Below are 57,372 nucleotides of genomic sequence, written 5' to 3'. Positions count from 1 at the left end.
CACCGCGCACGAACCACGACGCGCCGCAGGCCGTCGCCCCGCGGGGCGGCGGGGACGCCGAGTGCATCTACCTCGTGGGCAACTCGCTCGGGCTGATGCCGCGCGCCACGCGGGGCGCACTCGAGCAGGAACTCGACGATTGGGCGCGCCTGGGCGTCGAGGGGCACTTCAAGGCGGCCCACCCGTGGTACCCCGCGCACGAAGAAGTCCGCGATGCGCTCGCCTCGGTCGTGGGAGCGCTCCCGCGTGAGGTCGTCGCGATGAACTCGCTCACGACGAACCTGCACCTGCTGATGGTCTCGTTCTACCGCCCCACGCGCGAGCGATACAAGATCGTCATCGAGGACCAGGCGTTTCCCAGCGACTCGTACGCGGTGCAGAGCCAGGCCGACTTCCACGCCAGCCGCGCGGGCTTCGACGCCGCGGGCGCGGTCCTGCGTCTGCGCCCGCGCGCGGGCGAGGCCACGCTCCGCACCGACGACATCCTCGCCGCCATCGACCGCGAGCGCGCCTCGATCGCCCTCGTGCTGCTCGGGGGCGTGAACTACCTCTCGGGCCAGGCGTTCGACATCCCCGCCATCACGCGCTTCGCCCGCGAGCGCGGCGTCGTCGTCGGGTGGGACCTCGCCCACGCCGCGGGGAACCTCCGCCTGCGACTCCACGACGACGCCCCCGACTTCGCGGCGTGGTGCTCGTACAAGTACCTCAACAGCGGCCCGGGCGCGGTCGCCGGCGCGTTCGTGCACGAACGTCACCTTCCCCCGGGTACCCCCGCACTCCGTGCGGGGTCTTCTCCGAGACCCCCCGCTCCGGGTACCCCCGCACTCCGTGCGGGTCCCCTCCCCCGCTTCGCCGGATGGTGGGGCAACGACCCCGCCACGCGCTTCCGCATGACGCCCGAGTTCGTGCCCGTCGCGAGCGCCGACGCGTGGCAGCTCAGCAACCCGCCGGTGCTCGCCCTCGCGCCGCTGCGCGTCTCGCTCGCGATCTTCGCGCAGGCCGGCATGGATGCGCTCCGCGCCAAGAGCGAACGTCTCACCGCCTACCTCGAGTTCCTGCTCGACGCGCACGCCCGCCGGCACCCCGGGGCGGCGGTGCGCGTGCTGACGCCCCGCGACCCCGCGCAGCGCGGCTGCCAGCTCTCGCTGCGCCTGCCGGGCGACGCCCGCGCCGCCTTCCGGCGCCTGCAGGCCAGGGGCGTGGTCTGCGACTTCCGCGAGCCCGACGTCATCCGCGCCGCGCCCGTCCCGCTGTACACCACGTTCGCCGACGTGCGCGCGTTCGCCGCGATCCTCGGCGAGGTGCTCACGCCGGGCGCGAACGGAGCCGGCGCATGACGACGCGCGTGCTGATCGTGGGCGCCGGGCTCTGCGGGTCGCTGCTGGCGGTGTACCTCGCGCGGCGCGGCATGCGCGTGTACGTCGTCGAACGCCGCTCCGACCCGCGCGTGCGGGGCTACGCCGGCGGGCGCTCGATCAACCTCGCGCTCTCGGTGCGCGGGCTGTGGGGGCTGGCCGGCGTCGGGCTGGATTCGGTCGTCATGGAGCGCGACGCGATCGCCATGCCCGGGCGGATGCTGCACGACGTCGCCGGGCGCACCGCCTTCCAGCCCTACAGCGCCAACCCCGCCGACGCGATCAACTCCGTCTCGCGGGGCGATCTCAACCTCACGCTGCTGCGGGCCGCCGCGGCCGAGCCCAACGTCGAACTCACCTTCGACCACGCGTGCGAGGACGTCGATCTCGACGCGCCCGCGGGCGTGTTCCGCACGCCCGACGGCGCCGCGCGGCGCATCGACGCCGACGTCGTCCTCGGCGCGGACGGCGCGTTCTCGCCCGTGCGCGGACGCCTCCAGAAGACCGACCGCTTCGAGTACAGCCAGTCGTACCTCGCGCACGGGTACAAGGAACTGCACATCCCCGCGCGCGCGGGCGTCGAGCACGCCATGGAACAGCACGCGCTGCACATCTGGCCCCGCGGCGGCTCGATGATGATCGCCCTGCCCAACCGCGACGGATCGTTCACCTGCACGCTGTTCTGGCCCTTCGAGGGCGAGCACTCCTTCGCCGCCCTCCCGCCGGGGGAGCCAACGCGCGTCGAGGCGTTCTTCGGGCAGCACTACCCCGACGCGCTCCCGCTGATGCCCACCCTGCCCTACGACTACGCCCACAACCCCGTCGGCTCGCTCGTCACCGTGCGCTGCTGGCCCTGGCAGCACGCGGGCACCGTCGCGGTGTTGGGAGACGCGGCGCACGCGATCGTGCCGTTCTACGGCCAGGGGATGAACTGCGGGTTCGAGGACGTCCGCGTGCTGGCCGAGCTGCTCGACGCGCACGCCGGCGACTTCGGGACGGCGCTGCCCGCGTTCGAGCGCGCCCGCAAGCCGAACGCCGATGCCATCGCCGACATGGCGATCGAGAACTTCGTGGAGATGCGCGACCTCGCGGGGCGGGAGGACTTCCAGCACCGCAAGCGGATCGAGCAGACGCTGCACCGCCTGCGCGGCGACGACGTGACGCCGCAGTACAACCTGGTGAGCTTTTCGACGGTGCCGTACGCCGTAGCGCAGCGGCGGGGACGCGAGATGAACGCGTTGCTGTACGCGATTGCGGGCGACGTGCCGGCGAGCGCGTGGGGGCACCCGGCGTGGGACGCGCACGTGCTCGACGCCGCCCGTCCGCACCTGCGCACGATCACGCCGCTCGCGCCGGGCGAGGGCCGGGCTTCCGCACGGAGTGACCACCGATGACGCGCGTGTACGACATCACGCCGCCGCTCACGGCGCGGCTGGGCGTGTGGCCAGGCGATACGCCGATGACCCGCGAGGTGCTGTGCGAACTCGCGAAGGGCGACAGCGTCACGCTCAGCACCATCCGCGCCACCGTGCACCTGGGCGCGCACGCCGACGGGCCCAACCACTACACGCCGTCGGGTGTCGGCATCGGCGAGCGCGATCTCTCGTACTACCTCGGGCTGTGCATGGTCGTGGACGCGCCCGTCGCCCGCGGCTCGCGCGTCCGGGTCGAGGACGTCGCCCGCCACCTGCCGGGGGGGACGGCCGGCGGCCTGGCAGCCATCGCCGCTCCGCGCGTCCTCATCCGCACCGGCACGTTCCCGGATTTTCAGGCGTGGAACGACGACTTCGCCGGGCTCGAGCCGGCGCTCGTCGACGCGCTCGCGGCCCGGGGGGTCATCACGATCGGCGTCGACACGCCCAGCGTCGACCTGCAGACATCCAAGGACCTGCCGGCGCACGCCGCGTGCGCGAGGCACGACATCTCGATCCTCGAGGGGCTCGCGCTCGACGCCGTCACGCCGGGCGCGTACGAGCTGATCGCGCTCCCGCTGCGGCTGATGGGGTTCGACGCGAGCCCGGTGCGCGCGGTACTGCGGGAGTTGTAGCGGGCGGGCTGCGTTGCCCGCACCGCTACGCGGTGCGGACGGGTGTGGGGCGCGGTTGTCCGGGGGTGCCGCTGCGCGGCGACCCCCGGCTATTGGCCGTCGCCGCGTCGCGGCGGGGAAGAAGAAGTGAAGTGGTGGAGTGGTGAAGTGGTGGAGTGGTGGAGTGGTGGAGTGGTGGAGTGGTGGAGTGGTGGAGTGGTGGAGTGGTGGAGTGGTGGCGTGGTGGCGTGGTGGCGTGGTGGAGTGGTGGAGTGTGTGGTGGAGTGGTGGAGTGGTGGAGTGGTGGAGGGGGGCGAAGAAGTGAAGTGGTGACGTGGTGAAGGGGTGAGAGGGCGAAGGGGCGACCCCAATGCCGAATGCCGAATGCCGAATGCCGAATGCCGAATGCCGAATGCCGAATGCCGAATGCCGAATGCCGAATGCCGAATGCCGATCGCTGTTCCCCAGTCCCTTCTCTCAGGAGCACAGCTTCTTGAGCGCGTCGGCCTTGTCGGTGCGTTCCCACGAGAAGAAGCCGAGCTTCGGGCCGCGGGTGAGGTTCTTGACGCGGTCGGTGTACTGCCCCTCGTAGGGCTTGCGGCCGAAGTGCCCGTGCCGGGCGGTGGGCGAGTAGATCGGCGTGCGCAGGCCGAGCGTCTCGATGATCTTGCGCGGCGTGAGCCCGAAGATCTCGCGCACGGCGGTGGAGATGCGGTCCTCGTCGACGCAGTTCGTGCCGAAGGTGTCCACGAGCACGCTCGTCGGGTCGGCGACGCCGATGGCGTACGAGAGCTGGATCTCGCAACGCTCGGCGAGCCCGGCGGCGACGACGTTCTTGGCGATGTACCGGGCCATATACGCCGCGGAGCGATCGACCTTGGTCGGGTCCTTGCCGGAGAACGCGCCACCGCCGTGGCGGCCCATGCCGCCGTAGGTGTCGACGATGATCTTGCGCCCGGTGAGGCCCGAGTCGCCGTGCGGCCCGCCGATCTCGAAGCGCCCGGTGGGGTTCACGTGCACCTTGATGCCCGGGTTCCACCACTCCTTGAGGACGGGCTTGAGAATGTGCTCGATCACCTCGCGCTTGAGGGCGTCCTGGCGGTCGTTCCACGTCGGCTCGTGCTGGGTCGAGAGCACCACGGTGTCGACGCGCACGGGCTTGGCGTTCTCGTACTCGATGGTGACCTGGCTCTTGGCGTCGGGGCGCAGGCCCGGCACGATCGCGGCGCGGCGGACGTGGGCCTGCTGCTCGACCAGGCGGTGGGCGAGGTCGATGGCGAGGGGCATGAACTCGGGCGTGTCGCGGCAGGCGTAGCCGAACATCATGCCCTGGTCGCCCGCGCCCTCCTTGTCGACGCCCAGCGCGATGTCCTGGCTCTGGCGGTTGAGGGCCACCAGCACGGCGCACGAGTCGGCGTCGAAGCGCATCTCGGCGGTCGTGTACCCGATCTCGCGGATGGTCTGACGCACGAGCTCGGGGATGTCGACGTACGTGTTCGTCGTGACCTCGCCCGCGACGACGACCAGGCCGGTGGCGACGAGCGTCTCGCACGCGACGCGGCTCATGGGGTCGTCGGCGATCATGGCGTCGAGGATCGCGTCGGAAATCTGATCGGCGACCTTGTCCGGGTGCCCCATCGACACGGATTCAGACGTGAAGAGCATGCTGCGGGCCATACGAGTCGTCTCCTGAGTCTCTCTCCCGGGGGCCGGGCCGCCGGACGAAGCGGGTACGGTAGGGTGCGTGCCGCCGGTTTGACCATCGGGCTGGCAGGGGGCGCACGCCCCCAGTGGGATGTCCGTCCCCGCACCGAGACCAAACATCGGTCCGTCTCCGGGCCGCCTGCAGTGTGCGCAGCCTAGATTTCGACCCCCCGCGGGGGGCCTGACGAGGGGAGCGCGCGATGAAGAAGGTCCTGGTGCTGGGTGCCGGCAAGGTCGGCAAATCCGTCGGCGAACTGCTGCTGATGTGCGGCGAGGGGAACTACCACGTCACGCTCGCGGATCGCGAGCAGGCGCCGCTCGAGGAGGCAACCGCCAACCTGGCGCGCCTGCGCGCGAGCGTGCGCCACCAGGTGGCGTTCGACGCACGCCGCCTGGACGTGTCGGACGACGCGCAGGTGCGCAGCGCGCTCACGGGGCACGACTATGTCGTGTGCATGCTGCCGTTCAACTTCGTGCAGGGCATCGCGGAGGCGGCGAACGACCTGGGCGTGCACTACTTCGACGTGACCGAGGACGTGGCGACGACCGAGCAGGTGCGTCAGATCGACGCGTCCGGGCGGGCGAAGGTCGCGCTCGTGCCGCAGTGCGGGCTGGCGCCGGGGTACATCGCGGTGGCGGCGTACGACGTGGCGCGCCAGTTCGAGCGCGTGCACGACCTCACGCTGCGGGTGGGGGCGCTCCCCCAGTACCCGACGAACCAGTTGAAGTACAACGTCACGTGGTCGGCCGCGGGCGTGATCAACGAGTACTGCGAGCCGTGCAACGTCATGCTGAACGGGCACGCCGTCAAGGTGCCCGCGCTGGAAGGGCTCGAGCGGTTCTCGTTCGAGGGCGTGGAGTACGAGGCGTTCTACACCTCGGGGGGCGTGGGCAGCCTGATCGAGACGCTGCAGAACGAGAAACGCCTCTCGCCGGGCGCGAACGTGGCGTACAAGACCATCCGCTACCCGGGGCATCGAGATCTCATGCGCTGCCTGCTGCACGATCTCGGCCTGAGCGTCGAGCACGCCGAGCCCAACGCGCGCGGGCAGAAGTTCGACCGGTGGCTGCTGATCGACCTGTTCGACCATTCGCTGGCGCGCACGCTGCAGGACGTCGTCGTGATCTTCGTGAACGCGGTGGGCGAGAAGGACGGGCGGCTGTGGCAGGTGAACTTCGAGCGCACGGTGCGTGCGACGAGCCTGTTCGGGCGGGTGTGGCCGGCGATCGAACTGACCACCGCCGCGGGCGTGTGCGGGTTCCTCGACCTGCACCGGCGGGGCAAGCTGCCGCGGGCCACGGGGTTCGTGCGCCAGGAAGAGGTCTCGCTGGCGGAGTTCAGCGCGACGCCGTTCGGGCTGGGGTACGACGCGCCCGAGCGCCTCGAGCAGGCCGTGCTGGGCAATCACTGAGCCCCAGGCTTCAGGCCCGGCGCCGGCGGGCGCCGAGCATCAGGCCCAGCGCGAGCACGGTTGTGGCGCCCGGGGCCGGGATAGTGGTCGTCCAGAAGACCTCCAGCGAGGGGCGGAGGATCGTGACGCTGAACTCCGACGCGTGCATCTCGATGCCGTCGTCGTTGCCCGAGATGATCTCGGAGATGATCGCGAAGCCGTAGTTGGGCGTGCCCGAGGCCCACGCCGCGACCGCGGCGGTGACGTCGACGGTGCGGAGCGTGTCGTCATCGGGGTCGTTGTCGCCCAGGAACGTCGCGATGAGCTGGGCGTAGTCGTTGCCGGGCGTGAGCCCGCCCCCGAGGCTGTCCCACGTGCTGGATTCGTCCCACGGGCGGGTCATGAGAAAGACGTACATGTCGGGGTCGGCGAGGGGGTTGTCGATGTCGTCGGGCACGAAGAGGCTGAGCGTGGCCTGCGAGATCGACGCGCCGAGCGGCACCTTGCCGTCCTCGCCGGTCGACGTGAACATGCCGTCGAACCGCAGGAGGCCCTGGCCTCGCCGGTCGTTGAAGGGGCTGTTGTTCACGTCGTCGTCGACGACGATGCCATCGCTCCCGCCGTACGACGTGCCGGGGTTGGCCTGGCTCACCCAGGTGTCCTGCGTGCCGGCGTAGGCGTTGACGCCGTTCTGGAAGAACGCGGAGCCCCGCGCGCGATACGCGTCGAAGTCGACGTTCAGCGAGAAGCGGCTTTCGTCGGCGGCGCGGTACTCGTTGCGCGTCACCGAGTAGCTCTCGACATTGATGCGGTTGGCGGCGGTGTCGAAGTTGAGTTGGCGCAGCCAGCCGTCGCCCCCGTTGGGGTCGTCCTGGTAGTCGTGCAGCACCTCGTGCACGGGGCGGCCGAAGACGTTGGTGCTCGTCTGGCGGTACTCCTCGTGGAAGTGTCCGCAGTGGACCATGAACACGTTGGACTGGCGCCGGACGAACTCGTCGAAGAAGGCGTTGCTCTGGATGCCGTCGGGCGTGTAGGTGCCCTCGACGCCGTACCAGATGCTCGGGTAGCGCCCGCTGGGCACGAGCGGCACGCCCCCGGTGTAGTCCTGCGCGTCCTGGAGGTAGCGGTGGGTGGTGATGATGGCGGCCTTGTCGCGGTTGGCCGCGAGCACGCCCTGGGCCCACTCGAGCTCGCGGTACGGGGTGTCGCACTCGATGTTGACGACGAGCCACTCTTTGCCGGCCCCGGTGAAGGTCTGGAAGCTGCTCATGCCGCTGGGCGAGGCGCCCTTGAAGAAGTCCTTTCCGGCGAAGGTCTGCGGGCCGAAATACTCGCGGAAGTACTGCGGGATGTAGGCGGTTCCCGCGGAGCCCGAGGGCGTGATGTCGTGATTGCCGGCGGTGACGCCGTAGGGGATGTCGGCGTAGTGGATGCGGTCCATGGCGGCGCGGGCGTTGTTCCACTCGTTGCGCCGGTCGCCGTGATTGACGACGTCACCGACGTGGCTGACGTAGCGGATGTTGTTGGCGCGGGCGTTGTCGACGACCCAGCGGGTCTGGGCGTCGAAGATCTCGGGGTAGAACTCGCTGTAGTTCTGGGTGTCGGGGAGGGCGACGAACTGAAAGGTGGGGGAGTTGGCGCCGAAGGGCGCGTTGGCGTCGTTCTCGTCGGCGTGGGGCTGGAAGGCGAGGGCCGCGGTGCCGCCGGAGGTCAGGGTGATCGCCGCCGCGAGCCAGGTCGTCGTGCGCATGGGAGTCTCCGGAGGAAATGGACAAACGGCAAAGATGCAAATGGCAAGTGGGGAGGGGGAAGTGGCAGAGTGGAAAGGTGTGGTGAAGAGGCAGAGTGGAACGGTGGCAGAGTGAAGAGATGAGGCGGGTGAGGGCGGCGAAGGTGTTTGGACGGCGTGCGCATTGTGGGGCTTTGGGGGCGGGGCGTGTTGGCGTCGTGTGCAGGACGGGTGAAAGTTCGCCGGAGGAGCGGTCGGGCGTTCTGGTAGTCTCCACGGGGGCGGGCACGGATCTCTGGGACGGTGCGGCGTGCCGCGCTTCGAAATGGGGAGTGCACCGATGAACCTCGTGCAGGTCGTGCAGATCGCGTTCCCGCTGGGCGTGGGACTGGTCGTCGTCGGCACGTCGGTCTGGGTGCTCATCGACGCCCGGCGCCTGGGCATGCGGCGGACCGAGCGCAACATGCTGAGCAACTCGCCCGCGACGTGGTTCATCGGATGCCTGCTGCTGTGGGCGATCGCGTTCCCGCTGTACCTGGTCGCGCGGGCCGAGCACCTGCGCGCGAGCGGCGGCGGTGCGGGGGGCGGTGGGGGCGGCGGCTCGGGCACGCCCCAGCCCGCGGGCGTGGCGCGGGCGACCGGGGCCGTCGCGGTTGGTGCGCCGGGCAACGCGTGGATGGGCGGGGTGTCGCTCGGGCTGGGGGCCGCGAGCATTGTCCTGGGCCCGCTCGTCGGGATCTTCTCCGCACCGCTGTGGCTGGGGGGCGCGGTGCTCGGCATCGTCGCCCTCTCGACCCGTGCCCCGAACCGGCGCCTGGCGGTGGCGGGCGTCATCACCAGCGCCGCGGGCTTCCTCGCGATGGTCGTGACCATCGTTGTCGTGACAATGCTCGCCCTGCGGGCCTGAAACCCCGGTGCGGCCCGCGCACCACGTGCCGACAGGCCCGTCCGCGGGTCGTGTCGCTATCGTTGGCTCCACCCGGGAGACCACGATGGCCGGCCGTGCACGCGGATTGACGTACGCCGACTCGGGCGTCGACATCGACGAGAAAGACTCGTTCACGGAGTCGCTCGACCGCGTGCTCCGACGCACGCACACCGACCGCGTCATCCCCAACCCGGGCGGCTTCGCCGGGCTGTTCCGCCTGGACTACAAGGCCCGGCTGTTCGCCCGCAACTACAAGGACCCGGTGCTCGTCGCGTGCTGCGACGGGGTCGGCACGAAGGTGAAGCTCGCGGCCCAGCTCGGCGTGTTCGATACCGTCGGCATCGATCTGGTCGCGATGAACGTGAACGACCTGATTGTCCAGGGCGCCGAGCCGCTGTTCTTTCTCGACTACATCGCCACGCCCGTCATCGACCGTGCCTTCCTGCACGACCTCGTGCGCGGCATCGCCGAGGGGTGCCGGCGTTCCGGCTGCGCGCTGCTCGGGGGCGAGACGGCCCACATGCCGGATCTGTACCGCACCGGCGACTTCGACCTCGCCGGGTTCTGCGTGGGCGTCGTGGAGCTCAAACGCGTGCAGCGCCCGGCGCGCGTGCGCTCTGGCGACATCGTCCTGGGGCTCGCGAGCGACGGCATCCATAGCAACGGCTACACGCTCGTGCGCAAAGTGGTCGAGAGCGCGGGGCTGGATCTCGCGCGCGTCTACACGGAGTTGAACCCGCCCGCGCCGGCCCGGCGCCGGTCGAAGGCCGCCGCCGCCGAGCCCCGCACGCTCGGGCAGGTGCTGCTCACCCCGACGCGGCTGTACGCCTCGCCGATCGTGCGGCTGCTGCGCTCGTACGCGGTGAAGAACGTGGTGACGGGCATGGCGCACATCACGGGCTCGGGGCTGGGCGGGAATCTGTGCCGGGCGCTGCCCCCGACGCTGGACGCGGTGGTCGAGCGGGGCTCGTGGCCCGTGCCGCCGGTGTTCACGTTCCTGCAGGCGCACGGGAAGATCGAGAACGAGGAAATGGAGCGCGTGTTCAACATGGGGCTGGGGTACTGCCTCATCGTGCGGCCCGCGTTCGCCGAGTCCGTCCGCGAGCAGCTCGAGAAGTTCGGCGAGCGTGTGTTCAAGGTCGGCACGATCGCGAAGGGCAGCGGGCAGGTCCGGCTGCGCTAGCGGGCGTGGGCTGGATCGCCCGCGCCTGTGCCGTGCGGCACGCGATGGAAGACGAGGCTGGTGCCCGCGATGTGGCGCAGGGGCAGTTCGCGCGCCAGCGCGTTGAGCGCGCGGAAGACACCCTGGGCGCGGCGAGGCCCGCGGTAGTCGTGCCACAGGATGATCGCGCCCGGGGCGGCCATCCGCAGGGCGAGGCGCGAGTCGTTCTCGACGTACGAGCGCGCGTGCGAGCCGTCGATGAAGATGAGGTCGAAGGCCCGTTCGTACGGGGCCGGGTCGAACTGCTTGCTGTCGCCGAAGAGTTGGCGCACCTTGGGCTCGACCTCGGTCCCGGTGTAGTAGAAGGTCGTGAAGGCCGACTCGCGCACGGCCGCACGCCCGTCGTGCGCCGCGTCGCCCGGCGCGCGTGCGTACGCCGCCGCCTGCTCGGGCGAGAGCGTGATGGTGGTGACGACGCCGTCGGCCGGGCAGTTGCGCGCCAGCAGGTAGGTTGTCTTGCCGGTGCAGGTGCCGAGTTCGAAGATCGCGCGTCGGCGTTTCGCGAGCGTGCAGAGCACCCAGGTCTCGAGGTCGCTGATGCCCCCGGGCACGCCGACGGCCCCGACAAAGGCGACCTCGGTGTCGCGCGACGGGCCCAGGGGCGTGGTCGCGAAGACGGGGTCGACCTGGTCGAGGCGGACGGTGCGGATGGGCCAGCGCGTGAGCAAACCCCGCTGCTCGTACTTCGCGCGCATCTGCGCGAGGCGCACGCCCGCGGCGACCAGCAGGACCGCGCTCAGGCCCAGCAGCGACCAGGCGAGCACGCTCATCGCGCGGCGGCCTCGTGGTCCTCGTCGGACGAGGCCGCGGGGTTCGCGGGCGTCGCCGGGTGGGGCGGGGCGTGCGCCGGGCGCGGGGCCTCGCGCGTCCGGATGTCGCGCAGTTTCGCGAGGTACTCGAGCACGACCATCACGTACGTCGCGTGGCTCCACGTGAGCGGGCTGACGGAGATGGCCTCGCCCGTGAAGGGGTGAAACTGCTCGGCGAGCACGCCGCTGGGCTCGGCGCGGGCGACGCACCAGTTGAGGATGTCGAGGGCTTCCTGGAGGTCGGCCTCGGTGCGCGCCAGGGCGATGATGTACTGGGCGCGCCAGAGGGTGCAGATGACCCAGGGGTTGCCGGGCACCTTGGTGATGTCGTCGCGCTCGACCTGGTGGTAGTAGTCGTGCTGGTAGCGGGCGTACCCGCCGATGGGGGTGCGCACCATGACGAGCTCGCGCATGTGCGCGATCTCCTGGGCGACCATCTCGTCGGTGGGGGAGAGGCCCGCGATGGCGAAGAGCGCGAAACTCGCGGAATCCGCCGTCATTTCCATCTTGTAGCCGTTGCCCGCCTGCGGGGTCACGAGGCGTGCGAACCGCTTGGCCTGCGGGTTCCACATGTGCCGGCGCATGGCGCCGATCATGCGTTCGGCGCCCTCGCGGTAGAGGGCTGCCCGGTCGAACTCGCCGAAGTCGGTGGCGAACGCCGCCGCCGCCCGCAGCGCGCCGATGGTGCACGCGACGGTGAAGAGGTGCACGCCGCGGCGTTCCTCCCACAGGTCCCAGGAAGGGTGGGGAAGGCCGTGCGTGTCGCGGTACTTGAGCGTCCAGTCGGCGGGGCGGACGATGAGCGACTGGTAGAGGGGCTTGACGAACTCGACGTCGCGGAACGTCTCGAAGTGCTTGCGGAGCGCCCACATCACGAGGCTCGTTTCATCCTGCTGGATGGGCAGCACGCGCTGGCCCTCGAGCATCCAGGGGTGCCACGAGCTGGCCAGTTCCGCCGCGGGCGTGTACTTATGCAGGAAGTACGAATCGCCCCGCAGACAGCGGGCCGCGTAGCGGAAGAAGTTGCGCGAGAGCTCGCTCTGCCCGGTGAGGGTGAGCGCGTAGGCGACGAGCGCGCCGTCGCGTGGCCAGCAGTACGAGTAGTGATCGCCCCCGAACTGCGTGATGTCGCTGTCGTTGGCGGCGATGATGGCCCCGCCGTTGTCGATCTGAGTCCGCATCACGAGCTGGCTGCGCCGGAAGAGGTCGCACACCGCCGGCGGAAGCGAGCGCTCGTCGAGGGGCTCCTTGCGGACCCAGAGGTTCCAGTACGACGCGGTCCGCTCGATCATGCGGTCGGGCCCGGTCTCGAGGATCCGCTGGTTGAGGGCCTTGACCTCGGAGTAGGAACTCCCGCAGGCGAGCCACTGCGTGACGTACGCCGTGCCGCCGGCGGGGACCTGGAGGTTGTAGCCGATGGTGGCGTCGACGCTGCCCTGGCTGATGGCGTTGCGCCCCAACTGTCCGTCCTCGGCGTCGCGCCAGGTGCCCTCGGCGCCGCGGACGCGCTTGGTGCCGATGGCCCAGTTGTCGATGCCGCACTTGTTCTCGTCGCAGGCGTTGAAGAGGAAGTAGGCGTCGTCCTTGTACACGACGACCGCGCTGGTCGCGGGGTCGTAGTTGGCGGTGTCGCCCACGGGCGACCCGCGCACGGAGAGGTCCCAGTGGCTGAAGAGGCGGACGTCGCGGTCGCGCCCCGTGAGGTCGCGCACGACGCAGCGCCGGAAGTACGCCGGCTCGTGGAAGTCCACGGCGTCGCTGCACTCGACCTCCAGGCCCAGGTCGGCGTGGCGCAGGCGCACGTCGGTGACGAGCGTGTCCTTGCGGTAACGCAGGCTCCGCTCCCACCCGCCCTCTTCGATCCACGCGAACCGCCCGTCGACCCACACCCCGAAGCGCTGCACGTGCCCGTCCGTGTGGTTGTACCGGCCCACGTGCGGGTAGTGGATGTCCCGCACCCGGTACAACCGGTCGAATGTCACAAGCAGGTCGCCGTTGCCGACGGGGATGTCTCGGGGCATGTGGTGCTCAACGCGCCGGGCGCGGTCGGAGTTCTCGGGGTGCCGCGTGCGGCCCGTCGGCACGCACGACGCCAACCGTATCGGGCTTCCCGCCCCAAGGGTGTGTCGTCAGCCGGACACCGCGGCGTCGATCCGCTCGACCGGGTGCCCGATCTCGGTGATCCGCAGGCCGAAGTTCTCGCCCACCTTCACCGCGCGGCCACGCCCCACCTTGCGGTTGTTCACCTGGAGGTCGAGGTCGCTCTCCGCGTCCTTCGCGAGCTCGATGATCGAGCCCGGCACGAGCGCCAGCACCTCGTTGGTCCGCAGCAGCCGCTCTCCGAGGAGCACGATCACCGGCACCTCGAGGCGCAGCGCACGAGACAGCGAGTTGGGGTCGGTCGGATGGCGCACCGGGAGCCTCCATCGGCGGATCGTCGCGACGGAGTTACCGCAACCCGCGTGCCGGACGCTCGACGCCCTCGGGCGCCCCGTCCCGCGTCGTTCATCCGGCGTACGCGCCCAGGATCAGCGTCACGTTGTGCCCGCCGAACCCGAACGTGTTGTTCATCGCGTACCGCACGCGGCGTTCGCGCGCGTGCCCGGGCACGAAGTCGACGTCGAACCCGTCGTCGGGCTCTTCCAGGTTGATGGTCGGGGCGATGACGCCGTCTCGCACGGCGTGCAGGCAGGCGATCATCTCGACCGCGCCGCTGGCGCCCAGACAATGCCCGTGCATCGACTTGGTCGAACTCATGAGCAGCTTGCCGCCGGCGGATCTGCGGGCGTGATTTCCGAACAGACTCAGAACGGCGGCCACCTCGGCCTTGTCGCCCAGGGGCGTGCTCGTGCCGTGGGCGTTGACGTAGTCGATCTGCTCGTGGTTGAGGCCGGCGTCGCGAAGAGCCATCTTCATCGAGCGCGCCGCGCCGCCTCCCTCGGCGTCGGGGGCGGTGATGTGCGTGGCGTCCCCGCAGTTGCCGAATCCGAGTATCTCGCCCAGGATGATCGCACCGCGGGACCGGGCGTGCTCCTCGGTCTCGAGCACCATCATGGCCGCGCCCTCGGCGAGCACGAAGCCGTCGCGGGTGCGGTCGAACGGGCGGCTGGCCTTGGTCGGCTCGTTGTTCCGCGTCGAGAGCGCCCGCATGACCATGAACGCGCCGACGCACAGGGGCGTGCAGGCGGCTTCGGCGCCGCCGACCACCATCACGTCGGCCAGGCCGCGGTGCAGGTACTGCGTCGCGTCGCCGATGGCGTGCCCGCTGCTGGCGCAGGCGGTGGCATGGCACGAGGCCGGCCCTTGCAGGCCGAACTTGATGGAGATGTTCCCCGCGGCGGCGTTGGCCATCAGACGCGGAACGGTGAAGGGGTTGAGGCGGTCCGGGCCGCGCCCCTTCATGACAAGCACCCCGTCCTCGATCGTCTTGATCCCGCCGATGCCGGAGCCGACGATGACGCCGCAACGCTCGGGGTTTTCCTTGGCAAGATCGATGCCGGAGTGTCGGACGGCCTCGGCGGCCGCGGCCATTCCGAGCTGGCTGAAGCGGTCAAGGCGCTTGGCTTCTTTGAAGTCGAGGAAGGACGAGACGTCCCAGTTCTTGACCTGCCCGGCGATGCGGACGTCCCAGTGATCGGCGAAGGTCTGGAAGTCCTCGCCCTCGATCTCGCTGATGCCGCTGCGCCCTTCGCGCATGGCCGCCCACGTCGAGGCGGCGTCCGTTCCCAGGTTTGTCACCGCGCCGATACCGGTGATGACCACCCTGTGTCCCGCGCTCCGCATGAATTGCTCCTGCGCCGTCCGCGGGCCGCCCGAGCGGTGTGCCGCGCGTGCGCCCCGATGTTTCCGTCACTCGACCCGCGAGCGTCGGCGATCCGGGAATCAGGACGGATCAGGCGGCGTGGTGCTGCTTGATGAAGTCGATCGCGTCGCCGACGGTCTTGATCTTCTCGGCCTGATCGTCGGGGATCTCGGTCTCGAACGCTTCCTCCAGTTCCATGACCAGTTCGACCTGGTCGAGGCTGTCGGCGTTCAGATCGTCGATGAAGCTCGACGTGCGCGAGATCTTTGACTTGTCGTGCCCCATCTGCTGGGCCACGATTTCGATCACTTTCGCTTCGATCTCCTGCTCGGTCACGTGCGTTCTCCGTTTCGATCGACCCAGGGGCCGGCCCACACGCCCCCCGGAGACCACCGGCCCCCGGGGAACACGACTCTACCCCTTTCCCGCCGACGTGTCCGTCGCCCGCGAACCCTGCCGGGCTTCTAGGGGGGCGGGATTATACACCCCTCCCCCTCCCCGGCGCAGACGACATGATCCTTCCATCCCGACCCGTGGCGCGAACCGAGCACGCAAGGTCTGCGCCCCGGCAAGGCGGACGGCGTCATGCGCAGTCCCCGGGGGTGGATTGTCCGAACCGATTCTGACCTCGGGCGAATCGAAGGACGATGGTCTCTCCCGAAGGTTCAACCCCGGGCGTCTCGCCCGGCCTTCGGGACGCGGGCGATTCCGCCCCCTGCCCGGAGGATGAGAGGAGTCCCATGGGCTCGATGCCGCGAGAACCCGAAGCGTTCGCCGAAACCGTCGCGTCCATGCTGCGCCAACTGCAGCCGGCCTACGCGGTCGACTTCATCGGCCCGCGCGAGCTCATCGTCAACGGGCGGCGGCTCGACCTCGAGAACCTCTTCCGCATGGTCAACCACGAGCCCGCCCGCGGCACCGAGATCGTCTCGCACTACCTCGAGCAGCTCTTCGCCGGCGACGCCCTCCAGCTCGTCTCGATGTCGCTCGACTTCGCCCGCTCGCGGATCATGCCCCGCATCCAGCCCGAGGGCATCTTCCGGCACCTCTCGCGCGAGCAGGTCGCGCACGTCCCGTTCGTCAACGACACGGTCATCGTCTTCGTCACCGATCTCCCGCACATGACCGTGAGCATCACGACCGAGCAGCTCGTGCGCTGGCGCCTCGACATCGAAGAGACCGAGCAGATTGCGCGCGAGAATCTCAACCAGTACGCGCCCGAGCTGGAAGTGCAGGTCGTGGAATCGAAGGAGGGCGGGAAGGCCGCGATCCTGTCGCAGCACGACGGGTACGACGCGGCCCGGCTGCTGCTCGACGGGCTGTACGACCGGCTGGCGCCGCAGCTGGGCGGGAACTTCTACGTCGCCACGCCCGCGCGCGACATGTTCGTGGGGTTCTCGTGCGGGCCGGACCCGTTCGTCGCGCGCCTGCGCGAGCGCGTCGAGCACGACTTCCGCCGCTTGCCGTACCCCATCTGCGCCGACTTTTTCCTCGTCACGCGCGACGGGGTGTGCGGGACCAAGCCCGAGACGAGCGCCCAGGGCGAGGCGGCGTAGGGACGCGACGGGTTCGCGGCGCGAGCCCCGCGCCCGGCACGGGCGCGTCACTACCCTCCGGCGTGATCCTGCTCATCGACAACTACGACTCGTTCACGTGGAATCTCGTCCAGCGTCTGGGCGAGATCGACCGGTCGCTGCGCGTCGGGCGCGACCTGCTGGTCGTGCGCAACGACGAGATCACGCCCGACCAGGCCGCGGGTCTCGACGCGGGGCGCGGGCCCTCGCGCGTGATCATCTCGCCCGGGCCTTGCACGCCCAAGGAGGCCGGGTGCTCGGCGGCGATCATCGAGCGGTTCGCCGGGCGCGTGCCCGTGCTGGGCGTGTGCCTGGGGCACCAGACGATGGCCGACATGAACGGCATGACCGTGACGCGCCACGCGGTGCCCGTGCACGGCAAGACGAGCCCGATCCACCACGACGGGCGCGGCGTCTTCGCCGGGCTGCCCAGCCCGTTCGACGCGACACGCTACCACTCGCTCGTGGTGCTGCCCGAGACGATCCCCGCGCGACGCCCGGGCGAGGACGGCTGGGAAGTCTCGGCGTGGACGATCGAGCGGACTGAAGCGGGCGACCAGCGGCGGGTGGTCATGGGCCTGCGCCGCGCGTGGGCGGACGGCACGAAGCGCCCGCTCGAGGGCGTGCAGTTTCACCCGGAGAGCTTCTTGACGCTCGAAGGGCCGCGGCTGCTGGCGAACTTCTTGGCGCAGTGACTTGGCGCAGTGACCGGGAAGGTGCGCCGGCGCTCGTCCTGCTTGCCTGTCTCGCTCTCTCGCTCTCTCTACCGCTTCTTCCACGGCCCGCGGATGGCGAGCGTGAGGCCCGGGTGCTGGATGTTCATGAAGAGCGTCGAGCCATCGGGCGAGAAGCACGCGCCGGCGGTTTCGGAGGTGTTCACGCGGGTCATGGCGAGGCGGTAGGGGATGCCGTCGGGCGTGACGCCGACGAGCCCGTTCGCGCCGTCGCCGTCTTCGCAGACGATGAGGTCGCCCCAGGGGGCGACGGTCAGGTTGTCGGCGTTGTTGAGCACCTTGGAGTCGTGGACCTCGAGCATGAGTTCGAGGATGCCGGGGTTCTTTTCTTCGTCGGGCGTGCCCTCGGCCTGGCTGGGCGTGTACTTCCAGAGCTGGCCCATCTCCGACGAGCCGCCGCTGGTGGAGGCGAAGTAGGCGCACGAGTCGCCGTACCAGATGCCTTCGCAGCGGGCGAAGATCGCCCCGCCCTTGCTCTGGGCCTGCGTGCGGAGGTCGTCCTTGGGTGCCTCGACGTTGACGAGGTCGACCCAGCGCACGCGGAGCTTCTCGCCGACCTTCACGGTCTGGTGCGCCTTGTCCCAGTTGCGCGTGTCGAGCGTGGCGCGATCGGCGACGCACAGCGCCTGCAGACGCCCGCCGGCGAGCAGGCGGGTGCGTTCCTTCGGCAGGTATCGGTAGAGGCCGGCGTCGGCGACGTCCTCGGTCTGATAGACGGCGCCGCTGCGCGGGTCGAAGGCGACGGCCTCGTGGCGGAAGCGGCCCATCGCGGTGATCGGCTCGGGCTTGACGGCGCCGGTGGCGCCGGCGGGGACTTCGAAGACCCAGCCGTGGTCGTGCTCGCGGCCTTCGCCCTTGGTGAGGGCGGTCTCTTCGCAGGTAAGCCAGGAGTTCCAGGGCGTCGGTCCACCCGCGCAGTTCCGCGCGGTGCCGAACAGGCTCATGAACTGGCGCTCGACCTTGCCGGTGAGCTGGTTGTAGACGACGGTGGTGGTGCCGCCCAGTTCCGGGGCGCGCCCGCCGCCGGCGTCGAACATGCGGTCGGGGGCCAGCTTCGACAGGCGGGCGTTGTCGGCGCCGAACGGGCCCAGCGCGACATCGGTCGCGTCCATCTCGTGGTTGCGGACCAGGATGACGCGGTTGTTCTCGCCCCGGAAGGCGGCCATCCCGTCGTGCTTTCCGGGGAGGAGGAACCCGTCGTCCATCTCCTCGCCGGCGCGCGAGAACGTGGAGTACGTGAACCCGGCGGGAAGGTCGATGATCCCACGGGGGTCGCGGATCAGCGGGCCAAAGCCGGTGTCGGAGGCTTCGAGCGCCGAGGCGAGGGTCTTGTGACGCGCGTAGAGCGAACTGAGCCCGGCAAACCCGAGCGTGAACGCGGTGCCCCGATTCAGAAACTCACGGCGAGTGTGTGCCATCACTGATTCCTCTCGTGCAACGACGAAAGGTAGCGGGATGGGTCACGAACCCGTGCGGAGAGGTCGGATCCTCACACAGTCTTCGCGCGGCGACGACGGCACGCCAGCGCGCCCAAGGCAAGCACGCCCAGCGAGCCCGGCGCCGGGATCTTCGTCAGGATCAGATCGCCCTGGTTGCGGACGGCGTTGCGCTGATTGAACGACCACTGCACCGTCGGGAACTCGGGCGACGCGCTCTGGTACCCGATGGAGGCGAATCGCCCGCCCTCGACGCCCTCGTCCTGCACGTCCTGGTAGGAGAAGACCGCGAAGATGTTCGTGCGGAAGTCGTCGACGTCGTTCACGCGGACCTGGGTGGTGACGGTGCCGCCGAGCCCGCCCATCGGCACGTTGTTCCACTGGACGATGTAGTAGATGTCCGTCGGATCGTTGGTGAACTCGCGGAAGAAGAACTGGGTGGTGGCGACGGCGGGATTCGGGGTGTCCCAGATGATCGCCATGGCCGTCTTCTGGTCGTAGAGGTTCGGCGAAGGAAGGGTTTCGTACGCCCCGACGGCCTCGGACGCGCCGACGTTCGAGGCGATGGTGCAGCCGTAGCTCACCTTGATGTCGCCCGCGGGGAAGACGTCGTTACCGATCGAGGTGGTGACGACGGTCGAGCCGTTGAACGGGATGAAGAGTTCGATGGTGCCGGGCAGGCCCGCGATGTCCTGGAAGTTGCCCGACCCTTCCTGGAACTGGAGCTGTGCGCTCGCGAGGCTTGCGCAGGCCAACACCCCGAACACGAACGTGGTCCGATTCATCCGAATCTCCCTTCACCCTCGGCGGGCCGCCTGAAACTCCGGTGCGGCCGACGCCCAACGGCGTAGGGTACTCCGGAGTCGCCACGCCGCAAGACCTTACCGCGCGAAATCCGCGCTTAGGGCCCGGACGCGGGCGTCCCCTATACTGTCCCCGCCGCCGCCTTAGCTCAGTTGGTAGAGCAGCGCTTTTGTAAAGCGCGGGTCGCAGGTTCAAGTCCTGTAGGCGGCTCTTGCGAGCAGCGAGCGGCCCGCCGCGGGCGCCCAGACCGGAGCCGATAACCGCATGATCACCCCGTCGCCGACCACCGAGATCGACCCCGCGCTGGCCCGGGGCGTCCTCTTGGGCGTGCTTGCCCAGACCGCCACCAAGCCCGCCATGCTCGTGTTCGGCGTGCCGAACACGTCGTACGAACTGCACCTGCGTCCGGGGGGCGAGGTGCCGCCCGCGGTGGGCAAGCGGCTCATCGGGGTGATCCGGGTCGAGGCGCGCCGGGTGGACCGGGTGGACACCGGCGGGCGCTTCGTCGAGCCGGTCGCCGGTCGCCCGCGCCGGGTGCAGGGACGCGTCGTGCGCATGGACGGCGAGGCGCTGGTCGTCGACGCGGGCGTGCCGATCCACCTGCTGCTCTGCGACGCGCGCCAGGGCCCGGCGGACTTTGAGCCCGGGGCCATCGTGTCGTGCGACGTGCTCGACGGCGCGACCTTCACGCCCCGCACCGCCTGAGCCGTCACGACACGCGCGGGTCTACCACGCGGACGAGCACGTCGGCGGCGAGGTTCAGCAGCACGAGCGCGACGGCGTAGACCAGCACGACGCCCATCAGCAGGAACAGGTCCTTGTTCTGCACGGCGCTCACGAAGTGCTGGCCCATGCCGGGCACGCTGAAGACGGTCTCGACGACGAACGAGCCGGTCATGGCCCCCGCGCAGGCCGGGCCGAGGTAACTGACCGTCGGCACGAGCGCGTTGCGGAGGGCGTGCCGGAAGATCACGGTGCGTTCGGGCAGGCCCTTGGCCCGGGCCGTGCGGACGTAGTCGGCGCGCAGGGCCTCGATCATGCCCACGCGCGTGAGTCTCGCGATGTACGCGGCGTAGGGAAGGCTGAGGGTCGCCGCGGGCAGCAGCATGCTGCGCAGCGAGCCCCACCCGCCGACGGGCGCCCAGCCGAAGACGATCGCGAACAGCGCGAGCAGCGCGGTGCCGACGACGAACGTCGGCAGGCTGATGCCCACGAGCGCCAGCGAGAGGGTGAGCGCGTCGAGCACGCCCCCGGGGCGCACGGCCCCGGCGACCCCCGCGCCCACGCCGATGACGAGCGCGAGCGCGATGGCCGCGGCGCCGAGCGAGACCGAGACGGGGAGGGCGTCGACGATGATGTCGGCCACGCGCTGGTCGCGGTACTGCAGCGAGGGGCCCAGGTCGAAGACGTCGCGGCCGTCCATCGGCTCGCCGCGCCGCGCGTCGATGGCGTAGCGCACGCCGCTGGCGCGGAGCGTGTACGACCACGCGAACGACCAGAAGCTGTCGAGCCGGTACTGGGCGCGCATGGCGGCCTCGACTTCCGCGGGCGGGCGGCGCTCCGCGCGCTCCAGCGGGTTGCCCGGCACGCCCCACGCCAGCGCCAGGGTGAGGAGCAGCACGGCGCCCAGGATGAGCGGGAGTTGCAGCAGTCGCCGGGCGATGAGCGCGATCACGGCGTGGTTCCGTGCGGGGCGGGGGGTGCGGGCGGGGCGAGCGAGCCGCCGGCCCGCCCCGGGCGCATGGCGGGCGCGACGTCGGCGCCGACGCCGTCGCCGAGGATGTCGACGCGCGAGAGGTCCTGTGCCTGGCGCGGGTGGGGCGAGATGCCCCCGACGCGGTGCGGGTCGAAGAGGTACTGCTGCACGTACTGGTAGATCGGCGCGAAGGGCAGTTCGTGCTCGACGAGCAGCGCCTCGGCGCGCGCGAGGATGGCGAGGCGCTCGGCGGGGTCGGCGGCGCGTTCGGCCTCGGCCAGCAGCTCGTCGTACGCGGGGCTGGAATAGCCGCGGTCGTTGTTGCCGTTGCCGGTGCGGTTGAGGTCCAGGAACGTGGTCGGGTCGCCGTAGTCGCCGAACCACGTCGCGCGGCTCACCATGAACCGCCCGCCCTTCACGTCCTCGCGGAAGGCACGCGTCTCCTTGACGATCACCCGCGCCCGCACACCCAGGCGCGAGCCCCAGTCGCGCGCGACGGCCTGCGCGATGAGCGCGTGGTTTCCCTCGCTGTTCACGAGGATCTCGATGGCGGGGAAGCCCGCGCCGCCGGGGAAGCCGGCCTCGGCCAGTTCCCGGCGCGCGATCTCGACGTCGGGCTCGAGCCCCGGGGGCGAGGCGTACCCGCCGATCGAGCCGGGCGGGATGAGCGTGCGGGTCGGGCGCTCGCCGCCCCGGAGGATGTCGCGCGCCACGCTCTCGCGGTCGATCGTGCGGGCGAATGCGCGGCGGACGCGCGCGTCGGCGAAGGGATTGGGCGTGCCGTCGCCCAGGCGCGGGCGACAGTTGAAGTTGTAGAAGTACGTTCCGAACGAGGGAAACGCGTGCACGTGCGCGCGCGGATCGCGCGGGAGGGCGCGGTCGATCGCGACGGGATCGAGCCCGGCGGCCCGCAGACGCGCGACCTCCGGGGCGTGCGCCGCGTGGAAGGCCTGCTTGGCGGCGAAGATCTCGCCGCGATAAAACGGGGTGACGTCGCTGGTCCAGTCGACCGCGCCGGAGCGGAAGGCGAGGACCTGGGCGTTGCCGTCGGCGATGGAGGGGATGGCGACGCTGCGGACGTTGACGCGCTGGCGGTCCCAGTAGTGCTCGCTGCGTTCGAAGCGCATGTGGCGCTTGAAGCGCCACTCGGTGAGACGGAACGGGCCGTTGGACACGAGCGTGCCGGGGCGCGTCCACGAGGGGTCGGTGCGGCGCAGGGCGGTGCGCGGGTCGATGGACTCGTGGCGTTCGAGGGTGGCGCGGTGTACGGGCGCCAGCGGGCCGAAGGACGTGAGATCGAGGAAGTAGGGCGTCGGGCGTTCGAGCTCGACGACGAGCGTGCGGTCGTCGGGCGCGTGCACGCCGACGCGCTCGTCGAACGCGCGGACCGTTTCCTCCCACAGGGCCGCGGCCCGGGCGGAGTCACGGGTTGACGCCGCGGCGTACGCCGCGAGTTGACGCGACCGCCACTCGACGAACTCGCGCACGCCCCGCACGCACGAGAGCAGTGCGGCGTAGTCGCCCCCGCCGTCGGGCAGGATGAGCCGTCGCCACGCGTACACGAAGTCGTGGGCCGTGACGGGCGAGGCGTCGCTCCAGCGGGCGTCTTCGCGCAGGCGGAAGGTGTACGCGCAGGCGTCGTCGGAGATCGTCCAGGACTCGGCGACGCCGGGGACGGGGTCGAACGACTCGCTGAAGACGTCCCAGCGCGTGAGGCCCTCGGAGAGGAGCGACGCGGCGCGGAAGTCTTGCAGCCACGACATCTGGACGGGGTCGAGCGTGCTGACCTCGCCCCGGTTGACCATGACGAAGTCGGCGCGGGGGGGCGCGCCGCCCGCGAGCAGGCCCGCGAGGGCGACGGACGCCAACAGCACCAGCGGGAGAGCCAGTCGGAGCACGGGCGCAGCGTATCGCGCCCGCGCGCGGCGTTCGCACCGCGGGCGCCGGCGGCTCGGTTCTGACGGGCCGATGGCTACGGGACGAAGTGGTCGTCGGGGAAGTTGAACGGCGCCGCGGTGAGCACGCCGTTGGCGCCGATGGTCTGCTGCGCGTCGAGCAGGAAACGGGCCTCGCTCTGGACATCGCCGGCCTTGATGAGCGGGGCGAGCTGGGCGGCGCCCGTGCCCTGCTGGTTGAGCGATCGGCCGGCGAGCTGCACGAGCGTCTGCCCGAGCGCGACCGAGTCGGAAACCTGCTCGCGCGTGGCGCCGGGGCCGGCGGGGAGGTTCTTGTCCTTCACGACGCGGACGGCGTAGGCGATGAGGCGCCCGCCGAGCTGCGCGACGGCACGGGCCGTCTCCGCGTCGATGGTGACGTTCGGCTGGGCGATGATGTCGCGCACGCCGGTGGCGCCGCGGAGGTAGGCGTCCATGATCCCAGGCTCGCCGATCTTTCCGCCCGCGCCGCCAACGTGGGCCGAGAGACCGTCGGAGAGGGAGCGGACGGCCAAGGGCTGGGCCTGCGAGAACTGGGCGGTGGGGAGAGAGGCCCCCTCGAGCAGGGCGGCGGTGAGCGCCTGGAGCACCAGGCCGTCGGTCTCGACACCCATGCGCTGGCGAGCGGCGCGCATGGCGCGGTCGATCTGTTCGTTCTGGATGGCGGGGGCGGAGCGCTGGAGAGCGCCGAAGGTGCGCCGGATGCCGTACGCCGCCTGGTAGCGCAGCGCCGGGCGGGGCGAGGCGAGCTGGTCGAGCAGGACGGTGAGGCCGGGGTCGGTCGCGAGCTCGCCCGCGAAGACCAGGGCGTTGACCGCGACGACCTCGTCGGTGCTGGCGACGGCGCGGTTGATGGGCTCGGCGAGGGCCGCGCTGTATCGAAGGCGGAACGCGGCGGACACGTTGGGGTCTTCGAGCGGGCGGGTGAGCGCCTGGCGACTGGCGCGGCGCTTCTGGGCGTCCGGGCTGTCGAGGTCGCGCGCGTTCTCCAGGGCGCAGGCGCGGAGCTGCGCCTCGGCGTCGGGCGTGAGGGTGATCGCCGTCACGATCTCCGGGGGGATCGTGCACTGCTGCGCGAGCGCGGGAGCGCCGGCGCAGGCGATGCCCGCGATGACGATCGCGGCGCGGCCAAAGCCCGAACTGACAACCGTTCGACGGAATGTTCGATCGATCAACGCCGTATTCCTTCGTGTCGCCGCTGGCCGGCGCGGGGCACAAGCGTAGGGGCTGGAGGCCTGCGGGGGCGATCACCCTACCAAGGGCCGCCCGGGTGGTCAAACGGTGCGCGGGGTGTCAGTAGACCTCCATGAAGACGCGCCGGGTGGGGCGGACGTCCTTGTGCAGGTGCCGGCGCTCCCACCGGTCGATCTCGGCGAGCACCGGGGCGTCGGCCCGGAGGTACTGCTCGAGGGTGCCGGGGGGAAGCGTGCGGGCGAGGGTCTGCAGCACGCCGAGTTCCATGCCGGCGATGCCGCACATGTAGAGCAGCGTGCGTTCGCTCGCGAGCAGCGGGGCGAAGAGTTCGGCCGCGTGCGCAAGGCGGGCGTGGACGTACATGGGCGGGGCGCCGTCGGGCTGGGGCTCGCGGCTCAGAGCCGTCAGGTACGTGAAGTTCGGGTGCGCCTGCGCCAGGGCCCGCAGTTCGGCGTCGTAGAGGAGGTCGGCGGCGTAGGGGACGCCCATGACCAGCACGACGCGCGAGCGCACGCCCGTTTCGAGCAGTTCGCGGATCATGCCCCGGAAGGGGGCGATGCCCGTGCCGGTGGCGATGAACACGTAGTCGTGCTGCGCGGGGTCGGTCGGCAGCACGAAGCGTTTGCCGTTGGGGCCCGTGAGGCGGACCTGCTCGCCGGGCTGGAGGTCGCACAGGTAGTTGCTCGCGACGCCCAAGAACAGCTTGCCGGTCTCGACGTGCTCGTCGATGGTGCGCTTGACGGTGGTGGCGATGATGTTCCCCGCGCCGTCTTCGCCCGCGGTCGGGCTCGCGATCGAGTACAGCCGCAGGCGGTGGGGGCGTCCCTGCGGGTCGAGCCCCGGCGGGAGCACGCCGAACGACTGCCCGCTCACCCAGGCGCGTGCGAGGGGCGTGGCGGAGACGTCGAGCGCGAGGTGGCGCACGAAGCCGGTGGACTTGCGCGAGGCGGTGCAGCGCTCGTTCGAGACGACGACGCCGACGCCCGGGGCGGCGGGTGTCAGCAGGTGCATGCGGGACTCACGCAGCGCGGGCGTGCCGGGCGTGTCGTCGCGTTCCGTGCGTTCGGTCATTGCGAGATTCTTGGCAGCGGCGGGCCGGGCCGAATGCGCTGCGCGCCGACAGCCCGGGAAATCAGTTGCCGCCGCCCATGATTCCGCCGAGCACGGGCTCGAGCTTCGCGAGCAGGCCGGAGGCCGCGGCGGACTCGTCGGCGTACTCGCCGGCTTCGACCGCCGTGTTCCAGGCGGCGAAGGCGTCGGTGAGGCCCTTGAGCATGGGGGCCATCATGGGGGCCTGGGGGAGGATCTGGCGGATCTCCGCCGGCACGTCCTGCTTCCAGGTGCCGTCGCGCTGCACGAAGACGACGGGTTCGGGGAGTCCCTCGCCGCTGGCGGTGGCGCGATCACCGGCGATCTCCCACGTGACCGAGGAACTGGACAGCGTGGCGAGGGCCTCGGGCGAGATGCCGCCGACGCCATTGCCGCCGAACTGCGCGAGCATCGGGCCGATGGCCTGGCCCATGCCGCCCGCGCTGGCGAGAAGGTCGCCGAGGCTCTTGCTGAACTTCTCGCGCGAGAGTCGGTCGCTCTTCTGGGCCACGAACGTGACGCGGACGAGCGGGAGCAGGCCCTGACGCGCGCGATCGCTGGGGAGGTCAAGAGAATCGACGACGGCCTCGGGGTTCGCGGCGCGGAGGGCGCCGAGGAAGGCGTCGAACGCGCGCTCCGGGGTCGAGCCCGCCGCCCGCGACAGCGACGCCTGGAGCCACGGGGGCGGGGCGAGCGGGGAGGCGGCGTCGAGGCGCTCGTCGTTCGCGAGCTTCTTGGCGTCTTCGAGCATGGCGCGGAGCGCCTCGAGGCGCTCCTTGATCGGGCCCTGCGCCCGCACGCCCCCGGCGTCGTTGATCGCCGCGTCGAGGTGCTCGTTCGCCTTCGCCAGCGCGTCCTTGCGTTCCTGCGTCGCGCCGGCGAGGCGCGACTCGTACTGCGCCTTGCCCGGCAGGGCGGGCGTGAGGCGCGTGAGCGTGCGGAGGATGGAGGCGTACGAGTCGGCGCTGGACGCGCGGGCCCAGTAGAGCTCGGCGAGGGCGAGGTTCGCGCTCATGACGGCGGCCTTGCCCGCCGAGGGCGACTCCTGCGTGGACGACGCCCGCGCGGACTTGAGCGCCTTGTCGTACGCGGCGGCCGTCTTCTCGTAGGCCGGGGCCAGCGTCTGCGTGCGGAACTCGTCGAGCGCGTCGGCCTCGTTGCCGATCTCGACGCCCACGGCGGCGCCGGCGGCCCGGGCCTCGGAGGCCTCGCGCCGCGCCTCGGCGGCCTGGCGATTCAACGCCGCCTCGACCTCGTCCAGGTCCGCCCGCTGGTTCGACAACTGATCGAGGATCGCGCTGACCTCGTCGAACACGGGCTTCACGCTGTCGGCCTCGGCCTCGAGCTTCGCACCCTCGAGGCGCAGCCGCTCGCCCTCGAGGCGGATCTCGTTGGCACGCACGACCAGCCCCTCGCCGTCGGTGGCGCTGAGGCGCGAGGCCTGGTCCATCATGCGCGAGTACTCGGCCAGGCGCTGCTGCGCGTCGGCGAGCGTGCGCGACGCCCGCTCGCGGAGCGAGTCGAGGCGCGCCTCGACGGTGGCGAGGCGCTGCTTCTGCTCGGTGATCTTCGTGTCCTTCTCGCCCTTGGCGCGGGCGACGCGCGCGAGTTCGGCGGACGGGTCGAACGCCTCGGCGGCGGCGGCGGTCGCGTTCGAGAGCGCCCAGCGGTTGAGGTGCGAGTCGATGCGGGCGGTGCGGAGTCGGGCGGTGGTCTCGTGCTGCTCGACCTCGGCCGCGGGGATCTCGCCCAGGCCGGACTGCGCGCTGGCGAGCATGAGCATGAGGGCCGCCTTGTCGGCGCCCTCGGCGTCGGCGGCGACGCCCTGCAGGTCGGAGGCGATGCCGGCGTAGACCTTCTGGCGGACGGCCTCCGGGGCCGGGGCCGATCCGCCCGCGCTCATGGCCGTCAGTTCGCGGGCGGCGTCGTCGCCGGCGCGGGACGCGGGGGTGCCCCGATCGCACGCGGTGAGGGCCAGGCCGCACACGCTCGCGAGACCCAAGGCCCGGATGATCATCTTCATGCGCACTGAACTCCTGCGTTCGACTGGGCTTCCCGGGGCGTGCCGGCGACCCTCCGTGCGAGGGACAGGCCGCGCCGGGAAGCGGGCACTGTAGCAAAAACCGGGATCGTGATCTATCTCTGTACGCCCGGGGGCCGTCCCCGGATCGGCGTCCGCCGCGCTAGCGGGGGCCTTCGGGCGGGGCCTGCTCGGCCCGCGGGCGGGGCGGGGTGTAGTCGACGGGGTAGTCGGAGCGCGGGCGGTACATCATCCGGATCCACTGGACGGCGCGGAGGTAGCGGTCGTCGTCGCGCCCGACGAAGGCCGGGCGCCAGCGCCCGCGGTCGAGGCCGGCGACGTCCGGGTGCTTGAAGAGCGCCTGCTCGCGGGGCAGGCCGAAGTCCAGCAGGGGGCTGCGCTCGGGCTGCTCGAAGTCGATGAGCCCGAGGTTGTCGCGGGTGCGGAAGCGGGAGAGGATGAGCAGGTTGGTGAGGGCGGAGGCGTCGCTGCCGTGGCGCTGGTTGAAGAGCCAGAGGCGCCCGGCGTCTTCCCCGCCGTGGCAGCGGGTGGTGGCGCAGGTGTTCATGAGCCAGGTGCGATGGACGTCGTCGCGGAAGACGCGGAGCGACGCCGGGTTCTCCAGCACCTGCACCTCGGGGTAGAACTCGCGGGCGCGGAGGGCGAACATCCACGCCAGCACGTCGGCGGCCTTCTGACGCAGGAAGACCTCGCGCCCCTCGGGCGAGACGGGCACGGTGCCCAGGCCTTCGACGTCGCGCCCGGCGTAGCGGTCAAGGAACCGCCGGACCACGGGCTTGGGGATGAGCAGCTTGGGCGGGTTCTTGAGATCGACCTCGTACAGGCGCACGAGGTTGATCTGCGCGGGCGTCAAGAGTGGGAAGGCGGGGCGGTCGGCTTCCCCGGGGCCGATCTGTTCGGAGGCCGGCTCGTCGGGGCTGCGCCGCGCGTCGCGGATCTTCTGCTGCTCGACCACGAGCGTGCGCAGGTCTTTGGCGTTCTGGTTGGCGGGCTCGATGCGGAGCACGCCGTCGATCTCCCAGAGGGCGAGATCAAGCCGCCCGCGCGCGCGCAGCCACTCGGCGAGGCGCAGCAGCCCGTCGATGTCCTCGTCGTCGATCGTGGCTCTGAGTTGGAGGTAGCGTTCCTCGACGCTGGGAAGCGGGACGACGCTGGCGACCGACGTGCCGTCGAAGGGCGTGGCGATGCCGTTGATCGCGAGGACGACGCGCGTGGGCGAATGTTCGACGATGAGCCCGGTGAGGCGGCGACCGTCGCGGAGCAACAGCTCGACCTCTGTGCCCGAGGGAATAGGCGTGAACGCGTCGGGCGCCGCGGGCGGCGGGGTGGCGGCGTCGGGCTGCCGGGCTGTCCAGCCCAGCGCACCCCCGACGAGCAGCAGCCCGGCGCACGCCGTCGCGGCGAGCGCGAGGTGCGTGCGGCGTGCGCGGGCGCGCGGTCGGGCGTTGAGTTGGCCGGGTGGATGCTGCACGGTTCGGCCGCTCCTCGCGCGATCCGCGCCCGGCGCGGGGGGGAAGCCCCCCGCGCGGACGCGAGCCGCCGTGATTACTTGCCGGGCGTGTGGGTCGCTGCGGAGAGGCCCGGCACGCCGGCGGCGCCGGTGGGCACGCGGGCCGTGCTGGCGCGGACGTCCTCGCCGATGGGCTGGGCGCGTCCGCCCAGGTGCTGGGCGAGGAAGCCCTCGACGATGGCGTTGAAGGCCATGTTGTTCTCGGGGCGTGCGAAGCCGTGCCCCTCGTCGGGGAAGACGACGTACGTCACGGGGATGCCCTTGCGTTCCATCGCGGAGACGATCTGGTCGCTCTCGTTCTGCTTCACGCGCGGGTCGTTGGCGCCCTGGCCGATCAGCAGGGGGCGGGTGATCTTGTCGACGTGCGTGAGGGGCGAGCGCGAAGCGAGGAAGGCGCGGCCTTCCTCGGTGCGATGGTCGCCCACGCGCGAGGTCATCATCTCGATCATCGGGGCCCAGTGCATGGGGATGGAGTTGAGCAGCGTGACGAGGTTGCTGGGCCCGACGATGGACACGCCGCAGGCGAAGACGTCGGGCGTGAAGGTGAGGCCGGCGAGCGTGGCGTACCCGCCGTACGAGCCGCCCATGATCGCGACCTTGTTCTTGTCGGCGACGCCCTTGGACACGGCCCAGTCGACGGCGTCGAGCAGGTCGTTGTGCATCGCGGCGGCCCACTCGCGGTCGCCCGCGTTCACGAACTCCTTGCCGAAGCCCGTGGAGCCCCGGAAGTTCACGCTGAGCACCGCGTACCCGCGGTTGGCCAGCCACTGGTGGTAGGGGTTGAAGCCCCAGGAATCACGCGCCCAGGGCCCGCCGTGCACCATCAGCACCATCGGCAGCGGCTTGTCGGGCTGGCCGGCCTTCTTCGTGTCCGTCCCCGCGGGGATCGTGAGGTAGCTCACGAGGTTCATCCCGTCGCGGCTCTTGATGACCACGGGGTGCATCTTCGCGAGCGGCTGGCCCTCCAGGCGCGGGCGGTTGGTGTACAGGAACGTCGCCTTGCCGGGCTTGCCGGACTTGGGGTCGCGGTCGTACCGGTACAGCCGCACAGGCCCGTCGTCCATCAGGTAGTTCACCAGCCAGCGCGAGTCATCGAGCGTGCGGCTCGAGATGCTCACCTCGCCGTCCGCCACGGTCTTGAGGTACGCGAGGTCGGGCTCGATCGAGGGGTCCAGCACCTGCCAGCGCACCCGGTCGAACTCGAACGACACCGCCTGCGCCTCGTTGGTCTTCGGGTGCGTGAGGACGCCGTCCGCGTCCGCCTTGGGGTCGGCGGCGAGCGTCTTGACCTCGTCGGTCTTGAGGTTGACGAGCGTGAGGCGTGAGGTGTTGCCGTCGCGGCTGTCCACCATGTACACCGACGAGCCGTCCTTGGTGAAGCCCTGGGGCGAGGTCGTCAACGCGTCGGCCTGCGCCACCGTCTGCCAGGGCGTGAACGAGCCCTTGCCGTCGGCCTTCAGGAACTCCAGCCCGCCGTCCGCGGTCTGACGCATCGCCAGGCGCGGGGTGAACGAGTCGTCGGCCATGATCGCGGCGTACTCGTCGTTCTCCATCACCAGCGTCAGTTGGCCGGTCGCGATGTCGACCTTGTAAAGGTCGTGGTACGACGGGTTGCGGTTGTTCAGCCCCACGAGCACCGCGCCGGGGAAGAGGTCGGAGACGCCCTGGACCTGCGCGGCCGGGCGGAGCGTCATGTACTGCGTCTGGCCGTCGGGGCCCCTGCCGGTCGGCACGCGGATGGGGTTCCCGTCGGGCCCGGGGATGGAGTCAAAGGGCGTGAGGTCCCGCGCCTTGCCGGACGCGACCTCGACGCTGTAGACCTTCCAGTTTTCGTCCCCGCCCGCGTCCTGGAGGTAGAGGATGTGGACGTTGTCGTAGGCCCAGAAGTACTGGCGGATGCCGCGCTTCGTGTCGGAGGTGATGGCGCGGGCCTTGGAGACGTCGTCGGCGGGGGCGACCCAGACGTTGAGCACGCCGTTGAGGGGCGCGAGGAACGAGAGCCACTTGCCGTCGTGGCTGAGCTGCGAGCCGGCGCGTTCGGGGTTGCCGAAGAGGACGTCGCGCGGGATGAGGGGCGTGGACTGCCCGCCGGTGGCTTGCGGAGCGCTCACGCCTCCCCCCATCTGGGCGAACGCGCCCGAGGTCAGACCGACAACGAGACCCGTGGCCAGAAGACACGCCGACATCCGCGTACGCATCAGGAGTTCTCCGCGAGGCCGACGGCACGGGTTCGACGTGCACGCGGGCCCGAGTGATTGGTGAAACCGGCGCACCGTCGTGCGCTGCCGCTGGAGCCCGTCGGGGTGTGTGACGGTCGAGGCGTCGACGCGTTCCGGGCGGGGTGGCGGGAATCCCGCCGCCCGCCCCGATCCGCCTTCAAGCGGCCTCGTCGCCGCACGTCGCTGCACAATGCCCAGGAGAGGACTTGAACCTCCATGCCCTTGCGGGCGCTACCACCTCAAGGTAGTGCGTCTGCCAATTTCGCCACCTGGGCTGGCTGCACCCCGGGGCGTCGCCGCCACGGGATGGGGAGAAATATACGCCCCGCGTTGGACGAAAGCAGGAAGCCCGGCGCCTATTGTGCCCCCCCGTCGTCGCGTCGCACGGTCCGCGCGTCGGGACGTTGGGGGTCCGTGCAACTCGCGCACACTGTTCCGCCCCGCATTCCCGAGCAAGGAGTGGGCCGCCATGGGTCTCGCCACGCCGCACGATTCGACGCCGCCCGGCTGGGGCGCGTTCGTCGCGGGCGTTGCGGGCCGCCTGGCGGGGGCCATGCCGGGCGCGGGGGCGCGGGTCGAGGGCGACCGGGTGGTGCTGGACGCGATCGGCGCGTCGGCGCGGGCGTGGTACCGGCTCGACCCGGTCAAGACCCTTCCGGCCGTGTCGCTCGTGACGCCCGACCGCTATCTCAGCCAGTCGATCGAGCAGGACCTGGTGCACACGGGCGACGCGCTGAGCGAACTTCTCGAAGAGGAACTCGTAGACCTGGGGTTCGCCGAGGCGACCGGGCTGTCGCCCTCGCTGCCCGTCGAGCATTTCCGCGACGAGGCGAAGCTGTTCACGTTCCGCACGATCCTGCCCCGGGAAACCGCTGTGCTCGACGAACGCACCGCGCGGGCCTGCGTGCTCGCCCTGCGCGCGTACGACGCGACGTTCCGGCGCCTGGGCGACATGGAAGGGGGCGGCGAGTAGGGGCGTGTCAACGTTCGCCCCGGACCGGCATCTCATGATCACTCCAGGCACACAACTCGGTCCCATCGGCGCGTCGTCGTGCACGCGCGGGTCGGGCCCCGGAGGCGGCGCATGCGCATCCTGATGCTCGGGTGGGAGTTTCCGCCCTTCATCGCCGGCGGGCTCGGCGTCGCGTGCTTCGGCCTGACGCGCGCCCTCGACAAGGCGGGGCACCAGGTCGTGTTCATCCTGCCCAAGCCCGTCGACACCTCCATGGCCAGCCACGTCCGGATGCTCGCGCCGCGCCTGGCGGGCGTGCCCGGCGGCGGCGGAGGAGGCGGTACGTCCCCGAGCGGGGTGCCCGCACTGACCGACCTCATCGACGAATCCGGCATGCCGCTCTTCGGCTTCCGCCACGCCGTCTTCAAGGGCGTGCCCGCCTCGTTCACCAGCCCGTACCCCGCGTTCGACCAGGCGAAGTTCGTGAGCCTGTCGGGCGTCGCCGGCGGTCAGGCCGCCCTCTCGCCCGAAGAGCTCGAGGCCATGGCGCTGCCGACGATGTCCGACATGGCGATGTCGGGCCAGGGGGCGCCCGCGCCGTCGGTGGTGGGGGGCGGCGGGGGCGCCGGCGCGGGCTACGGCATGGACCTCGTGGGCGATTCGGAGCGGTACGCCCGCCTGGTCGTCGCCCTCGCCTCGCGCGAGCAGTTCGACGTCGTCCACGCGCACGACTGGCTGACGTACCCCGCGGGCATCGCGCTGGCGAAGGTCACCGGCAGGCCGCTCGTGGTGCAGGTGCACAGCACCGAGTTCGACCGTTCGGGCAACAACGTCAACCAGCGCGTGTACGACATCGAGCGCGCGGGGATGCACGCGGCCGACCGCGTCATCGCCGTGAGCCAGATGACCAAGAGCATCTGCGTGCGGCGGTACGGCGTGCGTCCCGACCGCGTCGACGTGGTGTACAACGGCATCGAGCGCGAGGCCCAGCAGCCCGGCGCGGGCGAGCGCATCGAGAGCACCGACCGGATCGTGCTCTTCCTCGGGCGCATCACGATGCAGAAGGGCCCGGAGTACTTCATCGCCGCCGCCAAGCGCGTGCTCGAGAAGGTCGCGAACGTCAAGTTCGTCCTCGCCGGCTCGGGCGACATGGCCCTGCGGATGATCGAGCTCGCGGCGGGCATGGGCATCGGGCACAAGGTGCTCTTCACCGGCTTCCTGCGCGGGCGCGACGTCGACCGCGTCTTCAAGATGGCCGACTGCTACGTCATGCCCAGCGTGAGCGAGCCCTTCGGCATCGCGGCGCTGGAGGCGATCTCGCACGATGTGCCCGTCATCCTCAGCAAGACCAGCGGCGCCAGCGAGGTGCTGACCCACGTGCTGAAGGTCGACTTCTGGGACATCGACGAGATGGCGAACAAGATCGTCGCGGTGCTGCGACACCCGCCGCTGGGGCAGACCCTGCGCCAGCACGGCACGATGGAGCTGCACCGCCTGACGTGGGACGGGGCCGCCCAGCGATGCGTGGAGTCGTACCAGTTGGCGCTTGCGCAGCGCAACGGGATGGCGTAGGCCGGCCGGGGCCGGGAGCACGCCCGGCGGCAGAAGCCCGCCGAGCGCACGCCCGGCGCGCGTGGTTGCCCGGCGCGTCGGCCCGCCAAGAATCCGGCTATGCCAAGCTTCGACATCGTCTCGCGCGTCGACTTCGCCGAGCTCGACAACGCGATCAACAACACGCACAAGGCCGTCGCCGCCCGGTTTGATTTCCGCGGCGCGACGGCCGAGATCAGCGTGGACCGCAAGGAAAAGAAGATGAAGTTCGTCGTGGACGACGCGACGAAACTGCGAGGGCTGCGCGAGATGTTCGAGTCCGCCGCGTTCAAGCGCGGGCTCGTGCCGGCGACGTTCGACTGGCAGGAGCCCGAGCCGACCGTCGCCGGCAAGGTCAAGTGCGAGGTGAAGCTGCGCGACGGGCTGGAACAGGACCTGTCCAAGCAGATCGTCAAGCTGGTCAAGGAATCGAAGCTGAAGGTGCAGGCGTCGATCCAGGGCGAGGAGGTCCGCGTGACGGGCAAGCAGATCGACGACCTGCAGGCCGTCATGAAGATGGTGAACGCCGGCGGCTTCGGCGTGCCGTTCCAGTTCGTGAACATGAAGAGCTAGGGGGAAGGGACGGCGTTCGGCAGGCATTAGGCATTAGGCATTCGGCATTAGGCATGGGGCGTTCCGCGTTCCGCGTTCGGCGTCGGCCTATGGCCGGTGGCATCCGGTATCCCGCGTGCGGCATCCTTGTTCTCGCCGCGACGCGGCGTGGGTGAATAGCCGGGGGTCGTCCCTCGGGGGCGACCTTTCCGGGGGTGCCGCTTCGCGGCGCCCTCGCTCGCGCGTCGGGCTCGTACCGGGCGTCGTGCAACAGCGTACCGGCCAGCCCGCGTTCAGCTCGCCTGCGCCCGCGGGTGGGCCTTCTGGTACGCGTCCTGCAGGCGCTGGGCCGTCAGGTGCGTGTAGACCTGCGTGGTGCTGAGGCTCTGGTGCCCCAGGAGTTCCTGCACGCTGCGGAGGTCGGCGCCGTTGTCCAGGAGGTGCGTCGCGAAGCTGTGGCGGAGGGTGTGGGGGCTGATGGTCGGGTCGAGCCCGCACTGCTTCAGGTACTTGTCGAGCTTGCGGCGCACCGAGCGGCTGGAGAGGCGCCCGCCGTGCTTGTTCACGAACAGCGGCCCGGTCTCGCGGCCGGCGAGGCGCGGGTCGCCCTTGAGCATCTCGATGTACCGCTGGATCGCGCCGATGGCGTGGCTGCCCAGGGGCACGATGCGTTCCTTGCTGCCCTTGCCGCGGACCTTCAGGGCTTCGCCCACGAGGTCGAGGTCCGTGATCTGCAGGCCCACGAGCTCACTCACGCGGATGCCGGTCGAGTAGAGCGTCTCGAGCATCGCGCGGTCACGGCGTCCGAGCACGTCGGAGTCCGAGGGCGTCGAGAGCAGGCGTTCGATCTGCTCGATGGTGATGGCCTTGGGGAGTCGCTTCGCCTGGCGCGGGGTGCGGATGACCGTCATGGGGTTGCCCATGGCGAAGCCGCGCCGGTCGGCCCACTTGTAGAACGAGCGCAGCGTGGCGATCTTGCGCGCCATGGTGGCGGCGGAGTAGCTCTGCTCGCCCAGGTGCGCGAGGAACTGGCGCACGATCTCGGCGCTGGCCATCAGGATCGGCTCGGTGACGGTCTCGGGGCGGAAGGCCGGATCGATCGGCGCGTTGGGCGCGAAGGCGGCGCCGCCGGCCTTTCGGGCGAGGGCGGCCTCCATGGCCTTCGATTCGCGCGCAGGGTCCACCTCGATGCCGTACTCCGACGCGAGGAACTCCACGAACTGGCGGAGGTCGGCGCCGTAGCAGCGCGCCGTGTAGGGGCTGAAATGACGTTCGTTGGCGAGGTACGCCGTGAACGCGTCGGTGATCGGGAGGGTCGTCATCGATGCAACTCCTGCGTGCCCTCGGGCGTGGCTGCGTCGCAGGCGCAGCCCGGGCGATAACCCAATCGTCGGAGTTTCTCGGGCCCGCCTTCAGCCCGAATGTGTCCGGCACCCTCGAATTCACGCTCGGCACACGCGCTCATGGCGTCCGCTCCCGGGGGGGCGAGGCGTGCACCCGGGCCTCGCGCACCCATTCCTGGCGGACGAGGTCCTCGACCGCGCGGAACGCCGCGAACTCGCTGTACAGGTCGATGCTCGCCAGGTAGCGTCGCCAGCCGAGCGCGGACTCGCCCTCGTGCCGTCCTTGCGCGTACGACTGCACGTCCATCTGCACCTGGTGGTTCTTGGCGTCCAAGTGCAGCGAGGCCGTGGCCCAGGGCGCGTCGGGGTGTGTCGGGGCGGCGCTGGGGCCGGGGGCGCGAGAGCCGTCCGTGGGCGAGACGCCGAGTTCTCGCGGGCGGAGGGCCGCGGCGGGCCCGCTCATCGCTCCGGGACGCGGGAAGAGCGCGATCGCCATGCCCACCGTGGGCGTGTAGGGGTCGTAGGCCGTCAGCGTCCCGACGACGATGGCGTCCACACCCAGCGCCTGCGCCAGGCGGCGGGCGTCGGCGGGGGAGGCAACAGCCTTCATCTCCAGGGCCCGCATCGCCGCGATCGTTCGGTTCAGGGGGACGGCACGCACGCCCTCGACCTGCTCGGCCGCGGCGACAAGTTTGTCGGAGATCGCCTGCGTGTCGGCGATCGACACGCCGCTCTCGTTGCGCAAGGGTGCGACGGCCCAGACCACCTCTGCGCCCTGCGGTGAATACGGGGACGTAAGCGTGCGCGGGGCGACGAGCACATCGCGTGCAGGATTTGCGCATCCGGCGCACAGCGTCAGGAGGGCGAGCGCCGCCAAGGGCAACCGCCGCCGTATCTCTCTGTGTCGACCCGATCTGCCCGTTCCGCCCGAGTCGCCCATCGGCCCCATCTCCGTCGCGCGGCACGATCCGCCGACGGCGAAGGCCCTCCCCCAGTCACACCTCAGTGCGGGGCGGCGGTCCCATGCTCGTCCACGTTCGCGACGGCACTGTTATCGGCATGATCGCCCTTCGGGGGTTGAGTCGTCCCGGCGGGATGCGCATCGGTGGCCGCGTGCCCCGCGTGCCGGCGGTCGGAGGGCGGCAGGCCCGCCGCGGCGGCGCGGATGGCCGGGGCGAGGTCCATGACCCAGATGTTGTCCGAGCCCGCCCGGTCGGAGACGAAGAACAGCCGGTCGGAGGCGCCCCAGGACGGGCTGAGGTTGACGCCCTTGCCAGAGGTCAGGCGGACCTTGCCCTCGCCGTCGGCCCGGACCATCCAGAGCGAAGCCCCGGCGGGGCGCGCGGCACGGCGCCACTGCCCGTCGGCGGGGGCGTCGATCTCGGCGAAGACGATCCACTGCCCGTCGGTGCTCCACGCGGGGTTGATGAACGCGCGGGTCGCGCTGCCGGCGATCTCGGTGGCGTGGGTGGCGACGCCTTCCTTGAAGTCGATGGTCCACAGCCCGAACCCGCGTCGCCCGCGCTCACGTGACAGTTGGAACAGGATCCGGTCGGCGCCGTCGGCCCCCGTGCCCGCGGCGGGGCACCACTTGGGGAACAGCCCGTAGCCGAGGAAGACCGGCGTCGTGGGGTTGGCTACCTCGGCGGCCCACATCTCCCAGCGCCCGCTGCCCGCCCCGCGACGAGAGAACACCAGGCGCGAGCCGTCCGGAGACCAACTGGGGGCGATCTCGTCTTCGGCCTCGCCCGTGATCAGCATCGCCTGCCCGCCGGTCGCGGGCATGACGTAGATGTCCCAGTTTCCGGCCCGGTTCGACGTGAACGCGACCCACTCCCCGTCGGGGCTCAGGGCGGGCATCTCGTCGTCGCCGGGGTCGTTGGTCAGTTGCGTGACGACGCGGCTGTCGACGCGCTTGGCGTAGATGTCGCTGGTCGCGCGGTGCTGCGTGCTCGCGAAGAACAGGCGCGTGCCGTCCTTCGAGACGCTCGGGTCAAAGTCCGCGCCTTCCTCCGCGAACGACACGCGCGAGACGCTCACCTGGCTCGGCGGCTCGTCGGGCGCGCCCGCGCCCGAGGTTCCATGCCCGGCGGCGTGCGAAGACGTGTCGTGCGAAGACGTGTCGTGCGAAGATGTGTCGTGCGAAGGCGTGGCCCCGTGCCCGGCGTCGGCGACGGGGCGGGTGACGTGCCCGGGGGCGGGGTGGTCGGCGTGCGGCGCCGTGGCGACGCGCACGCCCGAACGCGTGGCGTTGGGGGTGGTGGGGGGCGTGTCGGCGGATGACGTGAGGCCCAGCGTGCCGCACGCCGCGGGAAGGGCGGGCAGGGCGAGCAGGCAGGCGGCGCGGGCGAACGATCGGGAGAATGTCATGAACGGACCTCCGGCGCAGAACACGTCGGCGGGCGCGACCGGCGCGCCACGCTCGGACAGATATCGACCCGAAGTCGACCCGACCCCAGTCCGGCCCGCGCGCTCGGGGCGTCAGAGCATGGACTGGCGCTGGGTGATCGCCGGGCGCCCGGCCCGACGCACCCGCCCGGGGGAGACGCCCCGCGGCTCGAGCGTTGCGCTGAGGTGATCCAGGTACTCCGCGAGCGCCTCGGCCCGAAAGGTCGCGAGGAACTCGGGGGCGGCCGTCGGGTTCAGATCGATGATCCGCTCCACCAGTTGCGCGGGCGTGAGCCGCGCGGGTGACGCCGGTTCTTCGAAGTGAAACTCAACGTGGACAGGGCGAGCAGGCAGCGCGGTGGCGCTGAAAGCCATGAGCGGCCTCCATGCCGGGTTCTACCCGGGAGCGAGCGGCATCCTGCCTCGGTGCGTGGTCCGTTCCGTTCCATCGACACGTCCCCGCGGCGTGCCCCACGCTATAACTCGTCCGGACGTTCGGATCTCGGACGTTCCGCAACTCGCATGCCACACGACCTCGACCCCACACGCCCCGTGCCCGCGCTCCGATTGCTCGCCGTCGCCGACCATCCGGTCATCGCCGCCCGCGTCGCTGGCGACGCCCCGACCGACGGGCAGGGCGTGCTGCTCCGCGACGGCTGGTGGGACGCGCTCGAGCACATTCCACGGGCCGGCACGGTCATCGTGCGGACAACGCCGGGCATCGACGACGGGCCGGCGTGGCTCCCCGGGGCGCGTGGCGCCATGGCGGAGCGCCTGGACGCCCTCGAGGCGCGAGTGACCGACGGCGTGCTCGTGGTCCTGCCGCACGCCGAGGGCGTGATCTCCGACGTGCCGTCGACGCGCACGATGCTCCGCGCGCGCGAGCGGTGGTGGCTGCTGCTCGACCCGCTGGCGCTGCTGACGCCCGCGATGCTGGCGGACGCGCCCGACCACCTGTCGCGCGTCTTCGACGCGCTGGGCGAGCACGAGCGACTGTGGGGCCTGGTGCTGCCCGGGCCGGGCCCGTGGCGCGAGGCGGTGGGCGCGCGGATCGAGCACGCACGCCGCGAGCGGGCCGACGCGGGGCGGGGCGTGCTTGTGCTGGAACGCTCGCCCTGACCGACCCGGCGCGAGCGGCTGCGGATCGGAGTGCTGCGGGCCTGCGGCACCGAACCCGCGGATTCGAACACGAGGTTACGAGCCGGCGGCGGGCGATTCGGCGTCCGGGGCGTCGGCGTTCTCGTTGGGGCGTGCGGCGGGCTCCGCGTCGGGCTCGATGCCCAGCCACGCCTGGTACGCGGCGCGCTGCGCGTCGGTGCGGTCTTTCATCGGGCGGACTTCGAGCGTGCCGCCCTCGCGCCATTCGGGGGTGAAATCGATGTCCATCAGCCGGTCGCGCCGCATGATCGAGAGGCGCACGGGCGTGCCCTCGGCGAGCGATCGCAGGCGGGTGTCGAGGTCTGCGGCCTTGAGACGCCGCCCGTCGAGCGCGAGGACGAGATCGTCGGCGATGAGTCCGGCGGCGTGCGCGGGCCCGTCCTGCATGACGCCGGTCACGAGCGCGAAGGCTCCTTCGTCGCGCAGGCGCAGCCCGGTGTACGCGACGCGCGCGGGGTCGGTGTCGGCACGCTTGCGGTGCAGTTCGAGCCCGACGTGCGCGAGCAGCGGGGCGTAGTCCGGCAGTTCGCGCCCGCGGACGTGCGCGTCGTAGAACGCGGTCATGTCGGCGCCCGCGGCGTCGCGCATCGCGTCGAGCACGTCCTGCACCGTGTAGCCGCGCGAGGCGTCGGGGAAGCGGGCGTAGAGCGTGCGCATCACGTCGTCGAGGCTGCGAGCATCGCTGGTGGCGCGCCGGATGGCGAGGTCGAGCGCGAGCGCGATGACCTCGCCCCGCGAGTAGAACGAGACGGTGCTGTTGGGAAGGTCCGGGCTGGGGCGGCCGAAGAACTTGATCCAGGCGTCGAAGCTGGAGTCTTCGAGGCTCTGGACCTTGCCGCCCGGGCGTTCCATTTCGTCGCGCAGGGTCGTGCCGAGGTGTTCGAGGTAGGCCTTGGGCTTCACCTGCCCGGCGCGCACGGGCAGCAGCCCGTCGTAGTACGACGTCACGCCCTCGGCGAGCCAGAGGTGGCGGGTGTAGTCCTCGCGCTGGTACTCGTAGGGCACGAGGTCGGCGGGGCGGAAGGCCTTGACGTTCCACGTGTGGAACAGCTCGTGGTGCAGCAGGCCCAGGAAGCGGGTGTAGGTCTTCTCGTCGTCGAAGGTCTCGGGGCGGGCCTGGCAGACGGTGGAGTTAAGGTGTTCGGTGCCGCCCCCGATGCCCGGCGCCACATGGATGAAGAACACGTAGCGCGAGGCGGGGAACGAGCCGAAGAGTTCGATCTGCTCGTGGGCCATCTTCTCGATGTCGTCGAGCAGGCGGGCCATGTTGATGCCGCTGGGGCGCTGGGTCCAGGCGGTCTCGCCCCAGACGGCGACCTCGAACTCGACGCCCCGCACGCTGCGGGCGGCGTGCTCGTGCAGGCCGACCTCGATGGGGCTGTCGACGAGCACGTCGTAGTTCGGGGCCCAGAGCGCGCCGTCGCGCGTCTCGAGCCCGCTGGCGATGCGCCAGCCGCCGGGCAGGTCGATGCGGACGGCGGCGGGCTCGGCGCGGCGCTCGTGCAGGTAGAGGAACACCGCCGACCCGCTGAGGTACGCGTGCGTCGCGTCGGCGTGGCGGGTGCGTTCGCCCAGCGAGTTCGCGTAGATCTCGTACGTGACGCGGACGTCGCCCGCGGGGATGGCGCTGATGCGCCACGAGGCCTTCTCGAACTTCTCGACGGGGAGCTCGGCGCCGGAGGCGTCAGTCGCGTTCAGCGTCCGCACGCCCGCGGCGAGATCGAGCAGCCCGTACCGCCCCGGGCGCCACACCGGCAGGTGCACGTCCATCTCCGGGCGGTCCCACGCGGGCACGGTCATGGTGATGGTGACGAGCTGCGCGTTCGCGCGTGACAGGTCGACGCGGTAGTCGGTGGGATCGGCCCCCCGGGCCAGCGTGGTCACAAGCACCAGGAGCGCGAGCGTCGCGCCGTGCAGGACGCGGGAAGGAACACCACACACCATGCGGCCTCCGTGGATAGCTGCGCGGCAACCCGCCGCGGGCTGATCCTACTCTGAGCCATGACCTCCGGACCAACGACCTCGTCCGCCCCGTTCGCGCCGCCGCTGGTCGCGATCTGCCGGCGTCTGCCCGGCGAGATCGACCTCGGCCCGGGCGCGTCCCGCCAGAACAGCGAGGAACGCGCGCTGACGCGCCCGGAGCTGCTGGAGTTCGTGCGCGGCGCGAGCGTGCTGATCACGTGGGTGTCGGAAAAGGTGAACGCCGAGGTGCTCGAGGCCGCGGGACCGAACCTGCGGGGCGTGTGCAACTTCGCGGTGGGCACCGACAACATCGACCTGGCGGCGTGCAAGGCCAAGGGCGTGATCGTCACGAACACGCCCGACGCCGTGACCGAGGGCACCGCCGACATCGCCTGGGCGCTACTGCTGGCGGTGGCGCGCCGGGTGGTGGAGGGCGACCGGTTTGCGCGCTCGCCCGAGTACGCCGCCCGCGGGCCCTTGGGGCCGAGCGAGTTCCTGGGCGTGCACCTCACGGGTCGGACGCTGGCGATCGTCGGCGCGGGGCGGATCGGCTACGCGACGGCGTTGCGCTCCATCGGCTGGGGCATGCGCGTGCTGTACGTCGCGCGCTCGCGCCACTGGAACTTCGAGCTCGCGCCGCTCGCGGCACGGCGCGTGACGCTGGAGGAGGCCCTGCGCGAGGCCGACGTCGTGAGCCTGCACACGCCGCTGACGCCCGAAACGCGCGGGCTGATCAACGCGGACAAGCTCGCGCTCATGAAGCCCGACGCGATCCTGCTGAACACCGCCCGGGGGCCGATCGTCGACGAAAGCGCCCTGGCGGCCCACTTGAAGGCCCGACGCATCTACGGCGCGGGGCTGGATGTCTTCGAGCGCGAGCCCGTGGTGCACCCGGATCTGCTCGGGCTCGATAACTGCGTGCTGACGCCGCACGTGGGCAGCGGGGCGGCGAAGTATCGGGCGCTCATGACGGAGATGGCGTGCGCGAACGCGCGGGCGATCTTGGAAGGACGCGAGCCGCCGAACCGGGTGGTGTGATGGACGCGTGCGCTGCCGAAGGTCGCTGCGAAGGCCGAGCGCCGGCCGGGCGGTCCGCGCGGGCTCGGGTGCGCCAAAACGCCGAGAAATGCGGCGGAAAAAGCCACTTCGGGGATTTGAACCCCGGACCTACGCTTTACGAAAGCGTCGCTCTACCGCTGAGCTAAAGTGGCGTGCCGGGCCGTTTGGAGCCCGGGGTGGAAGTATCGCCCTCCCGGGGCGACGTGTCCACTGCGGCGGGGGCGTTTCGTCGGGGCGGGCGGCGTCGGGTCGCGGCGGCGTGCCGTCGCGGGCCGCCGGGCGTCAGTCCAGGCATCAGTCTGTGCGTCAGTCGGGCCTTCAGTCGGGGCGTCAGTCCGGGGGGGGCAGGCGGACCTCGGGCAGGGGCTCGGGGCGGGCGTCGCTGGGTGGGGCGGGGGCGAACTCTTTGAGTTTGAACGCCTTGCGGTGGTCGGAGACGGGGGTGCCGTCGGGCCGGTGGCCGCGCATGTAGTCCATAGCCCATTCGTTCTCGCCAGTTTTGTGCAGGCGGCGGATGTTCGTGCTGCGGCGCGAGGTGAAGTAGTAGAAATCCTGCTTGAGGACGGGGTCTTCGTCGAGTTCGTGGAACTCGGGGGTGACGCTCTCGAGGAGGGCGAGGGGGAAGGGCACGAGCATGCAGACGGGCTCGCCCTTGCGGAAGAAGACGTCGACGTTGCGGCGCATGATCTTCCAGTTCATCGTGAAGGTGTACGGGGCCCAGTCGGTCTCGACGATGCCGTCGAGGGCGACGATGTTGTCCTTGGGGGCGTTGGAGGGGCCCCGGACCCACAGGCCGTAGCCCGGGCTGGTGCGGAAGAGCCAGGGGAGGGAGAAGGTGAGCACGCCGTGCCCGAAGTGCCCGGTGATGTGCCCCTTGAGGTCGCCCTCGCCCTGCGGAAAGCGGACGGTGGTGCTGGTGGGGTCGGGCTTGCCGTTCCAGGTCGCGACGCAATCGAGGGGCGATTTGACGATCCAGCCGGCCTGGTTGGCCATGACGAGCGGGAGGCAGCGGTACGCGAACTTGTCGACGGTCTGGTCCATCCAGTCGCGTTTTCCGCCCGCGGGCTCGATCTCCCAGCCGTGGGTGTTCCCGACGCGGAAGGCCTTGAGCGTGCAGGTCATGGGAGGCTCCTTGCCCGACATGCTACCGGGTTTGGGGCCCGCAACGAGCCCATTTTGCTCGCGCCCTCCGCGCCGGGCGGGGCCTCCGGGCGCCCCCGCGGTGCGGCATGGCACGCGCGCGTGGGCGCGGGCGCGGGAACCACACCGGCGGGGAACGCGTCCAAGAGGGGGTCGGGTTCGGAGCCGATATCATCTGCGTCGGGCGGGTGGCTCGGTTCGAACGGCGTTCCTGGAACCGAGGGTCCCGCGGAGGCTTGCCATGCAGCGTGTCACGCATCGCGTTTCGGTCGTGGGTCTGGTCCTCGCCGCCGGGATGTTCGGCGCCCACGCCGCGGCCCAGGTCGCGGCGCCCGCGGGCGGCACGCCCGTGCGGGTCCGGTCCACGGGCTCGCCCCAGCGCGACACGCTGGTGAAGGTGATGCGCCAGGTGGAGATCGAGTTCACCGACACGCGCCTGGAAGACGTGATGCGGTACATCGCCGAGATCTCCCAGGCCGACATCGACGTGTTCTGGATGGACGACCGCAACAGCGTCGGCCTCGACAAGGAAATGCTCATCACGCTGAAGGTGCGCAACGCCACCACGCTCGCGCTCATCGAGAAGGTGCTGGAGCGCGCCTCGGCCGACCAGCCCGGCGGCAGCACGTGGCAGATGTCCGAGTCCGGCACGCTCCAGATCGGGCCCAAGGACCGCCTCAACAAGTACAAGCGCGTCGAGCTGTACAACGTGCAGGACCTGCTCCTCGAACTGCCCGACTGGAACGAGGTTCCCGATTTCGACCTCCAGTCCGTCCTGCAGAACACCGGGCAGGGCGGCGGCGGGCAGTCGCCCTTCCAGGAGAACAACGAAGGCAACGGCCCGACCAAGCGCCCCTACGAGGACCGCCTCAACGACCTCATCAGCCTCCTCACCACCCTCGTCGAGCCCGAGCAGTGGGTCGACAACGGCGGCGACGGCGCTTCGCTGCGGGGCTTCCAGGGCAACCTCATCGTCAACGCGCCCGATTACGTGCACCGCCAGATCAACGGCTACCCGTACTGGCCCGCCACGGCCACGCGCGTCGCGCAGGTAAAGGGGCGGCGGTGGGTCACCCTGGGCGTCGACAGTTCGATCGCGAAGATCGCGGGATTCACGAACGTGCCCGTAACGGCCGTCACCGGCTCGGGCGAGATCGTCACCAGCAACCCCGGCGGCCCGGGCGGCTCGACAGCACCGGGCGGCAAGCCCGCGGCCCAGCCGGGTGCGAAGCCGGGCGAGCAGAAGCCCGCGGCCAAGCCCGGCGAAAAGCCGGCCGGCCAGAAGCCCGGCGACGAGAAGAAGCCGGCTGACCCGAAGGCCGACCCGAACGCCGACGCGCCCAAGAAGGACGACAAGAAGTAGCGGTACGAGCCCGACGCGCAAGCGAGGGTCTCTGTCCCGTCGGCGCCAGGACCCTCGTCGAGACACCAGACCCCTCGCTGGCGCTGGGGGCTCGTAGCGGAACTTCAACGAGCACCAGCCATGCAACGCGGCGCGCGGGCCGCTTATTGATACTCGCTCAGGGGCGGGCAGACGCAGACAAGGTTGCGGTCGCCGTAGGGGTTGTCGACGCGTCCGACGCTGGGCCAGAACTTGTGCTGACGCAGCCACGCGAGCGGGAACGCCGCCTGCTCGCGCGGGTACGGGCGGTCCCACGCGTCGCCGGTCACGACGTGCACGGTGTGCGGGGCGTGCTTGAGGGGGTTGTTGGCCTTGTCGCTGCGGCCTTCCTCGATCGCGCGGATCTCCTCGCGGATCGCGATCATCGCGTCGACGAACCGGTCGAGCTCGTGCTTGGGCTCGCTCTCGGTGGGCTCGATCATGAGCGTGCCGGGCACGGGCCAGGACATGGTTGGGGCGTGGAAGCCGAAGTCCATGAGGCGCTTGGCGATGTCGTCGGGCTTGATGGCGGCGGACTTGTCGAAGGGGCGCACGTCGATGATGAACTCGTGGGCGCAGCGCCCGTTCATGCCGGTGTACAAGGTCGGGTAGTGGGCCGCGAGTCGCCGGGCCATGTAGTTGGCGCTGAGCATGGCGACCTCGGAGGCGCGGGTGAGGCCGTCGGCGCCCATCATGGCGATGTACATCCAGGAGATGACGAGGATGCTGGCCGAGCCGTACGGGGCCGCGGCGACGGGCCCCATGGCCTTGTCGCCCGCCCCTTGCGCGCGGAGGGTTTCGGGGAAGTTGACGGGATGCCCGGGGAGGAACGGTGCGAGGTGGGCGGCGACGCCGATGGGGCCCATGCCCGGGCCGCCCCCGCCGTGCGGGATGCAGAAGGTCTTGTGGAGGTTGAGGTGGCAGACGTCGGCGCCGATGTGCCCCGGGCTGGTGAGCCCGACCTGGGCGTTCATGTTGGCGCCGTCCATGTAGACCTGCCCGCCGCGTTCGTGGACGACGCGGCAGAAGTCGCGGATGCGTTCTTCGAACACGCCATAGGTGCTGGGGTACGTCACCATGAGGGCGGCGAGGCGGTCTTTGTGGGCCTCGGCCTTGGCGGTGAGGTCGGCGAGGTCGACATCGCCGGCGGGCGTGTTCTTGACGACGACGACCTCGAAGCCCGCGCAGACGGCGCTGGCGGGGTTCGTGCCGTGGGCGCTCTCGGGGATGAGGCAGACGGTGCGGTGCGACTCGCCGCGTGACTTGAAGTACTCGCGGATGACCATGAGGCCGGTGTACTCGCCCGCGGCCCCGCTGTTGGGCTGGAGCGAGACGGCGGCGAAGCCGGTGATGGCGGCGAGCCAGGACTCGAGGTCGCGGAAGATGCGTTCGTAGCCGGCCCACTGCTCGCGCGGGGCGAAGGGGTGCAGCCCGCCGATGGTCTTCCACGTGACGGGGATCATCTCGCTGGTCGCGTTGAGCTTCATGGTGCACGAGCCCAGCGGGATCATGCTGTGCGCGAGGCTGAGGTCGCGCCCCATGAGCGTAAAGATGTAGCGGAGCATCTCGTGCTCGCTGTGGTGCGTGGTGAAGACCGGGTGCCGCAGGAAGGGCGACCGGCGCGCGAAGCGCTGGTCGACGCCGAGGTCGTCGGGGGTCAGCATCTGCCCGCTGAAGAACGTCGGGCGCTCGCCCGCGTTGAAGAGCGCGAGCAGGTCGTGCACGTCGTCGAGGGTGGTGGTCTCGTCGAGGGCGATGCCGAGCGAGCCGTCGCCGAAATCACGGAGGTTGATGCGCCGGGCCCGCGCGAGGTGCAGGACGGCGCTCGCGCCCGAGGCGGGCGTCACGCGCAGCGTGTCGAAGCACGCGCCCGGGCGGACGTCGTGCTTGAGCGCGACGAGCCCGCGCGCCAGGAGCGACGTCAGCCCGCGGACACGCCGGGCGATCGCGGTGAGCCCGTCGGGCCCGTGGTAGCAGGCGTACAGCCCGGCGATGATCGCGAGCAGGGCCTGGGCGGTGCAGATGTTGCTGGTGGCCTTCTCGCGCCGGATGTGCTGCTCGCGCGTCTGGATCGCCATGCGCAGGGCCGGGCGGCCCTGGGCGTCCTTGCTCACCCCGATGATCCGCCCGGGCAGCTTGCGGACGTACTGCTCGCGCGTCGCGATGAACGCCGCGTGCGGCCCACCGAAGCCCATCGGCACGCCGAAGCGCTGCGCGCTGCCCACGGCGACGTCCGCCCCGAGTTCGCCCGGCGGGGTGAGCAGCGTGAGGGCCAGCAGGTCGGTCGCCATGACGACGAGCGCGCCGCCCGCGTGGGCCTTCTCGATCGTGGCGCGATAGTCCTCGATGCGCCCGTCGGTGGTGGGGTATTGCAGCAGCACGCCGCAGAGGTCGGGCGTGACGCGCAGGGACGCGGGATCACCCACGTCGAGCGTGATGCCCAGGGCCTCGGCGCGGGTGCGGACGACGCCCAGCGTCTGCGGGTGGCAGTCGGCGCTGGCGAAGAAGCGGGTCTTCTGGTGCTCGGCGATCGAGAGGCACATCGCCATGGCCTCGGCCGCGGCGGTGGCTTCGTCCAAAAGGCTCGCCCCGGCGAGGGGGAGGCCGGTGAGGTCGCTCACCATGGTCTGGAAGTTCAGCAGGGCCTCGAGGCGACCCTGGGCGATCTCGGCCTGGTAGGGGGTGTACTGCGTGTACCAGCCGGGGTTCTCCAGCACGTTGCGGAGGATGACCGGGGGCGTAAACGTGCCCGCGTAGCCCATGCCGAGGTACGACTTGGCGACGATGTTCTTGCCGGCGAAGGACTCGAGGCGCTCCAGGGCCGCGCGTTCGCCGAGGCCGCGGGCGGGCAGACCTTCGAGGTTCAGAGGTCGGGGCAGGCGGATGGAGGCGGGGACCACGGACGCGGCGAACGCGTTCAGGTCGGGCGCGCCGACGGTGCCGAGCATTTCGGCGATCTCCGCCTCGCTGGGCCCGATGTGCCGGTGCCAGAATCCGTCGGCGGGGGGGAGCAGGTTCGAGAGACTGGCGGCGTCGGACGACGGCGCCACGTCGTGGCGATCGACGGATCGTGTCATGGTGGTCATCTGTGTGCTCGAGAGGCGGCGGGGCGTCGCGGGATCGAACGCCCGCCCGCGACCGCCGACTGTAGGTTCGGGGCTCGTGGCCCCGGCGATTCACCCCTCGCCGCCCGACCGCGCTCGTTCCGGCGATCTCGCCCCGCCGGTACACTCCCCTTGTCCCCGGGAAGGCTCGTGCGACACGAGCCACCGGCGGTTCGCGAAAGGCTCTTCCCATGCGTCAGCGTCTCCTCGGTGTGCTCGGCGCCCTCTGCCTCGCGGCGGGGGCGAGCGGGCAGTCGCTCCTCCTCGACCAGCACCTCGCCCCGACCGACGAGGGCGTCCTGCGGCGTGAGGCCGAGGTCTATCGCCAGCACCTCTTCACGCTCGCCGACCCGCTCTTCGAGGGCCGCGCACCCGGGACGTTGGGCAACCGGGTCGCGGCGTCGTACCTCGAACTGGAACTGCGCCGCCTGGGGCTCGAGCCGGCGTTCCCGGCCGAGGGCGCCGAGCCGGGCTCGCCGCGCACCACGTATCGCCAGGCGTTCGACCCGCGCGGGGCCCGCGCGCCCGTGGGGCGTGCCAAGCTCCCGCGCAAGGCGTTTGAGTATGGCGAAGGCGACGCGCGGGTGTCGCTCACGCACGGGACGGACTTCAAGATCCTGGGCTACTCGGGCGACGGGGCGGTGACCGGGCCGCTCGCGTTCGCGGGGTACTCGATCGAAGAGGGCGAGGACGACTACACGTCGTACCCCCGCGGCAAGATGCTGGAGGGCAAGGTCGCGATCGTGCTGCGGTTCGAGCCGATGACCGCGGAGGGGCGGAGCAAGTGGGCGGAGACGGGCTGGACGGTGAGCGCGGCGCTGGATCCCAAGCTGCGGGCCGCCGCCGAGGCCGGCGCGACGGCGATCATCCTGGTGAACCCGCCCGGCGCGCAGGACCCGCGCGTGGGCGAGGTGGCGGGGCTGGAACTGGGGACGAGGCCGCTGCGGGTGCCGGTGGTGATGATGACGCAGGACGCGGCGGACGCGCTGGTGAAGGCGGCCGACGCGCAGGGGCGTTCGCTCGCAGACCTGCGGGCGCTGGCCGACGCGGACGGGGGCGTGATCGACCTGCCCAAGGCGCCGGTGACGCTGGACGTGAAGGTCGAGCGCGCGTCGACGCGCACGGACAACGTCGGGGCGATCCTCCCCGGTCGCGGCGCGCTCGCCGACGAGTGGATCATCATCGGCTCGCACTACGACCATGTGGGGTACGGGCAGGTGGGCGCGCGCCCCGAGAACAACGGCAAGATCCACCCGGGGGCCGACGACAACGCCTCGGGCACCACGGGCAACCTGCTCGCGGCGGCCCGCCTCACCGACGCGTACGCGCAGGGCGAGGGCGACGCCCGCTCGATCCTGTTCCTGTGGTTCAGCGCGGAGGAGTCGGGCCTGGAGGGCGCCCGCCACTTCGCCGACAACCCGATCATGGACCTGCGCAAGGTCTCGCTCATGCTGAACATGGACATGATCGGCCGCCTGCGGGAGCGCCGCGTCGAGGTCGGGGGCGTGGGCACGGGCGTGGGGCTGCAGGAGTGGCTCCAGCCGTACTGGGATTCGTCGGGGCTGGAGGTCAAGCCCATCCGCATGGGCGCGTCGAACTCCGACCACTTCGCGTTCCACCTGAAGGACGTGCCCAACCTGTTCTTCTTCACGGGCCTGCACCGCGAGTATCACACGCCCGCCGATGTCGCGGAGCTGGTGAATGTCGAGGGCGCGGTGCAGATCGCGGACCTGGTGTCGCGCGTCGCGCTCGACGCGGCCCAACGCCCGGAGAAGTTCGAGTTCGACTCGGGGCGTGAGCGGGCCGCCGACGCGGACGAGCCCCCGCCCGCGCCGCGCACGGGCCTGCGCGTGCGGTTCGGGATCATGCCGGGCGACTACGCGGGCGAGGACGGCGTGCTCGTGGGCGACACGACCGGGCCGGACACCCCGGCCGCCAAGGCCGGGCTCAAGGCCGGCGACCGCATCACCCGTTGGAACGGCGAGAAGGTCACGACCATCGAGCAGTGGATGGGCCTGATGGCGAAGAACAACCCGGGCGACGTGGTCGAGATCGTGTTCGTGCGCGAGGGCGCGGAGCAGACGACCAAGGCGACGCTCGTCGCGGGCGGGCGCCCGCGCCCGCAGTAGCGGGGCGGCCGAAACTCGCGCGCTCGGACGCGAGATCCCGGTCCCTCTCGCACGAAGCTGGGCCCTACCGCACGAAGGTGGCCCCTACCGCACGACGCTGGTTCCTACCGCACGAACCAGCGCAGGCGGTAGTTGCCCTTTTCCATCACCATGTCGAAGCCGGTCCAGTAGAGGTCGGTCGCGCCCACGCCCTTGATCTGCAGGCGGTAGGCCGAGCCGCCGATGGGACGCAGGTACAGCCCGGGCGTGCGTTCGCCGTCGGGCATGAGGTTGAACAGGCTGGCGATGTCGTCGCGTCGCGTGAGCAGGTAGTCGAACGCGTCGCCGGGGTCGACGCCCCGCTCGGCGCACTCCGCGCGGGTGGCGCCCGAGAGCACCTGCTCGACGAAGAGTTCCTTCTCGCCCCGGTCCAGCGTGTTGTGGATGTGGATCATGAGGTGGCGGGCGCTGCGCGCCACGAGCACCTTCTTGCCGGGCTCGACCTCGCGCTCCAGTTGCTCCACCGGGATGGCGGCGGGGTCGACGTAGTCGCCGAAATCACGCCGCACGGGCGTGTTGCTCTGCGCCCCGGGAAGCCCGCCCAGGAACGGCTCGTAGCGGATGACGCGCGTCTCGACGCACCCGCCCGCGAGCAGCACGAGTCCGGGCAGGCCCAGGCGGGCGAGCAGCGCGCGCCGGCGCGTTCGATGCTGGCCGGGCGCGAAGGTCATGCCGGCGTCTCCTGTGCCCGCGACGCGACCGGCGCGGTCTCGACGCTCGATCGCCCGCGGCGCCACAGATCGTGGACGCGCAACGCGGCGTTCGGTTCCGGGCAATCGGCCCGCCAGTGGCACCCGCGGCTTTCCTTGCGCCACGCGGCGGCCCGGGCGATCACCGCGCCGGCCAGCAGCATGTTCTGCGTCTCCCAGCCCTCGGGGTCGTCGAAGATCTTGTCGAGGGTGTACCGCGCCCAGAAGTCGATCATCTCGACGACGCTCGCCAGGCGCTGCCCGGAGCGCTCGATCCCCACGTTCTTCCACATCGCCGAGCGCAGGCTCGAGCGCACGTCGGACAGGTCGAGCTCGCCCAGATCGCTGGGGCGGATGTCCGACACGATGGGCACCGGCGCCCGCCCGTTCGACGGCGACAGGCGCCCGGCCTCGCCCGCCAGACGCCCCGCGATCTCGCCGAACACGAGCCCCTCGAGCAGCGAGTTGCTCGCGAGGCGGTTGGCGCCGTGCACGCCCGTGCTCGCCGCCTCGCCGATCGCGAAGAGCCCGGGCACGTCGGTGCGCCCTTCGAGGTCGGTGCGCACGCCCCCGATCATGTAGTGGGCCGCCGGGTGCACGGGGATGAGGTCGCGCGTCGCGTCGAGCGAGAACTTGCGGAGCAGGGCGGCGATGCCCGGGAACTGGCGGGGAAAGTCCGGCACGTGCCGGCAGTCGAGGCGCACGTGGCTGGTGCCCTGGCGGTGGATGGTGCGGACGATCTCCCGCGCCACGATGTCGCGCGGCGCGAGCTCGGCCAGCGGGTGCACGTCGACCATGAACCGACGCCCCGACGCGTCGAGCAGGTGCGCCCCCGCGCCGCGCACCGCCTCGGTGATCAGCGAGCGGCTTGCCCCGGGCAGGTACAGCGTCGTCGGGTGGAACTGCACGTACGCCATGTCCGCGAGCGTCGCGCCCGCGCGATAGGCCATCGCCAGCCCGTCGGCCGTCGCGCCCGGGGGGTTCGTCGTCTCGCGATAGACCATGCCCGCCCCGCCCGAGCCCAGGATCGTCGAGCGCGCCCAGATCACCTGCAGCCCGAACTTGGGGTGGTGCGTGATCGCCCCCATCACCGGCGAACCCACCTCGGTGCTGGGGGTGATGAGGTCCAGGGCGAAGCACCGCTCGAACACCCGCACCGAGCTCGCCTCGCGCGTCCGCTCCAGCAGCACCCGCTGCAGCTCGCGCCCGGTCTCGTCGCCCCCGGCGTGCAGGATCCGCGCGTGCGCGTGCCCGCCCTCGCGACCCAGCGAGAGCTCGCCCTCGGCGCCGCGATCGACCTTCATGCCCCAGTCGATCAGTTCCTGCAGGCGGCGAGGGCCCCGCTCGACGAGCAGGCGCACCGCCGCGTCGTCGCACCCGCCCGCGCCGGCGACCAGCGTGTCGTGCACGTGCGACTCGGGCGTGTCGGTGTCGCTCAGCACGCCCGCGACGCCCCCGGCCGCCCACGCGGTGTTCGTGCCCCGCGCGTCACCCTTGAGGAGCACGATGACCTCGCCGTGCGCGCCCGCGGCCAGCGCCGCGCGCAGCCCGGCCACGCCCCCGCCGATGATCAGCGTGTCCGTGAAGATCTGGGGCAGCAGCCCCGATCGGAACGGGATGAGGTACCGCCGCTGGTCGAACACCCCGTCCATCAGCCGGCGTACTCCCCGTTCACTCGCCGCCGCCCTCGCCCGCGTCGCGGGGCGCCACGTACCACGCGAGGTGCTCGGCCTCGCGGCGCCAGAGCATGATCCCGGGCCCGCCGTCGAGCGAGTACGACGCCTGCCCGTCGAACCAGTACTCGTCGGTGGAGGGCACGGGCGCCGCGCGCCCGTCGGCGAAGAGCGCGGGGCGGACCGCCATGCGGTCGTGCGAGCCGGACTTGCGGTCGCCGCAGGCGTTGTCGGTGCGGGTGATCTGGCACCCCGACTCGACGAACTCCAGGGCGTCGAAGTGCCCGTGCCCGGGGACCCAGGCCGAGACGTTGTCCAGCATCGCGATCGTCTGCTGCGAGCGCTGCAGGTGGTCGATGCGGCGCCACTCGCTGCCGGCGTACCGCCCGTCCCACCCGGCGTGCGCCTGGTTCGAGACGAACACCGACGCGTTCACCCGGTCCTCGACGACCGTGCTGAACAGCCACCCGTTGGGCGCATGGTGCAGAATGCCGTTGTGGGTGTAGCGCTCGCGCTCGCGGGTGGGGCCGATCTCCGAGCAGCGCCAGACCCCGGACGGGACGCCCCAGCCGTCGGCTCCCGGCACGAACCGCACGCCCTGCCAGCGCGCCAGGAACGCGTTGATGAGCCACGCGTTGGACTCGGTCGAGCCGTCGTCCAGGCGCTCATTCAGGATGTGCAGCTTGGGGGGCAGCCGTTCGCGCGACTCCTGGGCGTAGGTCAGCATGAACACGCCCTGCTGACGCAGGTTCGACGAGCAGACCACCAGACGCCCCCCCGCCCGCACCGAGGCCAGCGTCGGCACCAGGATGCCGATCAGCACCGCGATGATCGCAATGACAACCAGCAGCTCGATGAGCGTGAACGCCCGCCCCTGATCCGTCCGCGTCGTCATGGCCCGCGACTCCAGAACCCCACAGGCCCGCTGGAACCAGTCTACCGCGCACACCCGCAGGCGGAAGCCCCCGGCGTCGATTCCGCCGGCGCCCGCCCCAGCATGAGATCCAGTTTCCGGACCAGGAACCCGCAGTGGTGCTCCAGGTGCCAGGTGTACATCGCCACGAGGTCGCGGACGCTCAGGGGCCCCAGCGTGGGGTGCATGCCCCGGCGCTCCAGCGCGGCGGGCTCGAGCGACAGCAGCCACTGGCTCGTCCACTGGCGCAGCGTGTGGATCGTCGCGAGCGGGCCCCCGAGGGCCTGCATGACGCGCGCGTGGTCGCCCTCGGGCGTCTCCGCGTACCCCTCGTGCACGTTCCCGTACATGTTCGCGTCGATGAACGCGTTCTCGTCCCACTCGGTAAAGAGCGGGCTGTCCTCCGCGACGGCCCGGCGCATCCGGTGGATCGCCGCCAGGTCGGCGTCGGCGATGTGCCCGAGCAGCACGCGCACGGGCCAGCGCCCCACGCCCGCGTCGGGCAGGAAGGCCTGGTCGATCTGGCGCTCGGAAAGTTCGAAGACGCGCCGGTCCACGCTCTCGATGCCGCGCCGGAACCGCATGATGAGCCGGTCGGTCTCGATCACTTTCAACTGCTCGACGGTCATGGACGTCAGGGGCTCGCGGGCCGTCTTGCAGCACCCGCCGCCCTGCTTGCCCGACCCGCCGCAGCAGCCTTCGCTTTCTTTGCCCGGGCTCTTGGCGCTCCCGCCGCAGCAGCCGCCCCCGCCCGTCGCTGCGCCCGACTCCGCGTGCGTCTGTTCCATCTGAGCGTCCCTCGTGTGGTGAACAGACAGGGTAGCGCCCCGCGTCGTGCCCGCTACCCTCCGCCATGCCCCCGCCCACCACCGGCAGCCGTTCGCTTGCCCTGCGCGTCGCGACGCTTCCCCGCGACACCAACCACTACGGGACCGTCTTCGGCGGGGTCATCCTGTCCTACCTCGACCAGGCCGGATTCGTCGAGGCGCGCCGGCACGGGCAGCACCGCTGGGTCACCGCGGCCCTTGATCGCGTCGAGTTCAAGTCTCCCGTTCATGTCGGCGATGTCGTCAACTTCTACACCACGACCTCCAAGACCGGCACCAAGAGCGTGACCGTCGAGGTCGAGGTCGAGGCGGAGCGATTCACCTCCGGCGAGTGCGTGAGCGTCACCAAGGCGACGATGGTCATGGTCTCGGTCGACGCCGCGGGCAAGCCCATCCCGTTCCGCGATCCCCCGACCGTCTGACCGTTCGCCATGCCCGACGCAACGCCCACCCCGACCAACGCCCCGCCGCGCCTGGCCGTCTTTGCTTCCGGGGGCGGGCGGACGTTCGGGAACCTGCACGATCGGATCCGCGCGGGCGCGCTCCGCGCAGAGATCGTCGTGCTCGTCGCGTCGTCGCACTGCGGCGCGCTGGCGAAAGCGTCTGAACGGGGCGTCCCCTCCGAGGTGCACCCCGGCGAGATCCCCGCCGACCGTCTCGCCTCGATCCTCGCGCCCTACCGCCCGGACTACCTCGTGCTCGCGGGGTACCTCAAGAAACTCCACATCCCGCGCGGCTTCGAGGGACGCGTGGTGAACATCCACCCCGCGCTCCTGCCGCGCCACGGCGGCCCGGGTATGTACGGGCGCCGGGTGCACGAGGCCGTCCTCGCCGCCGGCGACACCGAATCCGGCTGCACCGTTCACCTGTGCGACGACGAGTACGACCGGGGCGAGATCATCGTGCAGCGCCGGTGCCCGGTGCTGGCGGACGACACGCCCGACACGCTCGCCGCCCGCGTGTTCGCGGAAGAGTGCGAGGCGTACCCCGCCGCGTTGACGATGCTCTTCGAGAACCGGCGCCCACCCTCGGGCGTCTGAAGAGGGCGTGCGCCGCCCCGGCGTCCGAGAACAGCACCCGTGCAGCCACAGCGCTCCATCTTCGTCCGTCTCGTTCTCGCGGCGATGCTCGCGCTCGCGGCCCCGCACGCCGCGCGGGCGCTCGCGCAGCCCGAGGCCCGCGACCCCGACCGGCAGGCCCTCGCGAACGACTATTTCCGTCGGGCGCTCGAGGCGTTCAACCGCGCCGACTACGCCGCGGCCGAGGGCTTCTTGCGCCGGCAACTCGCCATCCAGCCCCGCAACTTCGTGATCCACTACAACCTGGCGTGCTGCCGCTCGCTGCAGGGCGACGCGCCCGGCGGGCTGGAGTTCCTCGAGCGCGCCATCGAGCTGGGCTTCTCCGACATCGCGCACCTGCGCCGCGACACGCACCTCGCGCGCGTGCGCGAGCTGCCCGGGTTCACGCGGATCGTCGACAACTGGCCGGCGATCCAGGCCGCGGCCCTCGAGGCGAACCTCGCGCACCAGAAGTCGCTGCTCACCGGCACGTACCGCGAGTGGCGCGACGACCGCCTGCGCCTGGTGTACCTCTCCGCGTACAACGGCGAGTCGGACGCGAAGGTGAGCGACGAACTCGCGCGCCTCGCCGACTGGTGCGAGACGACCGCGATGCCGGGCGTGCTCTCGGACCCCGACGCCGCCAACGACGCGTGGGTCATCGTCGTGCTCCCCACACAGAAGGACTTCGACGCCTGGACCACGTCGGTGTACGGGCGCACCGCCGTCCGCGGCACGAGCATGATCGCCGGCTCGTACGAGCACGACTCCAAGCGGCTGGTCGCCATGGACCTGGGGGCCACGCTCCGCCACGAGTTCCTGCACGTGCTGCACTGGCGCGCGATGACTCGGCGCGGCCAGGCCCATCCCATCTGGATCATGGAGGGCCTGTGCAGCCTCGCCGAGGACTACGACCTCGCGCCCGACGGTTCGGTCCGGCCCGTGCCCTCCTGGCGCACCAACACCCTCCGACGCATCGAGCGCATCGGCACGCTCATGCCCATCGAGGACCTCGCCCGACTCAGCCAACTCAAGTTCACGTCGTCGCGCCCGCTGGCGCACTACGCCATCGCCCGCGGCGTCTTCCTGTACCTCGCCCAGCGCGAGCGCCTGGGCGCGTGGTACACCCACTACACGACGAACTACCGCGACGACCCCAGCGGCGTGAAGTCGCTCGAGGTCGCCCTCGACATGCCCATCGAGCAGATCAACGCCGACTTTCGCGCCTGGGTCCGCGCGCTTCCCGAGGTCGCCGAAGAGATCGCGCCCGGTAAGGCCAGCCTGGGCGTCGAGGTCGAGAACGGCAGCGGCGACGGGCCGGTCGTCCGCTCCGTGCGCCGACGAAAGGCCGATCCCAAGGTCGACCTGCGCCCGGGCGACGTCATCACGGCGGTGGGGGGGCGGCCGACCCGCGACCTCGCCGAACTCGTCCGCGTGCTGAGCAGTTTCGAGCCCGGGGAAGCCGTCGAAGTGTCGTACCGGCGCGTCCGTCTGGTCGGCACGACCACCGTCACGCTGGTCGCGAAGTAGACGGGCGCCGGCGCGCCACGCTGTCAGTCCGATCCGCCCGGGCGCTGGTACTGTCGCGCATGACCGACCCGCTCCGCTCGTCCTCGCCCCCGCCGGGGCCGGCCCACCCGTCAACGCCCGCGGGCGCGGCCCCGGTGCGCGTCGAGGCCCCGGACACCCCGCCCGCGCAGCGCCCCATCGAGCGCACCGACCCCGAGCGCCCGTTCCGCGACGTGATGGGCGGAGCCGCCCGCATGCAGATCGGCGTGCTCGACCACGGGTTCATCGCGCTGGTGGACGCGATGCCGCGGTTGGTGCCCGAGGGGCAGACGGCCGACGCGGCGATCGTGCAGGCCGCCCGCGTGTCGTACGGGCAGGGCACCAAGCAGGTGTCGGAAGATCGCGGGCTGATCCGGTACCTGCTGCGTCACCGGCACACGACGCCGTTCGAGATGATCGAGTTCAAGTTCCACATCGCGATGCCGATCTTCATCGCGCGCCAGTGGATCCGGCACCGGACGGCGAACGTGAACGAGTACTCGGCGCGGTACTCGATCGTCCGCGACCGCTTCTACATGCCCGAGGCCGAGAACGTGCGCAAGCAGTCGCGGGCGAACCGGCAGGGGGGCGAGGAGACGTTCGCCGCGGACGAGTCCGCGACCGCCGAGGCCTTCGTGCAGTACCTGCGTGACGCCGAGGCGTTGTACGA

Annotated in this window: 48 protein-coding genes and 3 tRNA genes (2 of these 51 running past the window's edge); 22 read left to right on the top strand and 29 right to left on the bottom strand. The window is 71.1% G+C overall.

What is annotated here, in order from left to right; genetic code table 11:
* The 4 genes from kynU to SFY69_09635 all read left to right on the top strand — a co-directional run.
* A protein-coding gene (gene kynU, locus SFY69_09650; GenBank protein MDX2132303.1) for a kynureninase crosses the window boundary here: on the top strand, positions 1 to 1,337 show its 3' portion. The gene continues 136 nt to the left of window position 1, outside the view; 1,337 of the gene's 1,473 nt are visible here — the last part of the coding sequence; the start codon falls outside the window, past its left edge; it ends in the stop codon at positions 1,335 to 1,337.
* Positions 1,334 to 2,749 carry an NAD(P)/FAD-dependent oxidoreductase gene (locus SFY69_09645; GenBank protein ID MDX2132302.1) on the top strand — a complete coding sequence of 472 codons (1,416 nt, stop codon included), beginning with the start codon at positions 1,334 to 1,336 and terminating at the stop codon, positions 2,747 to 2,749. The genes kynU and SFY69_09645 overlap by 4 nt, the downstream gene beginning before the upstream one ends.
* Positions 2,746 to 3,402, top strand: a complete 657-nt coding sequence (locus SFY69_09640; protein ID MDX2132301.1) for a cyclase family protein — start codon at positions 2,746 to 2,748, stop codon at positions 3,400 to 3,402. Before SFY69_09645 ends, SFY69_09640 begins: the two co-directional genes overlap by 4 nt.
* A gap of 126 nt (positions 3,403 to 3,528) precedes the next feature.
* Complete coding sequence (locus tag SFY69_09635; protein MDX2132300.1) at positions 3,529 to 3,714, top strand: hypothetical protein; 186 nt, start codon at positions 3,529 to 3,531, stop codon at positions 3,712 to 3,714.
* A 144-nt stretch (positions 3,715 to 3,858) separates the two neighbouring features.
* Here SFY69_09635 and metK read toward each other — a convergent pair whose 3' ends face one another.
* The gene (gene metK / locus SFY69_09630; GenBank protein ID MDX2132299.1) at positions 3,859 to 5,058 is read right to left on the bottom strand and encodes a methionine adenosyltransferase; all 1,200 of its coding nucleotides are present in this window, start codon (positions 5,056 to 5,058) and stop codon (positions 3,859 to 3,861) included.
* 227 nt (positions 5,059 to 5,285) lie between these two features.
* Between metK and SFY69_09625 the strand changes: the two genes are divergently transcribed.
* Positions 5,286 to 6,497 carry a saccharopine dehydrogenase C-terminal domain-containing protein gene (locus tag SFY69_09625; GenBank protein ID MDX2132298.1) on the top strand — a complete coding sequence of 404 codons (1,212 nt, stop codon included), beginning with the start codon at positions 5,286 to 5,288 and terminating at the stop codon, positions 6,495 to 6,497.
* Positions 6,498 to 6,507: 10 nt separating this feature from the next.
* On the opposite strand, the gene SFY69_09620 is transcribed toward SFY69_09625, so the two are convergent.
* Positions 6,508 to 8,226, bottom strand: coding sequence for a DNRLRE domain-containing protein (locus SFY69_09620; protein ID MDX2132297.1), 1,719 nt, complete (start codon positions 8,224 to 8,226; stop codon positions 6,508 to 6,510).
* Positions 8,227 to 8,545: 319 nt separating this feature from the next.
* Here SFY69_09620 and SFY69_09615 point away from each other — a divergent pair, with 319 nt between their 5' ends.
* Entirely contained in the window at positions 8,546 to 9,112 is a 567-nt protein-coding gene (locus SFY69_09615) for a hypothetical protein (GenBank protein MDX2132296.1), read from the top strand.
* 85 nt (positions 9,113 to 9,197) lie between these two features.
* Entirely contained in the window at positions 9,198 to 10,316 is a 1,119-nt protein-coding gene (gene purM, locus SFY69_09610) for a phosphoribosylformylglycinamidine cyclo-ligase (protein MDX2132295.1), read from the top strand.
* Here purM and SFY69_09605 read toward each other — a convergent pair.
* The 5 genes from SFY69_09605 to acpP all read right to left on the bottom strand — a co-directional run bounded on the left by SFY69_09605 (position 10,313) and on the right by acpP (position 15,302).
* A complete protein-coding gene (locus SFY69_09605; GenBank protein ID MDX2132294.1) occupies positions 10,313 to 11,125 on the bottom strand; it encodes a class I SAM-dependent methyltransferase in 813 nt (270 codons plus the stop codon). The two genes, purM and SFY69_09605, sit on opposite strands and share 4 nt — an antisense overlap.
* Positions 11,122 to 13,185 (bottom strand): glycoside hydrolase family 15 protein, encoded by a 2,064-nt coding sequence (locus tag SFY69_09600; protein ID MDX2132293.1) that lies wholly within the window; start codon positions 13,183 to 13,185, stop codon positions 11,122 to 11,124. The genes SFY69_09605 and SFY69_09600 overlap by 4 nt, the downstream gene beginning before the upstream one ends.
* Before the next feature lie 108 nt (positions 13,186 to 13,293).
* Positions 13,294 to 13,578 carry a FliM/FliN family flagellar motor switch protein gene (locus tag SFY69_09595; GenBank protein MDX2132292.1) on the bottom strand — a complete coding sequence of 95 codons (285 nt, stop codon included), beginning with the start codon at positions 13,576 to 13,578 and terminating at the stop codon, positions 13,294 to 13,296.
* A 91-nt stretch (positions 13,579 to 13,669) separates the two neighbouring features.
* Positions 13,670 to 14,947, bottom strand: a complete 1,278-nt coding sequence (gene fabF / locus SFY69_09590) for a beta-ketoacyl-ACP synthase II (protein MDX2132291.1) — start codon at positions 14,945 to 14,947, stop codon at positions 13,670 to 13,672.
* A 109-nt stretch (positions 14,948 to 15,056) separates the two neighbouring features.
* Positions 15,057 to 15,302, bottom strand: coding sequence for an acyl carrier protein (gene acpP / locus SFY69_09585; GenBank protein MDX2132290.1), 246 nt, complete (start codon positions 15,300 to 15,302; stop codon positions 15,057 to 15,059).
* A gap of 413 nt (positions 15,303 to 15,715) precedes the next feature.
* On the opposite strand from acpP, the gene SFY69_09580 reads away from it, so the two are divergent.
* Positions 15,716 to 16,522 (top strand): DUF1444 family protein, encoded by an 807-nt coding sequence (locus SFY69_09580; protein MDX2132289.1) that lies wholly within the window; start codon positions 15,716 to 15,718, stop codon positions 16,520 to 16,522.
* Between the two features lie 62 nt (positions 16,523 to 16,584).
* Complete coding sequence (locus SFY69_09575) at positions 16,585 to 17,235, top strand: aminodeoxychorismate/anthranilate synthase component II (protein ID MDX2132288.1); 651 nt, start codon at positions 16,585 to 16,587, stop codon at positions 17,233 to 17,235.
* Positions 17,236 to 17,303: 68 nt separating this feature from the next.
* On the opposite strand, the gene SFY69_09570 is transcribed toward SFY69_09575, so the two are convergent.
* Positions 17,304 to 18,692, bottom strand: coding sequence for a DUF839 domain-containing protein (locus SFY69_09570; GenBank protein ID MDX2132287.1), 1,389 nt, complete (start codon positions 18,690 to 18,692; stop codon positions 17,304 to 17,306).
* A 71-nt stretch (positions 18,693 to 18,763) separates the two neighbouring features.
* A complete protein-coding gene (locus tag SFY69_09565; GenBank protein ID MDX2132286.1) occupies positions 18,764 to 19,495 on the bottom strand; it encodes a hypothetical protein in 732 nt (243 codons plus the stop codon).
* 156 nt (positions 19,496 to 19,651) lie between these two features.
* Here SFY69_09565 and SFY69_09560 point away from each other — a divergent pair.
* Positions 19,652 to 19,724, top strand: a tRNA-Thr gene (locus SFY69_09560).
* 54 nt (positions 19,725 to 19,778) lie between these two features.
* Complete coding sequence (locus SFY69_09555; GenBank protein MDX2132285.1) at positions 19,779 to 20,219, top strand: hypothetical protein; 441 nt, start codon at positions 19,779 to 19,781, stop codon at positions 20,217 to 20,219.
* Positions 20,220 to 20,223: 4 nt separating this feature from the next.
* Here the strand turns inward: SFY69_09555 and SFY69_09550 are convergent, their stop codons facing one another.
* From SFY69_09550 to SFY69_09515, 8 genes are all read right to left on the bottom strand, one after another.
* Positions 20,224 to 21,189 (bottom strand): ABC transporter permease, encoded by a 966-nt coding sequence (locus tag SFY69_09550; GenBank protein MDX2132284.1) that lies wholly within the window; start codon positions 21,187 to 21,189, stop codon positions 20,224 to 20,226.
* Positions 21,186 to 23,108 carry a peptide ABC transporter substrate-binding protein gene (locus tag SFY69_09545; GenBank protein ID MDX2132283.1) on the bottom strand — a complete coding sequence of 641 codons (1,923 nt, stop codon included), beginning with the start codon at positions 23,106 to 23,108 and terminating at the stop codon, positions 21,186 to 21,188. The genes SFY69_09550 and SFY69_09545 overlap by 4 nt, the downstream gene beginning before the upstream one ends.
* Before the next feature lie 74 nt (positions 23,109 to 23,182).
* Positions 23,183 to 24,319, bottom strand: coding sequence for a hypothetical protein (locus SFY69_09540; protein MDX2132282.1), 1,137 nt, complete (start codon positions 24,317 to 24,319; stop codon positions 23,183 to 23,185).
* A 118-nt stretch (positions 24,320 to 24,437) separates the two neighbouring features.
* Entirely contained in the window at positions 24,438 to 25,409 is a 972-nt protein-coding gene (locus SFY69_09535) for a hypothetical protein (GenBank protein MDX2132281.1), read from the bottom strand.
* Between the two features lie 61 nt (positions 25,410 to 25,470).
* Positions 25,471 to 27,450, bottom strand: coding sequence for a hypothetical protein (locus SFY69_09530; GenBank protein MDX2132280.1), 1,980 nt, complete (start codon positions 27,448 to 27,450; stop codon positions 25,471 to 25,473).
* 160 nt (positions 27,451 to 27,610) lie between these two features.
* On the bottom strand, positions 27,611 to 28,939 hold the full coding sequence (locus SFY69_09525; GenBank protein MDX2132279.1) for a hypothetical protein: 1,329 nt from the start codon (positions 28,937 to 28,939) through the stop codon (positions 27,611 to 27,613).
* A 74-nt stretch (positions 28,940 to 29,013) separates the two neighbouring features.
* Entirely contained in the window at positions 29,014 to 31,089 is a 2,076-nt protein-coding gene (locus SFY69_09520; GenBank protein MDX2132278.1) for a S9 family peptidase, read from the bottom strand.
* Positions 31,090 to 31,388: 299 nt separating this feature from the next.
* Positions 31,389 to 31,472, bottom strand: a tRNA-Leu gene (locus SFY69_09515).
* A gap of 194 nt (positions 31,473 to 31,666) precedes the next feature.
* Here SFY69_09515 and SFY69_09510 point away from each other — a divergent pair.
* The 3 genes from SFY69_09510 to SFY69_09500 all read left to right on the top strand — a co-directional run bounded on the left by SFY69_09510 (position 31,667) and on the right by SFY69_09500 (position 34,312).
* The gene (locus tag SFY69_09510) at positions 31,667 to 32,170 is read left to right on the top strand and encodes a hypothetical protein (GenBank protein MDX2132277.1); all 504 of its coding nucleotides are present in this window, start codon (positions 31,667 to 31,669) and stop codon (positions 32,168 to 32,170) included.
* Positions 32,171 to 32,281: 111 nt separating this feature from the next.
* On the top strand, positions 32,282 to 33,721 hold the full coding sequence (locus tag SFY69_09505; GenBank protein MDX2132276.1) for a glycosyltransferase: 1,440 nt from the start codon (positions 32,282 to 32,284) through the stop codon (positions 33,719 to 33,721).
* Positions 33,722 to 33,820: 99 nt separating this feature from the next.
* Positions 33,821 to 34,312, top strand: coding sequence for a YajQ family cyclic di-GMP-binding protein (locus SFY69_09500; protein MDX2132275.1), 492 nt, complete (start codon positions 33,821 to 33,823; stop codon positions 34,310 to 34,312).
* A gap of 272 nt (positions 34,313 to 34,584) precedes the next feature.
* On the opposite strand, the gene xerC is transcribed toward SFY69_09500, so the two are convergent.
* The 4 genes from xerC to SFY69_09480 form a co-directional block, all read right to left on the bottom strand.
* Positions 34,585 to 35,613, bottom strand: a complete 1,029-nt coding sequence (gene xerC, locus SFY69_09495; GenBank protein MDX2132274.1) for a tyrosine recombinase XerC — start codon at positions 35,611 to 35,613, stop codon at positions 34,585 to 34,587.
* Positions 35,614 to 35,752: 139 nt separating this feature from the next.
* A complete protein-coding gene (locus SFY69_09490; protein ID MDX2132273.1) occupies positions 35,753 to 36,361 on the bottom strand; it encodes a hypothetical protein in 609 nt (202 codons plus the stop codon).
* A gap of 275 nt (positions 36,362 to 36,636) precedes the next feature.
* Positions 36,637 to 38,004, bottom strand: a complete 1,368-nt coding sequence (locus tag SFY69_09485; GenBank protein ID MDX2132272.1) for a DPP IV N-terminal domain-containing protein — start codon at positions 38,002 to 38,004, stop codon at positions 36,637 to 36,639.
* 111 nt (positions 38,005 to 38,115) lie between these two features.
* Entirely contained in the window at positions 38,116 to 38,397 is a 282-nt protein-coding gene (locus SFY69_09480; protein MDX2132271.1) for a hypothetical protein, read from the bottom strand.
* A 147-nt stretch (positions 38,398 to 38,544) separates the two neighbouring features.
* Here SFY69_09480 and SFY69_09475 point away from each other — a divergent pair, with 147 nt between their 5' ends.
* The gene (locus SFY69_09475) at positions 38,545 to 39,141 is read left to right on the top strand and encodes a hypothetical protein (GenBank protein MDX2132270.1); all 597 of its coding nucleotides are present in this window, start codon (positions 38,545 to 38,547) and stop codon (positions 39,139 to 39,141) included.
* A 75-nt stretch (positions 39,142 to 39,216) separates the two neighbouring features.
* Here the strand turns inward: SFY69_09475 and SFY69_09470 are convergent, their stop codons facing one another.
* Positions 39,217 to 41,124, bottom strand: a complete 1,908-nt coding sequence (locus tag SFY69_09470) for a PDZ domain-containing protein (protein ID MDX2132269.1) — start codon at positions 41,122 to 41,124, stop codon at positions 39,217 to 39,219.
* Positions 41,125 to 41,181: 57 nt separating this feature from the next.
* On the opposite strand from SFY69_09470, the gene SFY69_09465 reads away from it, so the two are divergent.
* Positions 41,182 to 42,180, top strand: coding sequence for a D-glycerate dehydrogenase (locus SFY69_09465; GenBank protein ID MDX2132268.1), 999 nt, complete (start codon positions 41,182 to 41,184; stop codon positions 42,178 to 42,180).
* 101 nt (positions 42,181 to 42,281) lie between these two features.
* On the opposite strand, the gene SFY69_09460 is transcribed toward SFY69_09465, so the two are convergent.
* Positions 42,282 to 42,353: transfer RNA gene (locus SFY69_09460), tRNA-Thr, on the bottom strand.
* A 178-nt stretch (positions 42,354 to 42,531) separates the two neighbouring features.
* Positions 42,532 to 43,323: a DUF6065 family protein gene (locus tag SFY69_09455; protein ID MDX2132267.1), complete on the bottom strand. Its 792-nt coding sequence runs from the start codon at positions 43,321 to 43,323 to the stop codon at positions 42,532 to 42,534.
* A 259-nt stretch (positions 43,324 to 43,582) separates the two neighbouring features.
* Between SFY69_09455 and SFY69_09450 the strand changes: the two genes are divergently transcribed.
* Positions 43,583 to 44,704 (top strand): hypothetical protein, encoded by a 1,122-nt coding sequence (locus SFY69_09450; protein MDX2132266.1) that lies wholly within the window; start codon positions 43,583 to 43,585, stop codon positions 44,702 to 44,704.
* 143 nt (positions 44,705 to 44,847) lie between these two features.
* Here SFY69_09450 and gcvP read toward each other — a convergent pair whose 3' ends face one another.
* The gene (gene gcvP, locus SFY69_09445; protein ID MDX2132265.1) at positions 44,848 to 47,799 is read right to left on the bottom strand and encodes an aminomethyl-transferring glycine dehydrogenase; all 2,952 of its coding nucleotides are present in this window, start codon (positions 47,797 to 47,799) and stop codon (positions 44,848 to 44,850) included.
* Positions 47,800 to 48,017: 218 nt separating this feature from the next.
* On the opposite strand from gcvP, the gene SFY69_09440 reads away from it, so the two are divergent.
* Positions 48,018 to 49,955, top strand: a complete 1,938-nt coding sequence (locus tag SFY69_09440) for a M28 family peptidase (GenBank protein ID MDX2132264.1) — start codon at positions 48,018 to 48,020, stop codon at positions 49,953 to 49,955.
* Between the two features lie 104 nt (positions 49,956 to 50,059).
* Here SFY69_09440 and SFY69_09435 read toward each other — a convergent pair whose 3' ends face one another.
* From SFY69_09435 to SFY69_09420, 4 genes are read right to left on the bottom strand one after another with little or no spacing between them, the layout of a single operon-like run.
* Positions 50,060 to 50,665, bottom strand: a complete 606-nt coding sequence (locus tag SFY69_09435; protein MDX2132263.1) for a hypothetical protein — start codon at positions 50,663 to 50,665, stop codon at positions 50,060 to 50,062.
* Entirely contained in the window at positions 50,662 to 52,335 is a 1,674-nt protein-coding gene (nadB, locus tag SFY69_09430; GenBank protein MDX2132262.1) for an L-aspartate oxidase, read from the bottom strand. The genes SFY69_09435 and nadB overlap by 4 nt, the downstream gene beginning before the upstream one ends.
* A gap of 19 nt (positions 52,336 to 52,354) precedes the next feature.
* Positions 52,355 to 53,251 (bottom strand): type II secretion system protein, encoded by an 897-nt coding sequence (locus tag SFY69_09425; GenBank protein MDX2132261.1) that lies wholly within the window; start codon positions 53,249 to 53,251, stop codon positions 52,355 to 52,357.
* 41 nt (positions 53,252 to 53,292) lie between these two features.
* Positions 53,293 to 54,057, bottom strand: a complete 765-nt coding sequence (locus SFY69_09420; GenBank protein MDX2132260.1) for a DinB family protein — start codon at positions 54,055 to 54,057, stop codon at positions 53,293 to 53,295.
* A 65-nt stretch (positions 54,058 to 54,122) separates the two neighbouring features.
* Between SFY69_09420 and SFY69_09415 the strand changes: the two genes are divergently transcribed.
* The 4 genes in view from SFY69_09415 to thyX are tightly spaced (at most 59 nt apart) and all read left to right on the top strand, a layout consistent with a single transcriptional unit that may run on beyond the window.
* Positions 54,123 to 54,518, top strand: a complete 396-nt coding sequence (locus SFY69_09415; protein MDX2132259.1) for a hotdog domain-containing protein — start codon at positions 54,123 to 54,125, stop codon at positions 54,516 to 54,518.
* Positions 54,519 to 54,527: 9 nt separating this feature from the next.
* The gene (locus tag SFY69_09410; protein ID MDX2132258.1) at positions 54,528 to 55,136 is read left to right on the top strand and encodes a phosphoribosylglycinamide formyltransferase; all 609 of its coding nucleotides are present in this window, start codon (positions 54,528 to 54,530) and stop codon (positions 55,134 to 55,136) included.
* A 39-nt stretch (positions 55,137 to 55,175) separates the two neighbouring features.
* A complete protein-coding gene (locus tag SFY69_09405) occupies positions 55,176 to 56,684 on the top strand; it encodes a PDZ domain-containing protein (protein ID MDX2132257.1) in 1,509 nt (502 codons plus the stop codon).
* A 59-nt stretch (positions 56,685 to 56,743) separates the two neighbouring features.
* Positions 56,744 to 57,372, top strand: the 5' portion of a protein-coding gene (gene thyX / locus SFY69_09400) for an FAD-dependent thymidylate synthase (protein MDX2132256.1). The gene runs 394 nt beyond the window's last position; the window shows 629 of its 1,023 coding nt (coding positions 1–629); the start codon lies at positions 56,744 to 56,746; the stop codon falls past the right edge of the window.

Source organism: Planctomycetota bacterium, from assembly GCA_033763975.1.
GTDB lineage: Bacteria > Planctomycetota > Phycisphaerae > Phycisphaerales > UBA1924 > RI-211.
This window is presented reverse-complemented; position numbering and strand designations above follow the sequence as displayed.

Coding starts and splice junctions, on each gene's coding strand:
- SFY69_09565 (MDX2132286.1), bottom strand. CDS start 19,495: ATGAATCGGACCACGTTCGTGTTCGGGGTGTTGGCCTGCGCAAGCCTC.
- SFY69_09455 (MDX2132267.1), bottom strand. CDS start 43,323: ATGACCTGCACGCTCAAGGCCTTCCGCGTCGGGAACACCCACGGCTGG.
- SFY69_09530 (MDX2132280.1), bottom strand. CDS start 27,450: ATGAAGATGATCATCCGGGCCTTGGGTCTCGCGAGCGTGTGCGGCCTG.
- gcvP (MDX2132265.1), bottom strand. CDS start 47,799: ATGACACGATCCGTCGATCGCCACGACGTGGCGCCGTCGTCCGACGCC.
- SFY69_09580 (MDX2132289.1), top strand. CDS start 15,716: ATGCCGCGAGAACCCGAAGCGTTCGCCGAAACCGTCGCGTCCATGCTG.
- SFY69_09615 (MDX2132296.1), top strand. CDS start 8,546: ATGAACCTCGTGCAGGTCGTGCAGATCGCGTTCCCGCTGGGCGTGGGA.
- SFY69_09605 (MDX2132294.1), bottom strand. CDS start 11,125: ATGAGCGTGCTCGCCTGGTCGCTGCTGGGCCTGAGCGCGGTCCTGCTG.
- SFY69_09485 (MDX2132272.1), bottom strand. CDS start 38,004: ATGACATTCTCCCGATCGTTCGCCCGCGCCGCCTGCCTGCTCGCCCTG.
- SFY69_09480 (MDX2132271.1), bottom strand. CDS start 38,397: ATGGCTTTCAGCGCCACCGCGCTGCCTGCTCGCCCTGTCCACGTTGAG.
- metK (MDX2132299.1), bottom strand. CDS start 5,058: ATGGCCCGCAGCATGCTCTTCACGTCTGAATCCGTGTCGATGGGGCAC.
- SFY69_09600 (MDX2132293.1), bottom strand. CDS start 13,185: ATGCCCCGAGACATCCCCGTCGGCAACGGCGACCTGCTTGTGACATTC.
- SFY69_09535 (MDX2132281.1), bottom strand. CDS start 25,409: ATGACCGAACGCACGGAACGCGACGACACGCCCGGCACGCCCGCGCTG.
- SFY69_09500 (MDX2132275.1), top strand. CDS start 33,821: ATGCCAAGCTTCGACATCGTCTCGCGCGTCGACTTCGCCGAGCTCGAC.
- SFY69_09640 (MDX2132301.1), top strand. CDS start 2,746: ATGACGCGCGTGTACGACATCACGCCGCCGCTCACGGCGCGGCTGGGC.
- SFY69_09505 (MDX2132276.1), top strand. CDS start 32,282: ATGCGCATCCTGATGCTCGGGTGGGAGTTTCCGCCCTTCATCGCCGGC.
- SFY69_09435 (MDX2132263.1), bottom strand. CDS start 50,665: ATGACCTTCGCGCCCGGCCAGCATCGAACGCGCCGGCGCGCGCTGCTC.
- purM (MDX2132295.1), top strand. CDS start 9,198: ATGGCCGGCCGTGCACGCGGATTGACGTACGCCGACTCGGGCGTCGAC.
- SFY69_09450 (MDX2132266.1), top strand. CDS start 43,583: ATGCAGCGTGTCACGCATCGCGTTTCGGTCGTGGGTCTGGTCCTCGCC.
- SFY69_09425 (MDX2132261.1), bottom strand. CDS start 53,251: ATGACGACGCGGACGGATCAGGGGCGGGCGTTCACGCTCATCGAGCTG.
- SFY69_09645 (MDX2132302.1), top strand. CDS start 1,334: ATGACGACGCGCGTGCTGATCGTGGGCGCCGGGCTCTGCGGGTCGCTG.
- SFY69_09475 (MDX2132270.1), top strand. CDS start 38,545: ATGCCACACGACCTCGACCCCACACGCCCCGTGCCCGCGCTCCGATTG.
- nadB (MDX2132262.1), bottom strand. CDS start 52,335: ATGGACGGGGTGTTCGACCAGCGGCGGTACCTCATCCCGTTCCGATCG.
- SFY69_09420 (MDX2132260.1), bottom strand. CDS start 54,057: ATGGAACAGACGCACGCGGAGTCGGGCGCAGCGACGGGCGGGGGCGGC.
- SFY69_09470 (MDX2132269.1), bottom strand. CDS start 41,124: ATGGTGTGTGGTGTTCCTTCCCGCGTCCTGCACGGCGCGACGCTCGCG.
- SFY69_09440 (MDX2132264.1), top strand. CDS start 48,018: ATGCGTCAGCGTCTCCTCGGTGTGCTCGGCGCCCTCTGCCTCGCGGCG.
- SFY69_09410 (MDX2132258.1), top strand. CDS start 54,528: ATGCCCGACGCAACGCCCACCCCGACCAACGCCCCGCCGCGCCTGGCC.
- xerC (MDX2132274.1), bottom strand. CDS start 35,613: ATGACGACCCTCCCGATCACCGACGCGTTCACGGCGTACCTCGCCAAC.
- SFY69_09555 (MDX2132285.1), top strand. CDS start 19,779: ATGATCACCCCGTCGCCGACCACCGAGATCGACCCCGCGCTGGCCCGG.
- SFY69_09415 (MDX2132259.1), top strand. CDS start 54,123: ATGCCCCCGCCCACCACCGGCAGCCGTTCGCTTGCCCTGCGCGTCGCG.
- SFY69_09570 (MDX2132287.1), bottom strand. CDS start 18,692: ATGGCACACACTCGCCGTGAGTTTCTGAATCGGGGCACCGCGTTCACG.
- SFY69_09625 (MDX2132298.1), top strand. CDS start 5,286: ATGAAGAAGGTCCTGGTGCTGGGTGCCGGCAAGGTCGGCAAATCCGTC.
- SFY69_09620 (MDX2132297.1), bottom strand. CDS start 8,226: ATGCGCACGACGACCTGGCTCGCGGCGGCGATCACCCTGACCTCCGGC.
- fabF (MDX2132291.1), bottom strand. CDS start 14,947: ATGCGGAGCGCGGGACACAGGGTGGTCATCACCGGTATCGGCGCGGTG.
- SFY69_09465 (MDX2132268.1), top strand. CDS start 41,182: ATGACCTCCGGACCAACGACCTCGTCCGCCCCGTTCGCGCCGCCGCTG.
- SFY69_09510 (MDX2132277.1), top strand. CDS start 31,667: ATGGGTCTCGCCACGCCGCACGATTCGACGCCGCCCGGCTGGGGCGCG.